Source organism: Stenotrophomonas sp. JAI102, assembly GCF_013409105.1.
GTDB lineage: Bacteria > Pseudomonadota > Gammaproteobacteria > Xanthomonadales > Xanthomonadaceae > Stenotrophomonas > Stenotrophomonas maltophilia_AA.
Genome location: NZ_JACCCI010000002.1, coordinates 909268 through 966467, shown reverse-complemented (window position 1 = coordinate 966467; position 57200 = coordinate 909268). Strand labels below are relative to the sequence as shown.

Annotated in this window: 47 protein-coding genes and 1 pseudogene (2 of these 48 only partly in view); 22 read left to right on the top strand and 26 right to left on the bottom strand. The window is 68.4% G+C overall.

The features are described 5' to 3' along the window. Positions 1-325, bottom strand: partial view of an MFS transporter gene (locus HDC96_RS12880; RefSeq protein WP_179460310.1) — the beginning only. It extends 1013 nt beyond the left edge of the window; only the first 325 of its 1338 coding nucleotides appear in the window; it begins with the start codon at positions 323-325; its stop codon lies off the left edge, out of view. Positions 326-525: 200 nt separating this feature from the next. Between HDC96_RS12880 and HDC96_RS12875 the strand changes: the two genes are divergently transcribed. The 3 genes and pseudogenes from HDC96_RS12875 to HDC96_RS18450 form a co-directional block, all read left to right on the top strand. Continuing rightward, positions 526-2112, top strand: coding sequence for a choline dehydrogenase (locus HDC96_RS12875; protein ID WP_179460309.1), 1587 nt, complete (start codon positions 526-528; stop codon positions 2110-2112). A 223-nt stretch (positions 2113-2335) separates the two neighbouring features. Continuing rightward, a complete protein-coding gene (locus HDC96_RS12870; protein WP_257018712.1) occupies positions 2336-3673 on the top strand; it encodes a serine hydrolase domain-containing protein in 1338 nt (445 codons plus the stop codon). Positions 3674-3862: 189 nt separating this feature from the next. Beyond that, positions 3863-4402 (top strand): annotated as a pseudogene (locus tag HDC96_RS18450) (hypothetical protein); the annotation flags it as partial. Between the two features lie 926 nt (positions 4403-5328). On the opposite strand, the gene gcvH reads toward HDC96_RS18450, so the two are convergent. The 8 genes from gcvH to nudE form a co-directional block, all read right to left on the bottom strand. After that, entirely contained in the window at positions 5329-5724 is a 396-nt protein-coding gene (gcvH, locus tag HDC96_RS12860; RefSeq protein ID WP_179460306.1) for a glycine cleavage system protein GcvH, read from the bottom strand. Positions 5725-5823: 99 nt separating this feature from the next. Further along, a complete protein-coding gene (gene gcvT / locus HDC96_RS12855; RefSeq protein ID WP_179460305.1) occupies positions 5824-6936 on the bottom strand; it encodes a glycine cleavage system aminomethyltransferase GcvT in 1113 nt (370 codons plus the stop codon). Positions 6937-7021: 85 nt separating this feature from the next. Then, entirely contained in the window at positions 7022-7453 is a 432-nt protein-coding gene (locus HDC96_RS12850; RefSeq protein ID WP_179460304.1) for an NfeD family protein, read from the bottom strand. Between the two features lies 1 nt (position 7454). Beyond that, entirely contained in the window at positions 7455-8417 is a 963-nt protein-coding gene (locus tag HDC96_RS12845) for an SPFH domain-containing protein (protein ID WP_046272684.1), read from the bottom strand. Positions 8418-8513: 96 nt separating this feature from the next. Further along, positions 8514-8837 (bottom strand): YnfA family protein, encoded by a 324-nt coding sequence (locus HDC96_RS12840; RefSeq protein ID WP_179460303.1) that lies wholly within the window; start codon positions 8835-8837, stop codon positions 8514-8516. Then, positions 8834-9646 (bottom strand): nucleoside triphosphate pyrophosphohydrolase, encoded by an 813-nt coding sequence (gene mazG / locus HDC96_RS12835; RefSeq protein WP_179460302.1) that lies wholly within the window; start codon positions 9644-9646, stop codon positions 8834-8836. The genes HDC96_RS12840 and mazG overlap by 4 nt, the downstream gene beginning before the upstream one ends. A gap of 16 nt (positions 9647-9662) precedes the next feature. Further along, positions 9663-10466, bottom strand: coding sequence for a 3'(2'),5'-bisphosphate nucleotidase CysQ (gene cysQ, locus HDC96_RS12830; protein WP_179460301.1), 804 nt, complete (start codon positions 10464-10466; stop codon positions 9663-9665). Further along, positions 10463-11011, bottom strand: a complete 549-nt coding sequence (gene nudE / locus HDC96_RS12825; protein ID WP_121039027.1) for an ADP compounds hydrolase NudE — start codon at positions 11009-11011, stop codon at positions 10463-10465. The genes cysQ and nudE overlap by 4 nt, the downstream gene beginning before the upstream one ends. 50 nt (positions 11012-11061) lie before the next feature. Between nudE and bioA the strand changes: the two genes are divergently transcribed. Then, positions 11062-12453, top strand: a complete 1392-nt coding sequence (bioA, locus tag HDC96_RS12820; RefSeq protein WP_179460300.1) for an adenosylmethionine--8-amino-7-oxononanoate transaminase — start codon at positions 11062-11064, stop codon at positions 12451-12453. Beyond that, positions 12444-13178: a 16S rRNA (uracil(1498)-N(3))-methyltransferase gene (locus HDC96_RS12815; protein ID WP_179460299.1), complete on the top strand. Its 735-nt coding sequence runs from the start codon at positions 12444-12446 to the stop codon at positions 13176-13178. The genes bioA and HDC96_RS12815 overlap by 10 nt, the downstream gene beginning before the upstream one ends. Positions 13179-13239: 61 nt before the next feature. On the opposite strand, the gene HDC96_RS12810 is transcribed toward HDC96_RS12815, so the two are convergent. From HDC96_RS12810 to pilG, 7 genes are all read right to left on the bottom strand, one after another. Further along, entirely contained in the window at positions 13240-13713 is a 474-nt protein-coding gene (locus HDC96_RS12810) for a chemotaxis protein CheW (protein ID WP_176990619.1), read from the bottom strand. Positions 13714-13740: 27 nt separating this feature from the next. After that, a complete protein-coding gene (locus HDC96_RS12805) occupies positions 13741-15081 on the bottom strand; it encodes a chemotaxis protein CheB (RefSeq protein WP_179460298.1) in 1341 nt (446 codons plus the stop codon). Then, a complete protein-coding gene (locus tag HDC96_RS12800; protein WP_179460297.1) occupies positions 15047-21745 on the bottom strand; it encodes an Hpt domain-containing protein in 6699 nt (2232 codons plus the stop codon). The genes HDC96_RS12805 and HDC96_RS12800 overlap by 35 nt, the downstream gene beginning before the upstream one ends. Before the next feature lie 94 nt (positions 21746-21839). Then, complete coding sequence (locus HDC96_RS12795) at positions 21840-23876, bottom strand: methyl-accepting chemotaxis protein (RefSeq protein WP_179460296.1); 2037 nt, start codon at positions 23874-23876, stop codon at positions 21840-21842. Positions 23877-23919: 43 nt separating this feature from the next. After that, entirely contained in the window at positions 23920-24450 is a 531-nt protein-coding gene (locus tag HDC96_RS12790) for a chemotaxis protein CheW (RefSeq protein WP_179460295.1), read from the bottom strand. After that, entirely contained in the window at positions 24450-24812 is a 363-nt protein-coding gene (locus HDC96_RS12785; protein WP_123730426.1) for a response regulator, read from the bottom strand. The genes HDC96_RS12790 and HDC96_RS12785 overlap by 1 nt, the downstream gene beginning before the upstream one ends. Positions 24813-24830: 18 nt before the next feature. Then, positions 24831-25232, bottom strand: a complete 402-nt coding sequence (pilG, locus tag HDC96_RS12780) for a twitching motility response regulator PilG (RefSeq protein WP_121039045.1) — start codon at positions 25230-25232, stop codon at positions 24831-24833. A 247-nt stretch (positions 25233-25479) separates the two neighbouring features. Between pilG and gshB the strand changes: the two genes are divergently transcribed. Next, positions 25480-26430, top strand: coding sequence for a glutathione synthase (gene gshB, locus HDC96_RS12775; protein WP_179460294.1), 951 nt, complete (start codon positions 25480-25482; stop codon positions 26428-26430). Continuing rightward, positions 26427-27314 (top strand): energy transducer TonB, encoded by an 888-nt coding sequence (locus HDC96_RS12770; RefSeq protein WP_179460293.1) that lies wholly within the window; start codon positions 26427-26429, stop codon positions 27312-27314. Before gshB ends, HDC96_RS12770 begins: the two co-directional genes overlap by 4 nt. Positions 27315-27371: 57 nt before the next feature. On the opposite strand, the gene tsaB is transcribed toward HDC96_RS12770, so the two are convergent. The 4 genes from tsaB to mrcB all read right to left on the bottom strand — a co-directional run bounded on the left by tsaB (position 27372) and on the right by mrcB (position 33200). Beyond that, the gene (gene tsaB, locus HDC96_RS12765) at positions 27372-28082 is read right to left on the bottom strand and encodes a tRNA (adenosine(37)-N6)-threonylcarbamoyltransferase complex dimerization subunit type 1 TsaB (protein WP_179460292.1); all 711 of its coding nucleotides are present in this window, start codon (positions 28080-28082) and stop codon (positions 27372-27374) included. Positions 28083-28087: 5 nt separating this feature from the next. Further along, positions 28088-30145, bottom strand: a complete 2058-nt coding sequence (locus tag HDC96_RS12760; protein ID WP_179460291.1) for an ATP-dependent DNA helicase — start codon at positions 30143-30145, stop codon at positions 28088-28090. Between the two features lie 70 nt (positions 30146-30215). Beyond that, complete coding sequence (locus HDC96_RS12755; protein ID WP_179460290.1) at positions 30216-30743, bottom strand: hypothetical protein; 528 nt, start codon at positions 30741-30743, stop codon at positions 30216-30218. A 15-nt stretch (positions 30744-30758) separates the two neighbouring features. Beyond that, positions 30759-33200 carry a penicillin-binding protein 1B gene (gene mrcB / locus HDC96_RS12750; protein ID WP_179460289.1) on the bottom strand — a complete coding sequence of 814 codons (2442 nt, stop codon included), beginning with the start codon at positions 33198-33200 and terminating at the stop codon, positions 30759-30761. A gap of 96 nt (positions 33201-33296) precedes the next feature. Here mrcB and HDC96_RS12745 point away from each other — a divergent pair, with 96 nt between their 5' ends. Then, positions 33297-35396, top strand: a complete 2100-nt coding sequence (locus tag HDC96_RS12745; RefSeq protein WP_179460288.1) for a glycosyltransferase — start codon at positions 33297-33299, stop codon at positions 35394-35396. On the opposite strand, the gene HDC96_RS12740 is transcribed toward HDC96_RS12745, so the two are convergent. Together HDC96_RS12740 and HDC96_RS12735 are read right to left on the bottom strand one after the other, a co-directional pair. Continuing rightward, positions 35393-36955 (bottom strand): hypothetical protein, encoded by a 1563-nt coding sequence (locus HDC96_RS12740; RefSeq protein ID WP_257018710.1) that lies wholly within the window; start codon positions 36953-36955, stop codon positions 35393-35395. The two genes, HDC96_RS12745 and HDC96_RS12740, sit on opposite strands and share 4 nt — an antisense overlap. Positions 36956-36984: 29 nt before the next feature. Beyond that, positions 36985-39138 (bottom strand): bifunctional (p)ppGpp synthetase/guanosine-3',5'-bis(diphosphate) 3'-pyrophosphohydrolase, encoded by a 2154-nt coding sequence (locus HDC96_RS12735; protein ID WP_179460287.1) that lies wholly within the window; start codon positions 39136-39138, stop codon positions 36985-36987. A gap of 132 nt (positions 39139-39270) precedes the next feature. On the opposite strand from HDC96_RS12735, the gene HDC96_RS12730 reads away from it, so the two are divergent. Further along, positions 39271-39783 (top strand): hypothetical protein, encoded by a 513-nt coding sequence (locus HDC96_RS12730; protein ID WP_179460286.1) that lies wholly within the window; start codon positions 39271-39273, stop codon positions 39781-39783. A 42-nt stretch (positions 39784-39825) separates the two neighbouring features. Here HDC96_RS12730 and hrpA read toward each other — a convergent pair whose 3' ends face one another. Beyond that, on the bottom strand, positions 39826-43929 hold the full coding sequence (hrpA, locus tag HDC96_RS12725) for an ATP-dependent RNA helicase HrpA (protein ID WP_179460285.1): 4104 nt from the start codon (positions 43927-43929) through the stop codon (positions 39826-39828). 96 nt (positions 43930-44025) lie between these two features. On the opposite strand from hrpA, the gene HDC96_RS12720 reads away from it, so the two are divergent. The 6 genes from HDC96_RS12720 (at position 44026) to HDC96_RS12695 (ending at position 51128) form a co-directional block, all read left to right on the top strand. Continuing rightward, the gene (locus tag HDC96_RS12720) at positions 44026-44577 is read left to right on the top strand and encodes a Dps family protein (RefSeq protein ID WP_179460284.1); all 552 of its coding nucleotides are present in this window, start codon (positions 44026-44028) and stop codon (positions 44575-44577) included. A 756-nt stretch (positions 44578-45333) separates the two neighbouring features. After that, a complete protein-coding gene (recQ, locus tag HDC96_RS12715; protein WP_176988441.1) occupies positions 45334-47139 on the top strand; it encodes a DNA helicase RecQ in 1806 nt (601 codons plus the stop codon). Then, positions 47051-47629 carry a CopL family metal-binding regulatory protein gene (locus HDC96_RS12710; protein ID WP_306455640.1) on the top strand — a complete coding sequence of 193 codons (579 nt, stop codon included), beginning with the start codon at positions 47051-47053 and terminating at the stop codon, positions 47627-47629. The genes recQ and HDC96_RS12710 overlap by 89 nt, the downstream gene beginning before the upstream one ends. 104 nt (positions 47630-47733) lie before the next feature. Next, positions 47734-49527 (top strand): copper resistance system multicopper oxidase, encoded by a 1794-nt coding sequence (locus tag HDC96_RS12705; protein WP_179460282.1) that lies wholly within the window; start codon positions 47734-47736, stop codon positions 49525-49527. Then, on the top strand, positions 49524-50516 hold the full coding sequence (locus tag HDC96_RS12700) for a copper resistance protein B (protein ID WP_179460281.1): 993 nt from the start codon (positions 49524-49526) through the stop codon (positions 50514-50516). The genes HDC96_RS12705 and HDC96_RS12700 overlap by 4 nt, the downstream gene beginning before the upstream one ends. Before the next feature lie 99 nt (positions 50517-50615). Further along, entirely contained in the window at positions 50616-51128 is a 513-nt protein-coding gene (locus tag HDC96_RS12695; RefSeq protein ID WP_179460280.1) for a GNAT family N-acetyltransferase, read from the top strand. Between the two features lie 18 nt (positions 51129-51146). On the opposite strand, the gene HDC96_RS12690 is transcribed toward HDC96_RS12695, so the two are convergent. Beyond that, positions 51147-51449 carry a zf-TFIIB domain-containing protein gene (locus HDC96_RS12690; protein ID WP_179460279.1) on the bottom strand — a complete coding sequence of 101 codons (303 nt, stop codon included), beginning with the start codon at positions 51447-51449 and terminating at the stop codon, positions 51147-51149. 153 nt (positions 51450-51602) lie between these two features. On the opposite strand from HDC96_RS12690, the gene HDC96_RS12685 reads away from it, so the two are divergent. The 3 genes from HDC96_RS12685 to HDC96_RS12675 all read left to right on the top strand — a co-directional run bounded on the left by HDC96_RS12685 (position 51603) and on the right by HDC96_RS12675 (position 53702). Further along, the gene (locus HDC96_RS12685; protein ID WP_179460278.1) at positions 51603-52367 is read left to right on the top strand and encodes a CPBP family intramembrane glutamic endopeptidase; all 765 of its coding nucleotides are present in this window, start codon (positions 51603-51605) and stop codon (positions 52365-52367) included. Positions 52368-52506: 139 nt separating this feature from the next. Further along, the gene (locus HDC96_RS12680; RefSeq protein WP_179460277.1) at positions 52507-52905 is read left to right on the top strand and encodes a response regulator; all 399 of its coding nucleotides are present in this window, start codon (positions 52507-52509) and stop codon (positions 52903-52905) included. 131 nt (positions 52906-53036) lie between these two features. After that, positions 53037-53702, top strand: coding sequence for a DUF3011 domain-containing protein (locus HDC96_RS12675; RefSeq protein ID WP_179460276.1), 666 nt, complete (start codon positions 53037-53039; stop codon positions 53700-53702). Positions 53703-53723: 21 nt separating this feature from the next. Here the strand turns inward: HDC96_RS12675 and HDC96_RS12670 are convergent, their stop codons facing one another. Continuing rightward, positions 53724-54404, bottom strand: coding sequence for a lysozyme inhibitor LprI family protein (locus HDC96_RS12670; protein WP_179460275.1), 681 nt, complete (start codon positions 54402-54404; stop codon positions 53724-53726). Between the two features lie 132 nt (positions 54405-54536). Between HDC96_RS12670 and HDC96_RS12665 the strand changes: the two genes are divergently transcribed. The 3 genes from HDC96_RS12665 (at position 54537) to HDC96_RS12655 (ending at position 55658) form a co-directional block, all read left to right on the top strand. Beyond that, the gene (locus HDC96_RS12665) at positions 54537-54800 is read left to right on the top strand and encodes a hypothetical protein (RefSeq protein WP_179460274.1); all 264 of its coding nucleotides are present in this window, start codon (positions 54537-54539) and stop codon (positions 54798-54800) included. 69 nt (positions 54801-54869) lie between these two features. Beyond that, positions 54870-55331 (top strand): hypothetical protein, encoded by a 462-nt coding sequence (locus HDC96_RS12660; RefSeq protein WP_179460273.1) that lies wholly within the window; start codon positions 54870-54872, stop codon positions 55329-55331. A gap of 162 nt (positions 55332-55493) precedes the next feature. Next, the gene (locus HDC96_RS12655) at positions 55494-55658 is read left to right on the top strand and encodes a hypothetical protein (protein ID WP_179460272.1); all 165 of its coding nucleotides are present in this window, start codon (positions 55494-55496) and stop codon (positions 55656-55658) included. 209 nt (positions 55659-55867) lie between these two features. On the opposite strand, the gene HDC96_RS12650 is transcribed toward HDC96_RS12655, so the two are convergent. Then, on the bottom strand, positions 55868-56338 hold the full coding sequence (locus HDC96_RS12650) for a PA2169 family four-helix-bundle protein (protein WP_179460271.1): 471 nt from the start codon (positions 56336-56338) through the stop codon (positions 55868-55870). Positions 56339-56546: 208 nt separating this feature from the next. On the opposite strand from HDC96_RS12650, the gene HDC96_RS12645 reads away from it, so the two are divergent. Continuing rightward, a protein-coding gene (locus tag HDC96_RS12645) for a S41 family peptidase (RefSeq protein WP_179460270.1) crosses the window boundary here: on the top strand, positions 56547-57200 show its beginning. 813 nt of this gene lie beyond the right edge of the window; the window shows 654 of its 1467 coding nt (coding positions 1-654); the start codon lies at positions 56547-56549; its stop codon lies beyond the right edge, outside the window.

Here is a 57200-nt window from a genome sequence, read left to right as displayed (position 1 = left end):
GGAAGACCCGGCGCGGATAGCGGCTCACCAGCGCCCCGTACAGCGGCTGCAGCACCAGCATGATGAAGAACACGCAGGTGAACAGGAACTGCAGCACGTAGTCCTGCAGGGCGACCCCATGCTCGGCGAACCACGCGATCAGCGGCAGCGGGAACACCGTCTGCAGATCGGCCGAGGCCGCCATCGCTTCGCGTACCGGACGCAGCACGTAGTAGCCGCTGAGCAGGCAGAAGAAGTAGATCGAGGCCCAGATCAGCGGCGGCGATCGCCGCCAGGCACCCAGCATGCCACTGGCGGCCGCGCCGGTTCCGGCTGCCGCGGTCATTGCCCGCTCTCCGCACACAAGGGGCGTTGCAACGGCAGCATGTGGGGAACTCCGGACGTCGAAGCGCGCAAGGTAAACGATGCACCGCAACATCGCCAGCGTGCGGCGCGGCCATCGGCGCAACGCTGCGTGGCCCACGGCGCAGCCCCCGCCTGCCCCAACCTGTCTTATGCTCGGCGGGCACCCCGGCAAGGAGCGGCATGTACGACTACATCGTGATTGGGGCCGGCTCGGCCGGCTGCGTGCTGGCCAACCGGCTCAGCGAAGACCCGGCCTGCCGGGTACTGCTGCTGGAAGCCGGCCCGCGCGATACCAACCCCTTCATCCACATGCCGGCCGGGCTGGCGCGGCTGGTCAACAACCGCCGCATCAACTGGAACCTGGAGACCGAGCCGGAGCCCGCGCTCGGCGGCCGGCGCCTGTGGTGGCCACGCGGCAAGGTGGTGGGGGGATCGAGTTCGATCAACGCGATGTGCTACGTGCGCGGCGTGCCTGACGATTACGACGGCTGGGCAGCCGGCGGCGCCACCGGCTGGGGCTGGGAGCAGGTGCTGCCGTGGTTCCTGCACAGCGAGCGCAACAGCCGTGGCGCCAGCGCGCTGCACGGCGATGCCGGCCCGCTGTCGGTCTCCGACCTGCGCCACCACAATCCCCTCTCGGCTGCCTTCATCGCCGCCGCACGGGAAGCCGGCCACGCGCACAATCCCGACTTCAACGGCGAACAGCAGCTCGGCGTGGGCCTGTACCAGGTCACCCAGCGCGACGGTGCACGGTGTTCTAGCGCCGATGCCTATCTGCGCCCCGCGCGCCAGCGGCGCAACCTGACCGTGCTCACCGGCGCGCAGGCGACCGCGCTGAGCTTCGAGGGCACGACGGCGACCGGTGTGCACTATCGACGCGGGGGTCGCCACCTGCATGCGCGCGCGGCAGCGGAGGTGATCCTCAGCGCCGGCGCCATCCACTCCCCCCACCTGCTGATGCTGTCCGGCATCGGCGCAGCAGACGCGCTCCGCTGCCACGGCATCACCCCGCGCGTGGACCTGCCCGGGGTTGGCCGCAACCTGCAGGACCACCTCGACATCTGCACCGTCGTGCATACCGGGCCGGGGGTCAGCTACGACCGCAGCAGCGAGCTGCGCATCGCCGTCGATTACTTCCTGCGCGGCCACCGTGGCGCCGGCACCAGCAACCTGGCCGAGGCCGGCTGCTTCGCCCGCTCGTCGCTGGCCACCGATGCGCGCGCCGACGTGCAGTTCCATTTCGTCCCGGCGATGCTCGACAACCACGGGCGCCATCGGCTGCCCGGCGATGGCTACACCCTGCATGCCTGTCCCCTGCACCCGCGCAGCCGTGGCCAGCTGCGCCTGCGCGATGCCGACGCACGCTCGCCGCCGCGCATCCAGGCCAACTACCTGGGCGATGCCGACGGCCATGACCTGAAGATGATGCGCGAATGCGCGCGCCTGTCCGCGGAGATTCTGCGCCAACCCGCCTTCGATCGCTGGCGCGGCGCGCCGGTGTTTCCTTCCGGCACCGATCTGGACGACGCCGCACTGGACGCCTTCATCCGGGCCAAGGCCGAGACCATCTACCACCCGGTGGGCACCTGCGCGATGGGCCGGCACCCCGAGGCCGTGGTCGACCCGACCCTGCGCGTGCACGGCACCGAGCGGCTGCGGGTGGTGGATGCCTCGGTGATGCCGCGCCTGGTCAGTGGCAATACCAACGCGCCGACCCTGATGATCGCCGAACGCGCCGCGCACTGGATCCGGGCGGACGCTGGCTGAACAGGGGTGCGCTGAGCGCCCCTCGGAGATGCGCGACCTCAGCCTGTCGTGATCGCCAAAACCCGCATGTTTTCAATGTGATACGCATTCATCTTCGATTCGTTTGTGCAATGGCGAAAAGCGGCGCTAGAATCGGTCCCAGCAGTCGCGCACGGGCACCCACACGATGAACCAGAACAACAGGCGCCGACCGATCCGTTCGGCGGCCACCGGGTTGTTGGGCATGTTGATGCCCATCGCCATGTCTTCCACCGCGCAGACGCCCGCCACGGCGCCCGCCGCGTTCCCGGTCAACATCGAGGAGTCGGCGCCCAGCGCCGCCCCGCACACCCAGCCTGCCGCATACCGCACCACGGCCGCCGGCCGGAAGGTGCAGCCGCCTGCGCAGGGCTTCAACGTCGCCGCGATCGAATCGATGGCGCAGCAGCTTACCTATGGCGAACGCGTGCCCGGCATGGCCGTGGCGATCGTCCAGGGCGGACGCGTGCTCAGCGCGCGCGGTTACGGCGTCACCGACGTCAACAACCCGCAGCAGGTCGACGCCCACACCGTGTTCCGCCTGGCCTCGCTGTCCAAGGCCTTCGCCGGCACCATGGCCGGCCTGCTGGTCAACGACGGCACGCTGCGCTGGGACAGCAAGGTTACCGACTACGTGCCCGGCTTCCAGCTGAGCACGCCCGAAGCGACCGAGCGCCTGACCGTGGCCGACCTGCTCAGCCACCGCGTCGGCCTGCCCTACAACGCCTACGACCGCGACGTCGAAGCCAACGCCGAGTACTACACGCTCACCCACAAGCTGGCCGCCACCTCGCTCAAGTGCCTGCCCGGCGACTGCTATGCGTATCAGAACGTGGCCTTCAGCCTGATCGGCGACGTGGTGTACGCCGCCTCGGGCAGCTTCTACGAGCAATCGGTCGAGCGCCGCCTGTTCAAGCCGCTGGGCATGGACGACGCCAGCCTCGGCCTCGCCGGCATCCAGGCCAGTTCGCGCTGGGCACGCCCGCACGTGCGCAGCCGCAACGGCTGGGTCGCACTGACACCCAAGCCGACCTACTATCGCCTCGCCCCGGCCGCCGGCGTCAACGCCAGCGCCAGTGACATGGCGCAGTGGCTGCTGGCCCACACCGGTCACCGCCCCGACGTGCTGCCCGCCCCGCTGCTGGCCACGCTGCACGCCAGCCTGATCAGCACCCCGGGTGAAATGCGCTCGGGCTGGCGCCGCGAACGCCTCAACTCGGCCGGCTATGCCCTCGGCTGGCGCACCTTCGATTACGCTGGCCACGAAGTGATCTTCCACGCCGGCGCCGTCCAGGGCTATCGCGGCCTGGTCGCGCTGATCCCCGAGCGCGACCTCGGCATCGCGATCATGTGGAACGGCGAAAGCAGCCTGCCCAGCGGCCTGCTGCCGACCGTGCTCGACCAGGCCATGGGCCTGCCGACGCAGCGTTGGCTGGACGTGGACACCGACTTCGGCAGCGACAACCTGATGGCCGAAGACGCCGCCCCGCAGGGCAAGCGCAAGGGCGTTTCGTCGAACCGCGCGGTCGCCTCGCCGCGCTGATCCGCCCACGAGTGGCATCGAAAAAGGCGACCTCAGGGTCGCCTTTTTTGTGCGCTCTTCTGGCGTCGCCCATAAAAAAACTCCTTCCCCGCTGGGCTGCCAGGGAAGGAGTCTCAGGTACGGCTATCGGGAAAAACTTAGATCAGCGGTGCCGGGGTTGCCGGCAGAGCGACCGGAGCGGCCTTCTTCTTGCGAACGGCCGGCTTGCGCTTTGCGACCTTCTTCACTGCCTTCTTGGCCGACGCCTTCTTGGCCGGCGCCTTGCGGGCGGTCGCCTTCTTGGTCGCCTTCTTGGCGGTGGCCTTCTTGGCTACCTTGCGGGTGGCCTTCTTGGCGGTCTTCTTGGCAGCCTTCTTCGGAGCGGCTTTCTTGGCTACCTTGCGGGTCGCCTTCTTGGCCGTCTTCTTTACCGCCTTTTTCGCGGTCTTCTTGGCGGCTGCCTTCTTCGCAGTCTTCTTGACGGCCTTCTTCGCCGTCTTCTTCACTGCCTTCTTCGCGGTCTTCTTGGTCGCGGCCTTCTTTGCCGTCTTCTTCACGGCCTTCTTCGCCGTCTTCTTCACGGCTGCCTTGCGGGCGGTCGCCTTCTTGGCCGCCTTCTTCACCGTCTTCTTGGCAGCCGCCTTCTTGGCTACCTTCTTCACGGTCTTCTTGGCAGTCGCCTTCTTAGCGACCTTCTTGGCTGCCTTTTTGGCGGCCGGCTTTTTCTTCGCAGCTTTCTTGGTTGCCATGGGATGGCTCCTCGTCAGTGATCTATGGAGTGGAAACGCCCAGGTAAAGCAAACCCGCCGTTGCTGCGTCGCGGGGACCGCCGTCGCGTCATGCGCGTCGTGACGGATACGGAGACACCTGCCCTGTGCGGCCAGGCAGATATCGGATCAGGAAGGGTCTTGCGGTTCGCTGAAGGAAGCGAAGCCATCTCCACCGTCATCGGACGCGAGGTGGATGTCCAGGTTGTGCTTCGCGACTTGATGTCGATTCTGCTCACTCTGTTCGCAGGCAAGGTCTGCTGAGGCGAAACCTAATCACGCTTTTTTTCACTGTCAACAACCCCGGCGAAAAATTTTCACACCGGCGCCTTGCCGCGACGCCCCCGCCGCGCCCTGCGATCACCCCGCAAGCGCGCCACGGCATCGCCCGCGCGGGCACCGCATGCAAGCAGGCGCTGACACCGTCGAAAAGAAAAACACTTAAAAGAAGCACTTTCGTGTCGCGACATCGCAACATCGCCGTGTACTGCGGCATCGCCGTGGTCACGCACCGGGTTGGATCGCACCCGCCGCGGGACTGCCCGTGCGGACCTTAAACGGACCGAAAAACTTTTCACATCCGCCCGCGCTTTTTTCGACCCGATTCGCGTAACTGCGCAAACTTTTGACCGTCCGGCACCGACGCGTTCGTGCCTGCCATCGGCGCTCGAACGTCGCCGACGCGTCCACATCGATCCCGCATCGGCATGCCGTCGGTCGTCGACGCGGGTCAGATCACCGGCGCGCATCGACACCGGACCGATCGTCATGAGGCGGTCGGTTCGCGCGCAATGCAGGTCCGCAACACGCACGACCCTCACGCACTACTAACGGCATCGACACGCACCCGGCGCGCGGGCAAAAAAAAACGGCCGCACCAGGCGGCCGTTCTTCTCACCGGAAACGCGATCAGTGATCTTCGTTTTCCAGCAGCTCGGCGTAGTCGTCCGGACCCAGCAGTTCGTTGACTTCGTCCAGCCCGGCCACTTCGACGACATAGATCCAGCCGTCGCCGTAGGCGTCTTCGTTGATGGTTTCCGGCTTGTCGCTCAGGGCCGCATTGACCTCGACGACCGTGCCGGTGATCGGGCTGTACACGTCCGAAGCCGCCTTGACCGACTCGACCACCGCCGCCTGTTCGCCGGCCTTGACCTCCTGGCCAACCTCCGGCAGTTCAACGTAGACCAGGTCGCCAAGCAGGCCCTGGGCGTGGTCGGAAATACCGACGGTGACGCGGCCGTTGCCTTCAACGCGTGCCCACTCGTGGGACTTGAGGAATTTGAGGTCGCCGGGGATCTCGCTCATGGGACTGCTCCGAGGAATATCAGGGGGGGGTCAAGAAACGGGGGTAGTGTAACCAACCGGCGCGGATGCGCATGCGTCCGCACCGGGTACATCACGGCATCAGCCGTCGATCAACACGCCGGGCTGGGCCTGGCCTTCGCGCACGAACGGGAACTTCACCACGCGCACCGGGATCTGCTTGCCGCGGATGTCGACGCGGACGTCGCCCAGGTCGCCGCCCGGCACGCGCGCGAACGCGATGCCCTTGCCCAGCGTCGGCGAGAAGGTGCCGGACAGGATCTCGCCTTCGCCGCTGGCGGTCAGCACGACCTGGCCGTGGCGCAGCACGCCCTTTTCGTCCATCACCAGGCCGATCAGCTGACGGGCGTTGCCGGCCGCCTTCTGCGCCTCGAGCACGTCGCGCCCGATGAAGTCACGGCCTTCGTCCAGTGCCACGGTCCAGGCCAGGCCGGCTTCGTACGGGGTGATCTCTTCGTCCATGTCCTGGCCATAGAGATTCATGCCCGCTTCCAGGCGCAGCGTATCGCGCGCGCCCAGGCCGGCCGGGCGCACGCCGGCGGCGGTCAGCGCCGTCCAGAACGCGACCACGGCGGTCTGCGGCAGCAGGATTTCGAAACCGTCTTCACCGGTGTACCCGGTACGCGCCAGGAACAGCGGGGTGCCGTCGGCGGTGGTGGTTTCCAGCGCGGCGAACCGGCCGAGCTTTTCCAGCGCGGCGCGATCGCTCTCGCCCAGCAGGCCGATCACCCGCTCGCGTGCCGTCGGGCCCTGCACCGCGATGATGGCCAGGTCTTCGCGCTCGATGACCTCCACGTTGAAGGCGGCCGCCTGCTCACGGATCCAGGCCAGGTCCTTTTCGCGGGTCGAGGCGTTGACCACCATGCGGAAGAAATCGTCGGCCATGTAATAGACGATCAGGTCGTCGATCACGCCGCCGCGGGCATTGAGCATGCACGAGTACAGCGCCTTGCCGGTCGCCTTCAGCTTGTCCACCGAGTTGGCCAGCAGGGTGCGCAGGAACGGCTTGACCTGATCACCGCGCAGGTCCACCACGGTCATGTGGCTGACGTCGAACATGCCGGCATCGCTGCGCACCAGGTGGTGCTCGTCCAGCTGCGAACCGTAATGAATCGGCATGTCCCAGCCACCGAAATCGACCATCTTGGCGCCGAGTGCGCGGTGGGTATCGTTGAGAAGCGTCTTCTGGGTCATGACCGGTTCCGGGGGAATGAAGGCAAGAAAGCATTATCCCAGAACCGCCTTCACAACGCCTGCGGCGGTGCGGGAAAACCGCGGATCAGGCCGGCTGCACCTTCAGCGTCATGCCCTCCACCGCCACCACCCGCACCGGGCTGCCGGCCGGCAGATCCGGCCCGGCCACCACCCAGAACGCATCGTCGATCTTGGCCCGGCCCTTGCCGGCCACGATGGCCTGGTCGAGCACGACCACCCGTCCGATCAGCTGCTCGGCGCGCCGGTTCAACAGCGGCTGGTCGCTCTGGCGATCATGCGATCGCCCCCAACGCCGGTAGCACTGGATCGAGACCACGCTGAGCACCACGAAGGCGACCACCTGCCACAGCAGCGGGATGTCGGCGAATACCGCTACCAGCACGAACACGGCGGCGGCGCCGATCCCGATCCACAACATGAAGGCGCCGGGCGCGAGCGCCTCGGCGGCGAACAGCACCAGTGCCAGCGCGCCCCAGGCCACGACTTCCCAGCGCATGTCAGCCTCCGATCCGCGGCGGGACGCCGCGCGTGGCTTTCTTCTCTTCCTGCTTGGCGAACGCCTCGCGTGCCAGTTCGGCGACACCGGCGATCGAGCCGATCACGCCGCTGGCCTCCATCGGCATCAGCACCAGCTTCTGGTTCGGCGAGGTCGCAAGTTCCTTGAATGCTTCCACATACTTCTGCGCGATGAAGTAATTGATCGCCTGCACGTCGCCCTGGGCGATCGCCTCGGAGACCATCGTGGTCGCCTTGGCTTCCGCCTCGGCCAGGCGCTCGCGCGCTTCGGCATCGCGGAAGGCGGCTTCCTTGCGGCCTTCGGCTTCCAGCACGGTGGCCTGCTTTTCGCCCTCGGCGCGCAGGATCTCGGACTGGCGCGAGCCTTCGGCTTCCAGGATCTGCGCGCGCTTCTCGCGCTCGGCCTTCATCTGCCGCGCCATCGCGTCGAGCAGGTCGCGCGGCGGCTGGATGTCGCGGATCTCGATGCGGTTGACCTTCACGCCCCAGGGGTTGGTGGCATGGTCGACGACGCTCAGCAACTGGGCGTTGATCACCTCGCGCTGGCTGAGCGACTCATCCAGGTCCATCGAGCCGATCACGGTGCGGATGTTGGTCTGCACCAGGGCGATCATCGCCACTTCCAGGTTGGCAACCTCGTAGGCGGCCTTGGCGGCATCGAGCACCTGGAAGAACACCACGCCGTCCACGCGCACCGCGGCGTTGTCCTTGGTGATTACTTCCTGGCTGGGCACGTCCAGCACCTGCTCCATCATGTTCACCTTGCGGCCCACCCCGTACACGATCGGGATCAGGAAATGCAGGCCGGGCGACATGGTGTGGGTGTAGCGGCCGAAGCGCTCCACGGTCCATTCGTAGCCCTGCGGCACCATCCGCACGGCCTTGAACAGGATGACGACGGCCACGAAGGCCAGTACCAGCGAGAACAGCATGGTCGGAAACATCAGGTCACTCCCTTTCCCCGGAATCGTAGGTCCGAGTATAGCCACGCCGTCTTCACGCGACCGTAGGGGTTTTCCGCGGACCGGTGCCGATCCGGATCAGGCGGTGCGCGGGGCGAACATGATGACCATCATGCCGGCCAGGCACAGGCCGACGCCGAGCAGGTCCCACCGGCTGGGGCGGATGCCGTCGACCAGCCACAGCCACATCAGCGCGGTGCCGACGTAGACCCCGCCGTAGGCGGCATAGACCCGCCCGCTGGCGGTCGGGTGCAGGGTCAGCAGCCAGGCAAACACCGCCAGGCTGGCGGCGGCCGGCAGCAGCAGCCACGCGCTGCCGTCCCTGCGCAGCCACAGCCACGGCAGGTAGCAGCCGACGATCTCGGCCACCGCGGTCAGCACGAACAGCAGCAGCGTCTTCACGGCTTGGGCTCGTCCGCCTTGGCCTGCTGCCAGAGCGCTTCCTGCGCGTCCAGGTCGAGCGCGGCCATCGACTGCCCGGCGGCCTCGGCCTGGGCTTCCATCGCCCGGAAGCGGCGTTCGAACTTGTGGTTGGCCAGGCGCAGGGCGGCGCCCACGTCGACCTTGGCGTGACGGGCCAGATTGGCGCAGACGAACAGCAGGTCCCCGAGTTCTTCCTGCAGGCGCGCGTGGTTCTCCTCGACCGGGCCGCGCGCGAATTCCGCGGCAACCTCGTCCAGCTCCTCGCGCACCTTGTCCATCACCGGCGCCGGGCCCGGCCAGTCGAAACCGACCCGTGCCGCGCGCGCCTGCAGCTTCACCGCCCGCTGCCATTCCGGCAGGCCGCGCGAGATGCCGGCCAGCGCGGAGGTGTCGGTGTGGCCCTTGGCGGCACGCTCGGCGCGCTTGATCGCCTCCCAGTTGCTGTTGACGTCCTCGGCCCCCTCGACCTGGACCTGGGCGAACACGTGCGGATGGCGACGTTCCATCTTGTCGCTGATCGCGCGGGCGACGTCGGCGAACGCGAAGGCGCCCTGCTCCTGCGCCATCTGCGCGTGGAAGACCACCTGCAGCAGCAGGTCGCCCAGTTCGTCCTTGAGATCGTCCAGGTCGCCGCGGTCGATCGCATCGGCGACCTCGTAGGCTTCCTCGATCGTGTAGGGCGCGATGCTGGCGAAGTCCTGCTGCAGGTCCCAGGGGCAGCCCTGCAACGGATCGCGCAGGCGCGCCATGATGCCCAGCAGGCGGTCCAGTTCAGGGGTGGCAGGCATCGTTGCTCCAGTCAGGTCAGGCGGGCAGCCACGCGCGCCACGGCAGGCGGGTATCGCCCAGCGCGATGAAGTCACCGTTCAACAGGGTGTCGCGGCGGTTGTAACGGAACGGCTTGCCGGTCCCGGCCGAGAGCACCGCGCCACCGGCCGCGTGCAGCACGCATTGCCCGGCGGCGGTATCCCATTCGGAGGTCGGGCCCAGCCGCGGGTAGACGTCCAGCGTGCCTTCGGCCAGCCGGCAGAATTTGAGCGAGGAGCCCTGTGCAAGCACCTCGATATCGCCCATGCGGTCCAGCAGGGCCTGCGTCTGCGCGCTGCGATGCGAGCGGCTGGCCGCCACCCGCAGCGGTGCCGAAGCCGGCGTGCGGGTGCGCAGCACCGAATCGCGCATGCCGTCGCGGCGGTAGGCCAGCTCGCCGCGCATGGCGTGCCAGACCTGGCCGGTGGCCGGGGCCAGCACCACGCCGAATGCGGGCGCGCCCTGGTAGATCAGCGCGATGTTGACGCTGAACTCGTCGTTGCGTTTGACGAACTCACGGGTGCCATCCAGCGGATCGACCAGCCAATAAGCGCCCCAGTGCTGGCGGATCTCCCACGGCACCTGCGCCGATTCCTCGGAGAGGATCGGCAGCTCCGGGGTCAGCTGCGCCAGCCCGCGCTCGATCACCTGGTTGGCCCCGAGGTCGGCGGCGGTGACCGGGCTGTGGTCGGATTTGATCTCCACATCGAACGGCGTGGCGTACACCGCCATGATGGCGGCCGCTGCGTCCTGGGCGATGGCGATGACGGTTTCGCGCAGATCCGTCGTGAGTTTGATCATTCCTTCCGTCCCAGCCACTCGCGGGCGATGAACAGCGCCGCCAGCGATCGGCCTTCGGAGAAATCCTCGCGCAGCATCAACTGGTCCAGATCGGCCAGTTTCCACGGCACGACCTCCAACTCCTCCGGTTCATCGCCGACCAGGCGCTCGGGGTACAGATCGCGCGCCACCACCAGCCACGACTGGTGGCTCATGTAGGTCGGGGCCAGGGTCATCGCGCGCAGCACGTCGACCCGCCGGGCACCGTAACCGGCCTCTTCCTTCAATTCGCGGTCGGCCGCCTGTTCGGGCGTTTCGCCGGCGTCGATGCGGCCTTTCACCAGGCCCAGCTCGTAACGGTGCATGCCGGCGGCGTATTCACGCACCAGCAGCACGGTCTCGTCATCGAGCATCGGCACCACCACCACGGCGCCGTGGCCGCGGGTCACCAGCCGCTCGAAGCGGCGGCGTTCGCCGTTGGAAAACTCCAGATCCAGATGCTGGCGCTGGAACGGCCCGCTTTCCTCGTCCGTGATCTGGTGGATGATGGGCAGGCGACGGCTCATGCGAGCATCTCTAGAATGGGTACTGGTGAAAACGTGTTCATGAGCCCGAAATGCTAGCAGACCCAGCCCCCCTCACGCTGGCCGATCAGTGGCGGCAACGCGATCTGGCCGTGCTGTGGCACCCGTGCACGCAGATGCGCGAGCACCCCGACACCCTGCCCCTGCTGCCGATCGCCCGCGGCGAAGGCCCGTGGCTGATCGACCACGATGGCCATCGCTATCTGGATGCGGTGAGCAGTTGGTGGACCAATCTGTTCGGCCATGCGCAACCCCGCATCGGTGCGGCCATCGCCCAGCAGGCCACCCAGCTGGAACAGGTGATGCTGGCCGGCTTCAGCCACGAGCCGGCGGTACGGCTGGCCGAGCGCCTGCTGGCCATTGCCCCGCGCCAGGCCGGGCGCGATCCGCTGGCCAAGGTCTTCTATGCCGACAACGGCTCGGCCGGGGTCGAGGTGGCGCTGAAGATGGCGTTCCACTACTTCCGCAACCGCGGCGAGAACCACCGCACCCGCTTCGTCGCGCTGGAGAACGGCTACCACGGCGAAACCCTGGGCGCGCTGTCGGTCGGTGACATCCCGCTGTACCGACGCGTGTACGCCCCGTTGCTGACCGAGGCGCTGTTCGCGCCCTCGCCCGATGCCTACCTGGCCGAGCCGGGCCAGAGCGCCGCGCAGCGCGCGCACCAGGCCGCCGACGCGCTGGCCACATTGTTCGACCAGCATCCGGGCGAGATCTGCGCTGTGATCCTGGAGCCGCGCCTGCAGTGTGCCGGTGGCATGCGCATGTACGACCCGGTCTATCTGCAGCGTGCGCGCGAGCTGTGCGATGCCAACGGTGCGTTCCTGATCGCCGATGAGATCGCCACCGGTTTCGGCCGCACCGGCACGATGTTCGCCTGTGAGCAGGCCGGGGTGATGCCGGACCTGCTGTGCCTGTCCAAGGGCCTGACCGGCGGGTTCCTGCCGCTGTCGGCAGTGCTGGCCACGCAGGCCCTGTATGACGCCTTCCTCGATGATTCGCGCGAGCGCGCTTTCCTGCATTCGCACAGCTACACCGGCAATCCGCTGGCCTGTGCCGCCGCGCTGGCGACCCTGGACATCTTCGCCGGGGAGGACGTGATCGCGCGCAATCGCAGCACCGCCGAGGTGATGCGTACCTTGGCCGCACCGTTCGCCGACCACGCGCACGTCGCCGATGTGCGCCAGGCCGGGATGGTGGTGGCCTTCGAACTGACCCGCAATGGCGACAAGCGCACGCCGTTCCCGGCTGAGGCCCGGGTCGGGCTGCACGCCTACAAGGCTGCGCTCAAGCGCGGGGTGGTGCTGCGCCCGCTGGGCAATGTGCTGTATTGGATGCCGCCGTACTGCGTGGAGGATGAACACTTGGATCTGCTTGCCCTGACCACCCTGGCCGCCATCGACGAGGCCGTCGCATGCGCGTGACCCGCAGCCATATCGATCATCCGCTGGCGGTCGGGCAGACCCTGGCGCTGCCCGAGGACGCCGCCAACCATCTGGTCCGCGTGATGCGCCTGCGCGAAGGCGACGGCTGCGTGCTGTTCAACGGCGATGGCCAGGACTACAGCGCCACCCTGGTCACCGTAGGCAAGCGCGATGCGCAGGTGCGGATCGAGAGCGCCACCGCGCTGGACAACGAATCGCCGCTGCACATCACCCTGCTGCAGGGCATCGCCCGCGGCGAGAAGATGGACCTGATCCTGCAGAAGGCCACGGAGCTGGGCGTGCAGGCCTTCGTGCCGGTCAATGCCGAGCGCACCGAAGTGAAGCTGGATGCGGCCCGCGCGGAGAAGCGCCTGGCGCACTGGCACAGCGTGGTGGTCTCGGCCTGCGGTCAGTCCGGCCGCGCCCGCGTGCCCAGCGTGGCCGCGCCACAATCGCTCCAGGACGCCGCCAATGGGGTCGCGGCCGAGGCATTGAAGTTGACCCTGGATCCGCAAGGCGAGCACCGCTTGTCCACCCTGTCAGCGGCACCGGGCGGCGTGGTGATCGCGATCGGCCCGGAAGGCGGCTGGTCGCCGCGTGACCGCCAGGCGCTGGCCGCAGCGGGCTTCCAGGGCTTGCAGCTGGGCCCGCGCGTGCTGCGCACCGAGACCGCGGGTCTGGCCGCCATCGCCGCCGTGCAGGCGCGTTTGGGCGATCTGGGCTGAAGCAGAAACGGGGACGGAGGTAGTTAATCGGCACGATTAACTACCTCCGTCCCTGTTTTTTTCACCCCGCGACGGGGAAGGCCTCGTCAAGCGCCGCTTCCAGCGCATCCAGATCGGGCAGCAGCGCGCTCTGCTCACCCAGCAGCACGCGCATGTGCACGCCCTGCGGCAGGGTGTCCTCGGAGGCATCAGCCAGCAGCCCGTCGCGCGGCACCGCGATCAGCTGCGGGAAGGTCTGGGTCAGCAGGGCGAAGTACGGTCGGCGGGGATTACCCCCCAGCGCCTTGAGCACCACCACCTTGTTGTTGGCCACCACCGGCTCGTCGCCCTGCCCGGACAACCGGGCGAACGACAGCAGCGGGACGTCCCAGCCGTGCCAGGCGATCTGCCCGACCAGCCAGGCCGGTGCATCCGGGACGGTTTCGACCGGCACCTTGGACATCATTTCGGCCACGGTGGCGTTGGGCAGCAGCACGCGTTCGTGCCCGGCCTGGATCAGGACACCGCGGATTTCGTCGTTGCTGGCGTAACTCATGGAGATTCCTTCTAGGGTCCGCGGCGCTTACGCGTCCACGCCCCAGCGTTCGGCGATGGTGGCAGCGAGCTGCGGCGGTTCACCGGCATCCTGCCCGGCGACCACCACCGCACTGGCGGCGGTCGGGTCATAGCAGCCTTCACCCACCTGGCCGGCGACCCACGCACCGGCGGCCGCCAGGGCAAGGACTGCATCGACCTGGGCGGCGTCCGCACCACTGAGCAGGACCACGCCACTGTGCTGGGCCGGCAGTGCCGCGATCTGGACGCCGGCCGGGTCGGCGATGAAGTGCAGGCCGCCCTGGCGCAGGGCGATGCCGATGTCGTCGGGCAGGATATAGGCCTGCCCCGCCGCCACGGCCTGGGCATCCTCGGCCAGCAGCACCGGCAGCGCGGAAACGCGTGCCATCTGCTTGACCAGATTGCCGTAACGGCCACCGTCCAGGCGCATATGCACCAGGACCGCGGTCGTCAGCGTCGCGGGCAGCGCGGCCAGGAGGCGGCGCAGCGCATCCGGCCCACCGATACCGGCCAACACCAGCACCGCGCCGGGACAGCCACCGTCGGGACCGGCCTCGGGTTCAAGCTCGACCAGTGACAGACGCTCGGTGTCGAAACGCTCCGGCTCCAGCGCCGGCCCGCTGGCCGACGATGCGGTGGCGACGACGGCATCCTCCTCGACCAGCGACCAGCGGCTGTGATCGCCGATCGACACGGCAGCCGCAGCCGGCGGCGCCGAGGCAGGGATCGGTGGAATCGGTACGTCGACCGGATCGACGTCCACAGGCTGCAGCGCGGCCAATGCCTCTTCCAGTGAGACCGGCTCGCTCAGCTCCGCCGGCACCTGGTACAGGCCATCGGCAGGCACGTCGGACGCCGCATCCTCCGCTTCGCGCAGATGGAACTCCAACGGCGCATCGGCGTGCAGCTGCGCCGGGGTGACCGGCAGGCCCGGTTCGGGCTGCAGTTGCTGATCCTGTTCCGAGCCCGGCGGCAGCACGTCCTGGTGACCGTGCAGCTTGGCCACCAGATGCCGCGCCCAGCGCTGCGCTTCCCAGCCGTCGCGGCGGGCGGCCAGCTCGGCTTCGTCGAAGATCAGGGTCAGCGAAGGCGAGCCCAGGACCGGATCCAGCCGTTCCAGTGCCTCTTCGATCGCCGGTTCCAGGGCGATCAGCACCGCGCCCGGATCAGCATCGCGCAGGGACTGCAGGTCGAGCGTGTTGGGATCGTCCTCCAGCACTACGCGCGCGCCGGCATGGGCGAGCGCCTCGCGCAGGCGGTCGCGCGCCGGCCCGGGGCGGGCCAGCAGGGCCACCGACAACAACGTAGGGGCGTCACTCGCGTGCACGGGCGATCCCCAGCAGGTCATACACGTTACGCATCAGATCCAGTTCCTGGTAAGGCTTGCCCAGGTAGCGCTGGACACCGAGTTCGAAGGCGCGTTGACGGTGCTTGTCGCCGCTGCGCGAGGTGATCATCACGATCGGCACGCCCTGGTAGCGCGGATCGGCGCGCATGACGCTGGCCAGCTCGTAGCCGTCCATGCGCGGCATTTCGATATCCAGCAGCATCAGGTCCGGCACGCGCTCCTCCAGCCGCTCCAAGGCTTCGATGCCGTCGCGGGCGACCGTCACCTCGAAGTTGTGGCGCTCCAGGATGCGACCGGTGACCTTGCGCATGGTCAGCGAATCGTCGACCACCATCACCAGCGGCACATCGCGATCGCTGACCTTGGCGGCGGCGGTGATCGGCTTGTGCGGGTTGGCCAGGTAACGGCGCACCAGCGGGGCGACGTCCAGGATCACCACCACGCGGCCATCGCCGGTGATGGTCGCACCGTAGATGCCGGGCACCGAGGCGATCTGCAGGCCCACCGGCTTGACCACGATTTCGCGGTTGCCCAGTACTTGGTCGATCGCCACGGCCACGCGCAGGTCGCCGGCGCGGACCAGCAGCAGCGGCACCTGGGCCTGGCCTTCGGCGCGGGCCTGGGCCTGGCCGATCAGCGTGCCCAGATCGTGCAGCGCGAATTCCTCGCCACCGTAGTGGTAGCCGCCGTTGGCGGTTTCGAAGCGCTCGCGCGAGATCCGGCCGATACCACTCACCGAGGCGACCGGCACCGCGAACGTGGTCTCGCCGATCTGCACGAACACGGCCTGGGTGACCGCCAGCGTCTGCGGCAGGCGCAGGGTGAAGGTGACGCCCTGGCCGCTGACCGAGTGGATGTCCACCGAGCCGCCCAGCTGGCGCACTTCGTTGTGCACCACGTCCATGCCCACGCCGCGGCCAGCCAGCTGGCTGACCTGGTCGGCGGTGCTGAATCCGGGCGAGAAGATCATCGCATCCAGCTCGGCATCGCCCAGCACGGCATCGGCGGCGATCAGGCCACGCTGTTCGGCGCGGCGACGGATCGCCGCGCGATCCAGCCCGGCGCCATCGTCGGCCACTTCCAGCACGATTTCCGAGCCTTCCCGGCGCAGGCGGATGGCGATCTCGCCCTCCTCCGGCTTGCCGGCGGCACGACGCTGTTCCGGGGTTTCCAGACCGTGCGCCACCGAGTTGCGCAGCATGTGTTCCAGCGGCGCGACCATGCGGTCGAGCACGTTGCGGTCCAGTTCGCCGTGGGTGCCTTCGAGGATGACGTGGACCTGCTTGCCGGTGTCCTGGCCGGCCTGGCGCACGACCCGGCGCAGGCGCGGCACGAGGCCATCGAACGGCACCATGCGCGCGCGCATCAGGCCATCCTGCAGTTCCGAACTGACGCGCGACTGCTGTTGCAGGAGCACGTCGTACTGGCGCGACAGATCGTCCAGCACGCCCTGCAGGCCGCCCAAGTCAGCCGCGGACTCGTTCAGCGCGCGGCTGAGCTGCTGCAGCGTGGAGAAGCGGTCCAGTTCCAGCGGATCGAATTTGTGGTCGACCTGTTCCTGCTCGCGCTGGTAACGGGCCACGATCTGCGCTTCGGTTTCCAGGTCCAGCCGGCGCAGCTGATCGCGCAGACGGGCATTGGTGCGGTCCAGTTCGCCCATGGCGCCGCGGAAGGCACCGAGCTGCTGTTCCAGGCGCGAACGGTAGATCGCCACTTCACCGGCGTGATTGACCAGGCGGTCGAGCAGATCGGCGCGCACGCGCACCTGCTCCTGCTGCGGCCGCGGCAGACCATCGTCTTCGCTGACGGTTTCCAGTGGCACCGGCGCCGACAGCGGCGCCGCCACGAGCGCGGCAATCGCCGCTTCGACCTGGGCATCACCGGACGGCAGCGCGGTGCCCACGGTCTCGTCCGGCTCGGGCGCGGCGCGACCCTGGGTGCGCTGCTCGAACGCCGCGATCAGGTCGTCCGGCATCGCCACGGTGCGGTGCTGGCCGGTACGGGTCAGCAGCTGGTGCAGGCGATCGAAGCCGCGTTCCAGCAGGTGCACGTCACTGCGGTCGATATCGGTCCGGTTGGCCGCGACGGCTTCCAGCAGCGACTCGATGCCATGGCCCAGGTCGCCGATCGGGTTGATCCCGGCCATGCGCGCACCGCCCTTGAGGGTGTGCAGATCCCGCTGCAGGCCGGCGATCACGTCGCGGTCCTGCGGCGCGGCGCGCAGCTCGCTGATCAGGCCATCGCAGTGGTCGAGCAGATCCTTGCCCTCCTCCACGAAGATATCGACCAGTTCCTGGTCCAGCTGGGTGAAATCGAGCGCGTCGCCCGGCGCTACGTCGTCGTTGTCCACGACATCGCCGGCGAGGGCATCGTCGTGCGCGGACCCCTGGGCGAGCGACGCGGCCGGCGCGTCTTCCAGCTCGAAGAAGCGGGACGGGGCGGCATCAGCGGTCGACCCGTCGGGCGCGTCGGACGCGGTGGCCTCGATCGCCTCGGCGAACGCATCGGCTTCGCCGGTGTTGTCGTCGGTGGCGTCCAGACCCAGTACACCTGTATCGGAGGCATCCGGCACATCGACGACGGTCAGACCATCGTCCACGGCCTGCTGTGCGTCCACCACCTCGCCAAACGCAGGTGGCGGCGGCAGGACCTCGTCCAGTGCCCGTGCGTCCTCGTCGTCGTCCTGCCCGGTGTCGCTCCAGCTGTCGTTGGCGGCGTCATCCACGGAGACCGCGTAGGCGCTGTCCGGTTCACGGACGGTGTCGGTGTTGGTGCTGGTGTTGGTGTCAGTCCCGAACTCGGCCTCACGCGTTGCTTCGGCTTGGACTTCGGCTTGGACTTCGGCTTCGGCTTCGGCTTCGGCTTCGGCTTCGACTTCGACTTCGACTTCGGCTTCGGCTTCGGTATCGGTATCGGACACGACCGGTGCAGCCGGTTCGGCGAGATGATCGAAGTAGCGCGAGAGATCCTCGGCGGAGGTCAGCTCGACCGACTCCAGACCCGCATGGACCGACGCCAGATCGGCGTCCTCGGGCTCGTCAGTCACCGCATCCAGCCTCTGCGGCGCGTCGCCCGCACGCACTGCGTCGGGCAGCGCGGCATCGGGCAGCTCTGCGTCGAAATAGGCTGACAGGTCATCGGTGCCGGTCAGCTCCATGGCGACCAGTGCATCCTCGTCGTCAGCCTGCGTGGTCGCGTGATCCGGCGCGATCACACTCAGTCCGTCGGCCTCGAGTTCGGCCTGCTGCACGTCGGTCCCGGCGGCATCGTCGGCGGTGGCGAGGACGGGCGCAGCATCGTCCGTCGGGGTGGCTTCGTCGGCTTCGTCGGCCTGTTCGGCCTGCTCAGCTTCGTCAGCCTGTTCGGCCTGCTCGGCTTCGTCAGCCCGTTCGGCCTGCTCGGCTTCGTCAGCCCGTTCGGCCCGCTCGGCTTCGTCAGCCTGTTCGGCATCCGCCCCTTCGGCGTACAGCGCGTCGTCGAGCAGGTCCAGATCGTCCTCGACCAAGGCCGGCCAGCGCGCTTCGGGCAGGGTATCCGCCAGGGCGACCAGGCGGGCAGCCAGGGCGTTCTGCACGGGCACGCGCGGTGCCTCGTCCTGCAGCGCCGCCATCGTGGTGGTGATCGCGGCACAGGTGTCGGCCAGCGCAACCATCCCGGCCGCATCCGGCAGCGCATCGGCGGCCAGCGAGCGCTTGATGTAGCTTTCCGCCGCGCCGGTGACGGCCGTGATCTCCGGCACGTCGGTCATCGCGAACGCGCCATTCATCGTGTGCACGGCGCGCAGCAGGCCATCGGTGACCGGCTGCGCGCCATCGGCGGCCGCATCCAGCCACGCCTGCAGCGTCGCCTGGTGCACCTCGACCTCGGCTTCCAGGATCTCGCGCAGGACGCTGTCGATATTGGCGGGGGTGCTCTCGACAACCGGCGCAGCCTCGGTCGCAGCGACCTCCTCTGCCGGCGTCGATACAGCCACCGCGGCAGCGCGCGGCAGCGGCACATGGAAGGTTTCTTCGCCGGCAGACACGCGATCGGCGATGCCCTGCATGGCCTGCAGATCGGCAGTGACACGGCTGCCATCGCGCAGCGCGGCATTGAGCTGCGGCAGCACGTCATAGGCCTGGCCGACCAGGGCGACCACGGCCGGCGAGGCCGGGCGGCTGCCGTCGAGCACGCGGTTGAGCATGCCCTCGATCTTCCAGCTGAACTCGCCCAGTGTGCGCGCACCGACCAGGCGGCCACTGCCCTTCAGGGTATGGAACACGCGGCGGATCGGGCGCAGGCGGTCCAGGTTGTCCGGCGCGATGCGCCAGGCCGGGAGCAGATTGCCCAGGTTCACCAGTTCTTCGTCGAACTCTTCGATGAAGACCTCGCGGATGTCCTGGTCGATGTTCTCGCCATCGTCTTCGAAGCCAGCCTCGATGCTGGTGTCCCCGGCGATCGTGGCGGCCGGCGGGTTGACCGCCGCAGCCGCGTTCACCGGAGCATCGATCGGCGCGCCTTCCGGGCGGAACTGCGCGGCCGCCGCATCCAGTTCGGCCAGGAACCGGGTGGAGGCATCGTCCAGTTCGATACGGCGGATCACCGCGTCCTGTACGGCCGGCGTCGGCAGCGTCGTCTCGACGGCGTCGGGGGCAGCGTCGATATCCGTGGCAAACGTGCTGCGGGGTGCTTCGGCGCTGTCTTCCGCGGCGGCGACCGGAATCTCCTGCAGGAAGGTCGGCAGTGCTTCGACATCCACCTCGCCCTGCGCGTAGGCAGCGGAATCTCTGCCCCCGGCGGTGGCCGCCTCGGTGTCGTCGATCTGCAGCGAGAGCACATCGTCGGCGTTGTGCAGATCCTCATCGAAGGTGAATTCGATCGGCTCGTCGCTCAGCGCCAGGGTGTCGTGCTCGGCGGCGACCGGATCGAATCCGTCGCCCGTCGCCACGAAGGCTGGCAGCGCCTCGGACGCGCGTGCCTCGTCGACGTGGGCACGTTCCGGTGGCGTCACGGCGGCATCATCCCCCGCAGCGTCTTCTTCCGCGACATCCGCCTGCGGGGCGGACGCCAGCGGCGACACGTCCCAAGTGGCACCGGCCGGTGCTTCGGCAATGACCGGGTCGAAATGGGCGAAGGTCGGCAGCGTCTCCACGTCGTCGCCGCCCGCCAGGGTCCACTGCGGTGCATCGGCGGCGACGGGGGCGGTGGAGGCATCGAACACCAGCGCCACCGGCGGCGGCGTCACCGGCGCGGCGACCGTCGGCGGCGGATCGAAAGTGAAGTCCGGCAGCGGCGGCGGCAGGTTGGCCGGGCGCGGAACCTCGGCCGTCACCCCAAGCGCGATCGGCTCGGGCGCAGGTGCGTCCCACGGCGTCAGCTCGACGGGTTCCGGCGCGACCGGCAGCGATTCCGGACCGGTCTCGGCACTCGGCTGGTTCGCGTCGGGCAGCGGCCAGTAACGCAGAGTTTCCAGGCTGCTGCGGGTGATGTCGAGAATCTCCTCGCGCCCCGGGCGGCGCTCGCGCAGGGCCTCGAGGTAGTACTCCAGGCTGGCCATGGCATCGGCCAGCGTGTCCAGCTGGCGACCGCTCGGCACGCGCTGCTTGTCCAGGAGTTCCACCGCGATGTACTGGCGCACGCCCTGCAGGTAATCGGCCGGGTCCGACAGATTGAGCATGCGCAGCGCACCGGCGACCTCGCCGAGCAGGCGCGGGACTTCCTGCAGTTCCTGGTGGCTCCAGTTGGTTTCGATGAAAGCGACGAAATGCTCGCGCGCGGCGGCGAAGTTGGCGATGGCTTCATGCGCCAGCACCTCCACCGTGCGCCGGTTTTCCACCGCACTGGGATCGTCTTCGCCACTGCCGCCGGCGCCCAGATGGGCGACCTGGTCGTCCAGCGAGGCATCCACGTAGAGCAGTGCACCGGCGATATCCAGCAGCAGGCTCTCGTCGATCTGCTGCTGCCCGTCCACCACCTCGCGCAGCGCGTCGCGCTGCTGCACGACCACGCCGCGGGCCACGCCCAGGCCCATCATGCCCAACGTGTCGGCGACCGCGCCCAGCTCGTTGACCTGGGTCTGCAGCTGCCCCGGCTCGCCACCGGTACGCAGGTGCAGGTCCAGCGCGTCCTTGATCCGCAGCAGCTCTTCCTTGACCGCGTTGCCGACGGTGTCCAGCAGTTCGCGGTTGCGACCGCTCAGGCTGCCGCGGGCGTGGTCGAGCTCGGCTTCGGTGGCACTCGCACTGTCCGGGGCGAAGGCGAACAGCACGCTTTCATTGATGCCCGGCAGGGCGCGCGCCGAACGGATGTCATTGAGCAGCGGCAGCAGCACGATCGGAATGTCCCGGTGGCCGTTCTGCAGGCGCTCCAGGTAGTCGGGCAGCAGCACGCTGCCGCGCATCAGCGTGGCGCAGGCTTCGTCACGGTCCGGCACTTCGCTGGCACCGATCGCGTTGGCCAGCTGCTCCAGCTCCTCGGCCACCATCGCCGGGGCGTACAGCTCGACCATGCGCAGGGTTCCCTGCACCTGGTGCAGGTAGCCGGCGCAGAAGCGCATGCGGCTGCCATCGGCAGGGTCTTCCACGTAGTACTCGACCTCGTTGCGCACCTGGCGCAGGGTCTCGTCCAGCTCCGGCTTGACCCAGCCCAGCGCGGCGTGGCTCATGGCATCGCGCAGCGTGCTCATGCCAGGTCTCCCGGCAGCTCGGCGCACATGGCGTGCGGTGATTTCTCGCGATGCATCATCTGCTTGTTCCTTCCCTCTCCGCCCTGCCCGCGGCTCACGCCGGCAGCTTGAAGTCGGCGACCGAGCGGCGCAGGTCGGCCGCCAGCTGTGCCAGGTGGCCGATCGACTCGGCGGTCTGTCCCGCGCCCTGCGAGGTCTGGCCGGTAATCTGACGGATCACGCCCATGGTGCGGGTGATGTCCGATGCCGCGGCCGACTGCTGCTGGGCAGCGATCGAGATGTTCTTGATGAGGTTGTTCAGTGCGTTGGAGACGCGCTCGATTTCGGTCAGGGCGGTACCGGCGTCTTCGGCCAGGCGCGCACCGGAGACCACTTCGGCGGTGGTCTGCTCCATCGAGCTGACCGCCTCATTGGTATCGGCCTGGATGGCCTGCACCAGGTTCTCGATCCGTCGGGTCGCACCGGAGGTGCGTTCTGCCAGGCGCTGCACTTCGTCGGCCACCACGGCGAAACCGCGGCCGGCCTCACCGGCCGACGCCGCCTGCACCGCGGCGTTCAACGCCAGGATGTTGGTCTGCTCGGAAATGTCGTTGATCAGTTCCACGATCGAGCCGATTTCCTGCGAGGACTCGCCCAGCCGCTTGATGCGCTTGGAGGTTTCCTGGATCTGGTCGCGGATCTGGTCCATGCCCTGGATCGTCTCGCGGACCACGCCGGCGCCTTCGGCGGCGATGATCACCGAGCGCTGCGCCACGTCGGCCGACTCGGCCGAGTTGCGCGAGACCTGCTCGATGCTCGAGGCGATTTCGCCGATCCGGTCCGACGCGGAGGTGATCTGGTTGGCCTGGTGGCCGGCCGCTTCGGCCAGCTGCATGGCGGTGGCCTGGGTTTCCTGGGTCGACACGGCAACCTTGGCCGAGGTGTCGTTGATCGTGGTCACCAGGTGGCGCAGTTCGTCCACGGCGTAGTTGATGGCGTCGGCGATGGCGCCGGTCATGTCCTCGGTCACCGAGGCCTTCACCGTCAGGTCGCCTTCACCCAGCGAGCTGATTTCATCCAGCAGCCGCATGATGGCCTGCTGGTTGCGGCTGTTGAACTCGACCTGGGTCTGGTAACGCAGCTCCTGCTCGCGCGAGCGGCTGCGCACGGTGCTGCCGACGAAGCCGACGATGGCGATCAGCGAGAACGCACCGGACACCACGCCCAGCCAGAAGTTCGGGAACAGGCGGGTGTCGCGCAGCGAGCCGAACGAGGAGAACGCCTCGAACAGCTTCTTGCTGTCGCGGAGCATGTCCGCCGAGCCACCGGTCAGGGCCGCGGCCGAGGACTGCGCCGAGAACAGCTGGCGCGAGCTGGCCAGGATCGCATCGGCGTCCTGCTTCATCGTGTCCCACTGCGTCTGCGACTGTTCCAGCGCGGCCAGCGCCGGGCCATTGCGGACCGCGGCGATGCCCAGTTCCTCGTTGCCGTTGCGCAGCGCATCGAGCACCTGGGTGAACACCACCGAATCGCGGGCGAGCGCATCACCCGCGGCCGCGGCATTGGCGCCACCGGCGCGCATTTCGGTCACGCGGCGGGCCATCGAGCCGACCACCACGACCTGCTGCAGGGCGTTGTAGAGCTGCGAGGACGGCGCGCCACTGGCCGACATCGCCCGCACCACTTCGTTCAGCTGTGCCTGCAGTGCGGGCACGCCATTGACGAAGTTGTTGGCGTTGCCGGCCAGGGCCAGTACCGCCGGTTCGCTGGCAACCAGCTGACCGGCGCTCTTGCCGAGCGGCTCCCAGGTCTTGATCAGCGTATTGAGCGGGCCGGCGACATTGGTCTCGGCGCCGTAGCGGCCCTGCAGGGCGCTGACGGTGCTTTCGATGTCGCTCTTGGTCAGCTTGAACGCGGTGAACGCCTGGGCGTTGCCCGAGACCGCTTCACGGCCCTGGTTGGCCAGCTGCTGCGAGAGCACCTGCAGGTTCGCGGCATCGGTGCTGGCACTGGCCAGGCGACTGCCCTGCCAGGTCGCCACGCCGGTGTTCACGCCGAACACGATCATCGACACGGCCAGCAGGCCGAGCCAGAAATTGGTGCCCACCGAGCCGAGCTTGCCGGCCTTGGCGGATTCCGAAGCAGTACTCATCGTTCAACCTCGATCTTCAATACGGAGAGACAGGCGCCTGCGGTCAGGCCGCGGCCTGCCTGAATTCGGGGGTACGCGACAGCAGCGACAGCGAGAACACGCCCCAGTCATGGCCATCGCCGTGGAAGGCACGGTCGATGAAATGCGCATAGCGGCCGGTGGCCAGATCGCCGGCGGCGATGTCCTGGTCCAGCTCGAAGCTGCGCTGGCCGAACAGTTCATCGATGGTCAGCGCCACGTCACCGCCGGCCTGGCGCATGATCAGCACGCGCTGGCCCTCCTGCTGCACGGTGCGCTCGCCTTCCAGGAAGCACTTCAGGTCCACCACCGGGAACAGGTTGCCGCGCAGGTTGCCCACGCCCAGCAGCCACGGCTGTGCGCCGGGCACCGGAGTGATCGGCGGCATCGGCACGATTTCCACCACCTCGCGGAAGTCCGAGACCAGCCGGCGCTTGCCGACCCGGTAACCGACGCCACGCCACAGGTCCTGCGAGAACTGCCGCTCGGGCAGCTGCACGGCATGGGCCAGGCTGCGCCGTTCGTAAGCCTGGAGGATGTCGAAAGGAGAGCGCATCAGACCACCAACTGGTTGATCCGCGCGATCAGTTCCTCCTCGCGCGGCGGCTTGACGATGTAGTCGGCCGCCCCCTGGCGCAGCCCCCACGCCTTGTCGGTTTCCATCGCCTTGGTGCTGACGATGACCACCGGGATGTGCTTGATGGCCGCATCGCGTGCCATCGCGCGGGTGGCCTGGAAGCCACTCATGCCCGGCAGGACCACGTCCATCAGCACCAGCTGCGGCGACTGCTCGCGCACGAGCTTGAGCCCGTCCTCGGCGTTGTCCGCTTCCAGGACTTCATGACCGGCCTTGGTCAACCACTGCGTGAACACCGCACGGTCGGTCGGTGAATCCTCGATCAGTACGATTCGAGCCATTGTGCCTTTCCCCCCTGGTCAGGCGTTGACGTATGTGCGGATGGCACCCAGCAGTTCTTCACGCGTGAATGGCTTGGTCAGGTACTGCTCCGAGCCGACGATGCGGCCGCGCGCCTTGTCGAACAGGCCGTCCTTGGACGACAGCATGATCACCGGCGTCGACTTGAACAGCTGGTTGCCCTTGATCAGCGCACAGGTCTGATACCCGTCCAGCCGCGGCATCATGATGTCCACGAAGATGATCTGCGGCTGTTGGTCGGCGATCTTGGCCAAGGCCTCGAAACCATCGGTCGCGGTCACCACCTCGCAGCCTTCCCGCTTCAGCAGGGTTTCCGCAGTCCTGCGGATGGTCTTCGAATCATCGATGACCATCACGCGCAGCCCTGCGAGTTCCCCACCCGCAGCCATGTATTCAGTCATTACCTTTCCCCAAGCGCGCGACGCTTGCCAGATCCCCGGCGTCGCTGCGAAAGCGTATCTATATCCCAATACCGCCGCGCGCTTCAAGCAGAGCCACCGCGGCCCCGCCGCCAGCGGCCCGGAAGGCGCCCGCCCCGCGCCGTTTGCGCAAACCCCGGCGTGGCCGGACACTGCGTTCCGGCCCCCGGGACGGGCATTGCCGGGCCATTGTCGCTACCATCATCGGCCTGCCCGCCAGGTTGCGACCATGCCGTTGAATGTCATCGTGGTGATGGACCCCATCGCCCATATCAAGATTGCCAAGGACACCACCTTCGCGATGCTGCTGGAAGCCCAGCGCCGTGGCCATGCCCTGCACTACGTCAGCCCCGGCGGGCTGGCCCTGCGCGACGGCCAGGCCATCGCCCGCACCGCGCCGCTGCAGGTGCGCGAGGACAAGAACGACTGGTTCACCCTGGGCGAGTTCAGCCAGACCGTCTTCGGCCCCGGCCAGGTCGTGCTGATGCGCAAGGACCCGCCGGTCGATGTCGAATTCATCTACGACACCCACGTGCTCAGCGTCGCCCAGCAGGCCGGTGCGATGGTGGTCAACGACCCGCAGGGCCTGCGCGACTACAACGAGAAGCTGGCTGCGCTGCTGTTCCCGCAGTGCTGCCCGCCGACCCTGGTCAGCCGCCGCAACGCCGACCTGAAGGCCTTCGTGCTCGAACACGGACAGGCCGTGCTCAAGCCACTGGACGGCATGGGCGGGCGCTCGATCTTCCGCAGCGGCACCGGCGACCCCAACCTCAACGTGATCCTGGAAACCCTGACCGACGGCGAGCGCACGCTGGCCCTGGCGCAGAAGTTCATTCCGGACATCACCGCCGGCGACAAGCGCATCCTGCTGGTCGATGGCGAGCCGGTCGACTACTGCCTGGCACGGATTCCGCAGGGCGATGAGTTCCGCGGCAACCTGGCCGCCGGCGGCCGCGGCGAAGGCCGCCCGCTGAGCGAGCGCGACCGCTGGATCGCCGCCCAGGTCGGGCCGGAAATGAAGCGCCGCGGCATGCGCTTCGTCGGCCTGGACGTGATCGGTGACTACCTGACCGAAGTCAACGTCACCAGCCCCACCTGCGTGCGCGAGCTGGATGCCCAGTTCGGGCTGAACATCGCCGGCACCCTGTTCGACGCGATCGAGGCCGGCCTGCCGCGATGAGCGCCAGCGTCGTCCCGGTGCCGACGTGGCAGGCGCGCGAATCCCAGCGGCTGGGCGCGACCCTGACGCTGTCGGTGCTCGTGCATGCGCTGCTGATCCTCGGCGTCGGTTTCGCGGTCAGCGACAGCGCGCCGCTGGTACCGACCCTGGATGTGATCTTCAGCCAGACCCAGACCCCGCTGACGCCCAAGCAGGCCGATTTCCTGGCCCAGGCCAACCAGCAGGGCGGTGGCGACCACGACAAGGCACAGCGCCCGCGCGACAACCAGGCCGGGATCGTGCCGCAGGTGCAGGCCGGGTTGTCGCCGGTACCGCAGCAGCGCCAGGAGGCCGCCAGCGTGCCGCCGCCGCAGACCCGCGTGGTCAACAGCCGCAATGGCACCAACACCATTGCCGAGGCGCAGCCGCAGCCGCTGCCGGAGCAGCCGCGCCCGGACGCACCGATGACCGCGCGCGAGCAGCGTGACGTGGAGATGGCGCGGCTGGCGGCCGAAGTACATCTGCGCTCGGCGCAGTACGCCAAGCGCCCGAACCGCAAGTTCGTCTCGGCCAGCACCCGCGAATATGCCTACGCCAATTATCTGCGCGCATGGGTCGACCGCGCCGAGCGGGTCGGTAATCTGAACTACCCCGATGAAGCCCGCGCCCGCCGGCTCGGCGGCCAGGTCGTGATCACGGTCGGCGTGCGCCGCGATGGCACGGTGGAGAGCGCGCGCATCCTGCAGTCCAGCGGTACGCCGTTGCTGGATGAAACCGCGCTGCGGGTGATCACCCTGGCCCAGCCGTTCCCACCGCTGCCCAAGACCGAGGATGCCATCGACATCCTGCAGGTGACCCGTACCTGGGTGTTCCTGCCGGGTGGCGAGCTGCGCGACGACCGCTGATCGGGCGCAGGGGGCAGCCACGCATGGCGTGGCTGGAGCGTTACCCGCTGACCTGCTTCACGAGGCGGCCTGCTTCGCGGCCCGCGCGGCCTGCTGTTCCACCAGGGTCAGCGCCACGTTGTCGCGCAGATAGGCCGGCTCCACCCGCTCCGGCGCCATGCCCTCGCCGCGCTGGAACGCGGGTACCGCCAGCGCCAGTACATCGGACGCACGCGGCAGGGCCAGCGCATCCACGCCGGTCAGCTGATCGGCCAGCCGCGTGGCCAGTACGCCCTCGGCCGCGCCGAAGCCGGTGCCGACGCCGAACCAGCGCGTGCCATCGGGCAGCGCCACGGCCTCCGGCGCACAGACGATTTCCTCGCCCTGCCGCTGCCACTGTCCGTCCACCCGGATGTGGCGCGCCGCGTACACCTCGCCCATCCGAGCATCGATGCTGGCCAACACGTGATCGGCCTCGGCCGGTGCGCGCAGTGCCAGCGCCTGCAGCGTGGAGACCGGGATCAGCGGGCGATCCAGCGCGAGCGCGATGCCCTGCGCAATCGCGATCGCCAGCCGCACGCCGGTGAACGCGCCCGGGCCACGCCCCAGCGCGATCGCGTCCAGCTGCGAACGCGCCACGCCCGCCTCGGCCAGCAGCGCCTCTGCCCAGGGCAGGCTCAGTTCGGCGTGGCGACGCGGAGCGATCTCGAAGCGCTCACTGACCTGCCCATCCACATACAGGGCAACGGAGCAGGCTTCGGTGGCGGTTTCAAAGGCGAGCAGTTTCATGGTGGTCAGAACAGGGAAGTGGGAAAGTCATCGGTGGCCTGCACGGCCTGCACCGGCTGCGCAGACGCAGCCGCAGCTGCGGGCGCGGGTCCAGCGACGGGCCATTGTGGCGCAAAGAAGGCCTGCACATCGCCCAGCGAGCGGGTGCGGCGGAAGGGGGGCAGCGAATCCAGGAAGATCCGCCCGTAGCCCCGGCTGAGCAGGCGCGGGTCGCACAGCACCAGCACGCCGCGATCGGTCTCGCTGCGGATCAAGCGGCCCACGCCCTGCTTGAGCGCGATCACCGCCTGCGGCAGCTGCTCGTCGCGGAACGGGTTCCCGCCGTCCCGGCGGATCGCATCCAGCCGCGCCTCGAACACCGGATCGTCCGGCGCGGCGAACGGCAGCTTGTCGATCACCACCACGCTCAGCGCATCACCGACCACGTCCACGCCTTCGCGGAAACTGGCCGAGCCCAGCAGCACCCCGTTGCCAGACTCGCGGAAGCGCTGCAGCAGGGTCGCGCGCGGCGCCTCACCCTGCACGAACAGCGGCCACGGGGCATCGCGCAGCGCCTCGGCCGCTTCGCGCAGCGCACGATGCGAGGCGAACAGCAGGAACGCACGACCGTGCGAGGCCTCCAGCACCGGTGTCAACGCGCGGATCAACGCGGTGCCGAAGCCGCGTGCGGCCGGGTCGGGCAGATCGGTCGGCAGATAGCACAGCGCCTGCCGGGCCCAGTCGAACGGGCTGGGCTGCAGCAGGCTGACCGGATCGTCCAGGCCCAGCCGCTGGGAAATGTGCTCGAACCCACCGTCCACGGTCAGCGTGGCCGAGGTGAACACCCAGGCCGCCATCGAGCGCTGCCGGTGCTCGCGCAGCGGGCCGGACACATCCATCGGCGTGCGCTGGCAACGGAAGCCACGCGGGGTCAGTTCATACCAGAGCACCTCGGCCGGCGTCGGTGCCTCGTCCGGATCGGTGTCGAAGTCCAGCATTGGTGCGTCGTCGCCGAGCCAGCGCGACAAGCGCGATACGGCTTCCATCGCACGCGCATGGCAGGCATCCAGGCCGGGCGATGCGTCACGCACGCCCGCCAGCGCATCGCGCAGCTGCACCAGCGTGCTCATCGCCGCATCGAAGCCATCGCGCACCTGCGGTACGGTCAGCGCACGCCACTGCGTGCCGCGCGGCGGCAGGCCCTCCATCGCCACGCGCAGGTCGCGCAGGGTCTGTTCGAGTGCGGCAGCCGGCTCCTGCAACGCGGCCTGTGCACCGGCCACGCTGCGGCTCTCGGCCAGGCAGTCGCGTGCCAGCTCCTGCCACGGGCGCATGCCGAAGCCTTCGCCGAAGAAGTTCGCGGCCAGCTCCGGCAGCTGATGCGCCTCGTCGATCACGAATGCCTGGGCGCCGGGCAGGATTTCGCCGAAGCCTTCCTGTTTGAGCGCCAGGTCGGCCAACAGCAGATGATGGTTGACCACCACCACGTCGGCGGCCTGCGCCCGCTGCCGGGCCTGCACGACAAAGCAGTCGTCCCAGAACGGGCACTCGGTGCCGAGGCAGTTATCGACCGTGGAGGTGACCATCGGGTACAGCGGCGAGTCTTCCGGCAGGGCCTCCAGCTCGGCCATGTCGCCGAACGTCGTGCGCCCGGACCAGGCGAGGATGCGCTGGAACTGCGCGACCTGCTCCGGCGAACTGAAGCGCGGTTCGCCGCGCGCCTGCTGCAGCCGATAGCGGCACAGGTAGTTGGCGCGCCCCTTCAACAGGGCGCTGCTGTGGCCCACGCCGAGCGCGGCACGCACGCGCGGCAGATCGCGGTGATACAGCTGGTCCTGCAGCGCGCGGGTACCGGTGGAGATGATGGTCTTCAGCCCGGACAGCAGTGCGGGCACCAGATAGGCATAGGTCTTGCCGGTGCCGGTGCCGGCTTCGGCCAGCAGGACGTCGCGCTGGTCGAACGCTTCGGCGATCGCCGCGGTCAGGCGCAGCTGGGCCGGGCGCGGAACGAAGGCATCGAGCTGGCTGGCGAGCGCCCCGCCCTCACTGAGGGCATCGCGGCTGGCGTGGGCAAGTTGGGACATGACGCAATGATAATGGGTGCCGGCCGATGCCCAGCGCTACGCCGTCACGCATCCGCCTGCATCGCCCACATCAATACCGCATGATCCCCGGCACCGTGCAGCCTTCCAGCTGGGCATGCGCCGACGCCGCGTTTTCTTTTTCACCGCGGGCCAGACGCGACTGTTCGATGGTCGCCCAATGGCGACGGCACAGCGGGCCGGTCTTCGAGCCCAGTTCGATGGACTTGCGCGCGAACGTTTCCGCTGCCGCCCAATCGCCCTGCAGCAGCGCGACCTCGGCGCGATCCTGCAGCACCGACGGATCCGAGGCCTTGATCGCCAGCGCCTGATCCAGCGCGGCCGCGGCGCCGGCCAGATCATTGGCCTGGCGGCGGGCGTGCGCGGCCTGGCGCAGGTCCTCCACTTCGCTGTCGCGCAGCGGCTGCACGGCCAGTTCCTTGTCGTCATTGCCGGCGGCGGCATCCACGGCGGCCAGGCGTTGGGCCGGCGTGGTGGTGTCGACCGGGGCCTTCACGACCGGTGGCGGCGTGACGCAGGCCGCCAGGGCCAGGCACAGCGTGGCAAGCGAAGCGGAACGGAGCAGGAATCGGGTGGTCATGCAGGCAGGCCTCGATCAGGGTTGACGCGCGGGGGTGGCGGCCGGTGCATTCTGCGCCGGTTCGGGGGCGGGCTCGGGCTTTTTCTCCAGGCCGAACCAGCTGCGCCAGCCACCGCCTTCACTCTGTTCGCCGCCCTCGCCTTCCGGCAACGCGCTCGGCGCGGTACACGGCACGTAGGCCGGGGTGTAGCCGACCACGAACGGGAAGCGACGCGCGCCCGGGCAGCTTTCATCGGTGGTGGCCGTGCCGCTGGCTTCCACGTACTGCCAGTCCAGGCCCTTGTTGCTCACCTTCAGCGGCGCGCTCGGCAGGCGCTGGAAGATGCCCGACCAGACCCGCATCGAGCCGGTGGCGCCATACAGCCCCGCCTGTTCGTTCTGGTCGTTGCCCATCCAGATCACCGCCAGATGGTCACCGGTGTAGCCGGCGTACCAGCTGTCGCGGCCGTCATTGGTGGTGCCGGTCTTGCCGGCCGGCTGCAGGCGGCCCAGGCCGTCCGCGTTGAGGCGCTGTGCGGTACCACTGGCCACGACCTGCTGCAGGCCGATGCTGATCAGGTTGGCGGCGATCGAGTCGCCTTCCTGCGCCGGCGCCGGCGTCTTGTCATAGCGCTTCATCAGCTTGCCCTGCGGGTCGAGCACGCCGCGCACCGCATGCAGCGGCTGGATTTCGCCACCGGAGGCCAGGAACTGGTACAGCTGGGCCATCGCGTAGGGGCTCTGGTCCGTGGAACCCAGGATCACCGCCGGATTGGGATCGGCCTTGAGACCGGCAAGGACATGGATCAACTGCGTGACCCGCTCCGGGCCGACCTGCATCCCGACCCGTACCGTGGCCTGGTTGTAGGAATGGGCCAGCGCATCGATCAGGCGGACGGTGCCGTGGCTGCGGTTGTCCGCATTGCCGGGCGACCACTTCTTGCCGCGGCTCAGCTGCACCGTCACCGGTGAATCGTCGACCCAGCTGGACAGCGAATAGCGGTCCGGCTGCGCCAGCGCCAGCAGGTACACGAACGGCTTGAGCAGCGAACCGACCGGTCGCTGGGCCTCGATGGCGCGGTTGAAACCGGGTTCGGAGACATCGCGGCTGCCGACCACGGCCAGCACGTCGCCGTTGTGCACGTCGGTCAGGACCAGGCCGGCCTGCAGTGCGGGACGACGCTTGCTCTCCAGCGATGTGATGGTCTTGGTGACCGCGCCTTCGGCATACGCCTGCGCCGACGGCGCCATGCCGGTCATGACGCTCAGGCCAGCGCCCTGCAGCACCGACTCGGGGTAATCGTGGCCGAGCTGGCGACGGACCAGATCCACGTACGCCGGGAAACGGTTGGCCGCGATCAGGCCCGGGGTCTTGGGCACGCCCAGCGGCGCATCGACCGCACGCTTGTACTCGGCATCGTCGATCAGGTTGGCTTCGCGCAGCTTGCCCAGCACGAAGTTGCGCCGGTCCAGCGCGCGTTCGGGGTTGCGGCGCGGGTCGTAATAGGACGGACCCTTGACCAGGCCGATCAACAGCGCGACGTGTTCGGTATTGAGCGAGGCGAGGTCGCGACCGAACCAGAACTCCGCGCCCGAGGACATGCCGTGGATCGCCTGGCTGCCGCGCTGGCCCAGGTACACCTGGTTGAGGTAGGCCTCCAGAATGGTGCGCTTGTCGTAGCGCGCCTCCATGATCAGCGCGTACAGCACCTCGTTGAACTTGCGGGTGACGGTCTGCTCTTTGCCGATCCCGAGCAGGCCGCTGCGGGCCAACTGCTGGGTCAGGGTCGAGGCGCCCTGGCGGCTCTGGCCACCGGAACGCACGGTCACCCAGATCGCGCGGGCGATGCCGCTCAGATCGATGCCGTGATGGCGGTTGAAGTCCTTGTCCTCCACCGCCTGCAGGCCGGTGACCAGCAGTTCGGGGGTCTCTTCGATCCGGACCAGCCGGCGCTCTTCCTGCTTCTGGCCATACAGCGTCGCGATCCGGGCCGGATCCAGGCGCGCGGCCTTCAGGGCCTTGCGGCTGTCGGGGTCGCGCAGCGAAGCGACCGACCCACCGGACAGGCTCAGCTCGACCCGGCGCGGGGCGACCCGGCCGTCGACGTCGTTGTAGCCGCGGCTGGAGATGACGAAGCGGCCGCCTTCCTGCGAATACGTGGCCGGCGATTTGCCGATCCCGTCATCGCGGTAGGCCGAGGCCGCCAGCTCTGTCTTGAGCGTGGCCGCATCCATCGCCACCCCGGGCGCCAGCGCCAGCGGGCGCGCATAGACCCGGGTGGGAATCTGCCAGCGCAGCTCGCCGAAGCGCTGGGTGACCTGTTGGTTCAGGTACACCGTATAGGGGATCAGGAAGCCCAGCCCGAGCGCGACAGCTGCCATGCCCCAGGTGATCAACCGGCGCCGCCACAGCGGGCCGCGGCTTTCGGTGTCGTCGTCGAACTCGTCGATGTCGTCGGAATCGTAGCGTCGGGGCACGGGGATGCGAGAATATGAAGTCCGGCGAGTCTAACGCAGCCACCGCGAGCGGCGCGTTCTCCCGGGTTCCCCCGCTTAAGCTGGAGTTGCAACGGGATGTCGATGTCCTTGGCCGATGCTCGCTATTTCCTGAACCGCATGCTCGGCCTGTTCCGTCGCAGTCTGGCCAGCCTGCGGACCCGCGGCTGGCGCGCCACCTGGCAGCGGATCCGGGTCCACACCCAGGCCGTGCCGGCCCCGCGCGGCGCGCCGCTGTACCTGCCCGCGGCCACGCCGTTCGCGCCGTTCACGGTCCCGACCAGCGAACGCCCGGTGGTCAGCATCGTGATTCCGGTCTACAACCACGCCGCGCACACCCTCGCCTGCCTGCGGGCGCTGGCTGCCCATCCGCCGCAGGTCGACTGCGAGATCCTGGTGGTGGATGACGGCAGCAGCGACGAGACCACGGCCTGGATGCCGCGGATCGGCGGCCTGCGCTATGAAGTGCGGGCGGCCAACGGTGGCTTCATCGAGGCCTGCAACGACGGCGTCGCGCGCTCGCGCGGCCAGTACGTGGTGCTGCTCAACAACGACACCGTGCCGCAACCGGGCTGGCTCGACGCCCTGCTGGCCACCTTCGCACGGGTGCCGCGCGCAGGCCTGGTCGGCGCACAGCTGCTCTATCCCGACGGCCGCCTGCAGGAATCGGGCGGGGTGATCTTCCAGGACGGCAGCGGCTGGAGCTATGGCCGCTTCGAGTCGCCGGAGGATCCCCGCTACAGCGCGCTGCGCGATGCCGACTACTGCTCCGGCGCGGCACTGATGATCCCGCGCGCCCTGTGGGACGAACTCGGCGGCTTCGATCTGCGCTACAAGCCGGCCTACTACGAAGATACCGACCTGGCGTTCGCGGTCCGCGCCCGTGGCCACCGCGTGCTGGTGCAGCCGGCCAGCCGAGTGGTGCATGACGAAGGCACCAGCAACGGCACCGATACCGGCAGCGGGATCAAGGCGTACCAGGTCCGCAACCGCAGCGTGTTCGCGGCGAAGTGGGCCGAGGCACTGCAGGCGCAGCCCGCGGTGGGCAGCGTGCCCTCGCCGGCGCTGCTGCACCGCGCCCAGCGCCAGGTCCTGATCCTGGATGAGGAAGTGCCGCAGCCGGACCGCGATTCGGCCTCGCTGCGCCAGTACAACCTGATCCGGATGCTGCTCGACGACGGTATCCACGTGGTGTTCGTGCCGACCCGGCGCGAGCATGGCGGTGCGGCGACCGAGGCGCTGCAGGCGCTCGGCGTGGAGGTCTGGTACGCACCCTACCTGGTCGGCGTGGCGCCGTGGCTGCGCGCCAACGGTGGCCGCTTCGACGTGGCGATGATGGTGCGCTACCACGTCGCGCACGAGTGCCTGCCGCTGCTGCGCAGCTTCGCGCCGCAGGCCCGTACCGTGTTCGACACGGTCGACCTGCATTACCTGCGCGAGCGCCGCGGGGCCGAGATCGCCGGCGACGCCGGCCTGCTGCGCAACGCCGAGCGCACCCGTGCGCGCGAGCTGGCGGTGATGGAACAGGTGGATGTGACCGTGCTGGTCAGCGCCGCCGAACGCGAACAACTGCGTATCGATGCACCGACCGCCACGGTCGAACTGATCTCCAACCTGCATGAAGTGGCCGGGGCGGGCCCGGACTGGGCCGAGCGTCGGGACCTGGTGTTCGTCGGCGGCTTCCGCCATCCGCCGAACCTGGATGCGATGCAGTGGTTCATCGGCGACGTGTTCGCGCGCATACGCGCACAGCTGCCCGACATCCGTTTCCACTGCATCGGCGCGGCGGTGCCGGACACGCTGCGCGAACTCGCGGCGACCCAGCCGGGCGTGGAGATCCATGGCTTCGTGCCGGACGTGGTGCCGTACATGGACGGCGTGCGCATCGCGGTCGCACCGCTGCGCTTCGGCGCCGGGGTCAAGGGCAAGGTCAACCTGAGCATGGCGCATGGCCAGCCGGTGGTCGCCACGACCTGCGGCGTCGAAGGCATGCACCTGCGCGATGGCGAGGATGTGCTGGTCGCCGATGATGCCGGGGCGTTCGCGCAGGCCGTGGTCCGGCTCTACCAGGACGAAGCCCTGTGGCGTCGGCTTTCGACCGCCGGTCTGCAGAACATCGTGGACCACTTCTCGCTCGACGCCGCGCGCGGCACCGTGCAGCGGGTGTTCGGGGACTAAGCGCCTGCGCCACCGCCGGCGCTGCGCAGGCGCTCGGCGAACGCCGGCAGCTCGGGCAGGTCCGGCTGCCAACGGCGGGCCTGCAGCAGCGCCTGCTGCGCGAAGGCGATGTCCCCCGAGCCGAGGCGCTCGCTGCCGATGGCCAGCCAGCGCTGTGCCAGCCGACGCCGTGCGGCGGACTGGCCTGCCTCGTTGTTCGACAGCGTCTGCCAGGCGTCCAGGCAGGCGCCGGCCGCCAGCACACGGTTCTCGCGCAGGCGATCCTCGAAGCACTGCCGGCTTGCCGGCAGCAGACGCCGCGCCGCGGCACGCACCCGCGGATCCTGCGGCGCCACGCCCTGGGCTTCACGCAGGGCGTCATAGGCACTGCGTCCGGGCGGCTCGAGGAACTGGCCGCCGCGTTCCGCTTCCTCCAGGCGTGCGAGCAGGCGCTGCAGCGTGCGCTCGCGCTGCGCGCGCGGCACCGCCGGCGTCGTCAGTGCCGCCTGGGAACGGCGGGCCTGCTCGATCGCATGCCGCGCCGGCTCCAGCGCACGTGTGGACGCACCCAGTGTTTCAGCCGCCTGCACGGCCTGCGCGGCCTCGTCGAAGCGGAAGTTGCCAGCCAGCCGCGTCGCGCGCGCCAGCTGCGCATCAGCCACCTGCAGCTGGCCGCGGCGCGCGGCGGGATCGTCAGGCAACGCCGAGAGCACCGCGGCGAAGGCCTCCGCGGCGACGTCCAGCTTCTGCCGCCGTACCGCGGCCTCGCCCTCCCGCTGGCGGCGCTGCAGCGCATTGTTCACCGCCTCCTGGGTGGCGGGCAGATCGATATGCCCGGCATCGAACCCCCGGGCACTGCGCACCAGACCCGCCGCGCGTGCGACATCGCCGCGATCGGCGGCGGCGCGTGCCTGCTGCAACAAGTCCGAGAGGGCATCCTCGCGCCCTTCCAGCGCGCGCAGCTGGTTGGGCGACAGGGTGAGCACCTGCTGGAACAGTGGCAACGCGCTGTCCGGGCTGCCATCGAGTCGTTGCGCCTGCAGGGCCGCTTCGGCACGGCCGAGCAAGGCACCGATCCCCGCGCGTGCCTGGTCGTGTGCATGCAGTTGCTGCGCCACCGCGTCGGCATCGCGCTGCGGCACCTGCAACGCGCGCGCCAGCGCGAGCGCGGCCCTCGCAGCCGGCACGTCGCCACGGTCCAGTGCATCACGGGCCTGCTGGAGGGCGGCCTGGCCGGTGCGGGCCAGGCCGCTACGCGCCTGCAGGCGATCGTTGTCCAGCGCCAGGGCCGCCTGGAAGGACTCGCGTGCGCCGCTGCCATCGGCAGCACTCAATCGGCCCGCGGCCAGCGCGCGGTCGCCCTGGTCCAGCAGCTGTTCGATCTGCGGTTCGTTCCAGAACCAGTTGGCCAGCGGCCGGCGCAGCAATGCCAGGCCGACGAAGACCAGCACCGCGACCAGCAGGGCCCAGCGCCAGATGCGCCGGGCATGACGCGCCTGCACCCACCACCAGCGGCCCTCGCGGCGCACGCGTCGCAACGCCTCGTGGGCGGCCTCATGCCTGTCATCGTCCCGGCTCATGGCGCGAGCCTAGCGTGGGGCACGTGAGCTCAGCCTAGACGCCGGGCTTCGCTGACGCCGGGCAGCGCATCGAGCTTGCCCAGCAGGGTGGAGAGCTGCCCGTAGTCGCTGACCTTCAAACGCAGGCGCAGGTGCGCACGGCCGCTGTTGCGGACGTTGTCGCTGTGGATGTCCAGCACGTACGCATCTTCCTGCGCGATCAGGTTGGTGATGTCCTTGAGCAGCCAGCGCCGGTCGACCGCATCGACCACCACGTCCACTTCGTAGCCACCACCGGCCTGGCCCCACTCCACTGGCAGGATGCGCTGCGGACTGGCGGCCGCCAGCCGCGCCAGCGCGGCACAGTCGGTGCGGTGCACGGTCACGCCGCGCGCCCGCGTGAGGTAGCCCACGATCGGCTCACCGGCCACCGGCTGGCAGCAGCGCGCCAGCTGCACCAGCAGGTTGCCCACGCCCTGGACGGTGAAGTCGGCACTGCGCACGCTGTCGCGCCGCGCGGTCGGGCGTGGCAGGACCGGCGCGGCCGGCTGGCTGGCGGCGCGCTCGGCTTCCAGCAGCGTGCGGCTGACCTGGTTCGGCCCGGTATCGCCCAGCGCCACCTGGATGTACAGATCATCGACGCTGTCGGCGTGGAACTTCTTCACCGCGATGGCCAGGTCGGCGTGCTGCAGGCCGAGGCGCTTGAGTTCGCGCTCGAGCAGCTCGCGGCCGGCCAGCACGTTGCGCGCACGGTCCAGCTTGTGGAACCAGCCCCGCACCTTCTCGCGCGAGCGGTTGCTGGCCAGGAAACCGCTGGAGGCCAGCAGCCAGTCACGCCGGGGATCGGCTTCCTTGCCGGTCAGGATCTCGACCCGGTCGCCGCTGCGCAGGCGGTAGGTCAACGGCACGATGCGGCCATTGACCTTCGCGCCACGGCAGCGGTGCCCGACCATGGTGTGCACGTGGTAGGCGAAATCCAGCGGCGTGGCGCCCTGCGGCAGGTCCATCACCTCGTCCTTGGGGCTGAGCGCGTAGACCCGGTCCTCGGTCAGCTCGGCGTCGAGCGCGCCGGCCAGTTCGCCGCCATGCCCTTCCTGGGAGTGCTCCAGCAGCTGGCGCATCCAGGTGATCTTGCGGTCGAAGGCTTTCTCCGCGCCCTTGCTGCCTTCCTTGTAGCGCCAGTGCGCGGCCACGCCGAGCTCGGCCTGGGCGTGCATGTCGTGGGTGCGGATCTGCACTTCGATGGTGCGCCCTTCCGGGCCGACCACGGCGGTATGCAGCGAGCGGTAGTCGTTGGCCTTCGGCCGGGCGATGTAATCGTCGAACTCGCTCGGCACCGGCGCCCACAGCGCATGCACCACGCCCAGCGCGGCGTAGCAGGCAGCCACGTCGTCGACCATCACGCGCACGGCGCGGATGTCGTAGAGCTGCTCGAAGGCCAGCCGCTTCTTCTGCATCTTCCGCCAGATGCTGTAGATGTGCTTCGGGCGACCGCTGACCTCGGCGCGGATGCCCTGGGCCATCAGCTCACGCGACAGCGCTTTCTTGACGCCCTCGACATACCGCTCGCGGGCCAGCCGGGTTTCGTCGACCTCGCGGGCGATGCGGCGGTAGGTGTCCGGTTCCAGGTGGCGGAACGCCAGGTCTTCCAGTTCCCACTTCAGCTGCCAGATGCCGAGCCGGTTGGCCAGCGGCGCGTGGATGTCGCGGGTGAGCTGGGCGAGTGCGCGCCGCTCTTCCGCGGGCAGCCGATCAGCCCCGCGCATGCGGGCCAACTGGCGGGCAAGCAGGATCGGCACCACGCGCAGATCGCGGATGATGGACAGCAGCAGGCGACGCAGGCCTTCGCTGTTGCGCCCGGCCTCGCGCCCGGCGTGCAGCGCCCAGACCTGATCGGCGGCGTCCAGGCCGTCGAGCAGGCCGACCACCACCGGTTTGAGCGCGCCGACCGGCAACGCGTCCAGCCCGGCGCGCAGCCACGGCAAATCGAACAACAGCGTGGCCAGCAATGCCGACTCGTCGGCCGACAGCAACGACAGCGCATCCAGGGTATCGGCCAGCACCGACCAGCCCGCGCGCATCTCCAGATCGGCCTCGGGCTGTTGCCAGCGCTGCAGCAACGCGTCGCGCAGTTCAGCCGGCAGCGAAGCCACCGAGGGTCGGTTCAACAAGGCATCCAGGCCAGGGGCAGAAGCGCGGTTCACAGCATCGTACAGACAAGACAGAGGCCACCTACACTAGCGCCGCAGCGCCCAACCGACAATCGCCGCCACCGGCATGTGCACATGCCCGGGCGCTGGCACTACACTGCGGCCATCCCTAGGAGAGACCCTGCCATGCGCTATTCCCGTCTGCGGTTGTTGGCCTGTGCGGCCGTTCTGATGAGTCTTTCGCTGCCGGCCCTGGCCCAGCGCGTGGTCGATGGCGATCTCCAGCAGCAGATGTCGGCGGCCGAGTTCAAGGCGGCCGGGCTGGAGAAGCTCACGCCGCAGGAACTGGCCCAGCTCAACAACTGGCTGCAGGGCAAGGTCGCCGCACTCGCCGCGACTGCGCGCGAAGAAGCCCGCGAGGAGGGTCGCCAGGAAGTCATCGTGAAGAACCGCGGCTTCCACGATTTCGGCAGCAACGATCCGATCGAAACCAACATCACCGACGAGTTCCGCGGCTTTGCCAAGGGCCGCCGGTATGTACTGGCCAACAAGCAGGAATGGGAACAGACCGACGAGGCGACCTTGAGCGGGGTGCGCAAAACCGCCCCGAAGGTCATCATCAATCCGGGCCTGGTCGGCGTGTGGTACATGAAGGTCGACGGCTACAACACCCGCGCCAAGGTCCGCCGCGTCAAGTAATCCCCGCGCCCCGTGCCACCTCGGCACGGGGCGTTGGCCGGATCAGGCGGCCTGCAGCGCAGCCACGCGCTGGGCCAGTTTCTTGGCCGATATGCCGGTCCTGGCACCCAGCTCCTGGGCGAACAGCGAGACCCGCAACTCTTCCAGATCCCAACGCAGGTCCTGCCACTGCGGCCGCGCGCGCAATCCGCGCGCTTCGGCCTGCGCCAGGGCATCGACGAACGGACGCAGCTCCAGCATCCGCGCCTGATCGCGCGGCGGATCGCGCTTGGCGCGCTCGGTCCGCAGGATCATCGCGCGCAGATAGCGCGGGTACTGCGCCAGGGCATCGGCCGGCGTTTCACGCAGGAACCCGGGATGGACCAGGCCGGCAAGCTGCTGTTCCATGTCGTCCAGGTTGCCACGCGCCCAGCCCATCAGCGGCGCTTCCAGTTGCGGTTTGAGCTCGGCCACGTGCGCCAGGATGTTCTCGGCCAGCTTCAGGCGCGCCATCGCCTCGCCGAACAACGCCTTGCCTGCCTCCGCACTGCGCTTGGCGAACGCAGCCGGATCGCGGATATCGCCCAGGCCCTCGGCGAGCACGGCATTCATCGCCGCATCGACGAGATCGCCACGCAGGCGCTCCTGCGATTCGATCGCGGCATACAGCAGGCCGGTCTTGGGCGGCACCGGCAACTGCTTGCGCGCCTGTTTGGCCTTGTCGGCCAGCGCGATCTCCAGCAGGCGACGCACGCCGCGCGGATGCTGTTCCAGCGCCTCGTTGCGGTCGGCGAAGATCTTCAACGCGGCGGTTTCGCCCTGGTCCACCAGCGCCGGGTAGGCCGGCACGCCGGCTTCGCCGGGCACCTGCAGCGGGATGGGGCTGGCGGGAAAATCGCGCAGTCCCTCCGCCGCCAGCGCGCGCCCGGCGCGTGCGGCAAAGGCATCACCGGCCTTCGCCCCGAAGCGCGCACGCAGCGCGTCCAGATCGCGCGAGGTCGCCAGCACCTTGCCGTCCGCATCGCGCAGGCGCAGGTTCATGCGCAGGTGCGCCTCCAGCGAGGCTTCGTCGAAATCCGTGGCGGCCAGCTTGGCACCGGTGGCACGCGACAGGAACCGCGCCAGTTCGCCCCGGATGTCATCGGCGGTCGGTTCGGCGAACGCCTCGGCAAACGCACGACCGAAATCCGGTGCCGGCACGTAGTTGCGTCGCATCGCCTTGGGCAGGCTGCGGATCAACGCGGCGGCTTTGTCCGCGACGAAGCCGGGGGCCAGCCACGACAGGCGCGCCGGGTCCAGCGCGTTGAGCAGATGCAGCGGCACCTCCAGGGTCACGCCATCTTCGTCGGCGCCCGGCTCGAAGGTGTAGTGCAGCGGCAACCGTGCGTCGCCCAGCGGCAGGTAAGTGGGATAGCGCTCTGCATCGCTGCCTTCGCCCGGCAGCAGATCGGCCAGCGTCCATGACAGCGCGCGGCGTTTCTCCGGCGCCAGTGCCTTCCACCAGGTATCCAGGCCCATCGCCGAATGGATCTCGGCCGGAATCCGGTCCAGGTACCAGCGCGCCTGCCAGCCTTCATCGGCGACGATGCCGGCGCGGCGCAGCTTGGCTTCCTCTTCGCGCGCCTGCTCCAGTACCTTGAGGTTGTCGGCGACGAAGCCGGCGCGGGTGTTGATCTCACCGGTCACCAAGGCCTGCCGCACGAAGATGTCGTGCGCCTCGCCCGGCGCGATGCGGCCGTAGTGCACTGGCTTCTTCGGTGCCAGCACCAGCCCGAACAGACTGATCTGCTCCGAGGCCAGCACCTGGCCCTGCGCGCGCGACCAGTGCGGGTCGAAGTGCTTGCGCAGCAGCAGGTGCGGCAGTTCGTTGATCACCCAGTCCGGCTCGATCGCGGCATTGGTCAGGCCCCAGATTTTCTGGGTGTCCAGCAGCGTCGCGGTCAACAGCCACGGCGGCGGCCGCTTGGCCAGGCTCGAGCCCGGGAACGGCAGGAAACGGCGCTGGCGCGGCGCCAGGAAGTCGCCCTTCTCGCTGCGGTGGCCGATCTGCGTGGGCAGGCCGGCGATCAGCGCGCGGTGCAGGGTCTGGTAGGCGGCGGCACGCACTTTATCGCTGAAGGCGTTGCGCGCCTCGGTGTCGGCACCCTTGACCGATGCCGGCGTGCTCTCCACGGGCGCCGGCTCGGATTTCCCTTCGCGGGCCAGGCGCGCGGCACGGTGCTGCTGACCGCGCGTCGCCTTGATCTTCGCCTCGTCATCGCGCGCCTGTGCAGGCGCGGACGAACCGGCCAGCAGAGGTGCCAGAGAGGTCTCGGCCGCTTCTTCCGTCCAGCCCAGCTCCTCGCACAGCACGCGCAGCTGGCGATGCAGTTCACGCCACTCGCGCATGCGCAGGAAGCCGAGGAAATGCCGCCCGCACCAGTCGCGCAGCTTGGACTGGGTCAGGTCTTCGTGGGCCTGGCGGTAGCCGTCCCACAGGCGCAGCACGCCGACGAATTCCGAGCGGCCATCGGCGAACAGCGCATGCGCGTTGTCGGCGGCGGCGCGCGCTTCCGGCGGGCGCTCGCGCGGGTCCTGGATGCCCAGGAACGAGGCGATCACCAGCATCGGCCGGAGGCAGCCCTGGGCCTGCGCGGCCACCAGCATGCGGGCCAGTTTGACGTCCACCGGCAAGCGCGCCATCTGGCGGCCGATCGGTGTCAGGCGGCGCTCCGCATCGACCGCGCCCAGCTCACCCAGCTGCTGCCAGCCATCGGCGATGGCACGCTCGTCCGGTGCTTCCAGGAACGGGAAATCCTCGATCCTGCCAAGCCCGAGCTGCAGCATCCGCAGGATCACGCCGGACAGGCTGGAGCGGCGGATTTCCGGATCGGTGAATTCCGGGCGTGACTGGAAATCCGCCTCGGAATACAGCCGGTAGCAGATGCCCTCGGACACACGACCGCAACGGCCCTTGCGCTGGTTGGCGCTGGCCTGCGAGACCGCCTCGATGTGCAGCCGATCCAGCTTCTGCCGCGGGCTGTACCGCTTGATGCGCGCGAAACCCGGGTCGATGACATAGCGGATGCGCGGCACCGTCAGCGAGGTCTCCGCGACATTGGTGGCCAGCACGATGCGCCGGTTGGCGCCCGGGTTGAAGACCAGATCCTGATCCTTCACCGACAGCCGCGCATACAGCGGCAGCACGTCGGTCCCACGGTATTTGCGCCGCTCCAGCGACTGGTGCGCATCGCGGATTTCGCGCTCGCCCGGGAAGAACAGCAGGATGTCGCCACGCGGGTCGATGCGGGTGATTTCATCCACCGCCGCGACCACCGCATCATTCACGGTGCGCTCGCCATCGCGGCCGCCCTCGGCCTCACCACCGCCCTCGCCTTCCAGCGGGCGGTAACGCACCTCCACCGGGAAGGTACGGCCTTCCACGCTGATCACCGGCGCATCGCCGAAATGCTGGGCGAAGCGCGAGGTGTCGATGGTCGCCGAGGTGACGATCAGCTTCAGGTCCGGGCGCTTCTTCAGGAGCTGCTTGAGATAGCCGAGCAGGAAATCGATGTTGAGGCTGCGTTCGTGCGCCTCGTCGACGATGATCGTGTCGTAGTTGGACAGCCAGCGATCACTGCTGATCTCGGCCAGCAGGATGCCGTCGGTCATGAACTTGATGCGGGTATCGTCACCGACGCGATCGGTGAAGCGCACCTGGTAGCCAACCGTGGTCCCGAGTTCGGACTGCAGTTCCTGCGCGACGCGGGTCGCCACCGCACGTGCGGCAATCCGTCGCGGCTGGGTGCAGCCGATCATGCCGGCCGTGCCGCGGCCGGCGGCCAGGCACAGTTTGGGCAGCTGGGTGGTCTTGCCCGAGCCGGTCTCACCGGCGATCACCACGACCTGGTGGTCGCGGATCAGCGCGGTGATGGCCTCGGCTTCACGCGCAATCGGCAGTTGATCGTCCAGAGTGATGGTCGGCTGATTCAGCGCGCGCGTTTCGCGGCGCTGCACGGACGCCTGCAAGGCCTGCTCGAACGCCGCCGCCAGACCCGCATCTGCCGGTTTGGCCCGCCAACGCGAGAGCATCCCCAGCAAACGACCGCGGTCGCGGCTCATGGCCCCGTTGATCGCGGCCTGCTGCTGGGCCAGGCGTGCTGCATGTGGTTTTTCGATAGCGCTCATCAATCGATTCGTTTAGAACTTTTGTTTACTACTGAAAGGGTAGTCTGATCTATTGTGAAGGCCATCCGATTCATCCCATCCATAAGGAGTTCTCCCATGGCGAAGACGACCAAGACCCCGGCAAAGACCAAGACGGCCAAGCAGAAGCTCGGCGCGGCGGCCCCATCGGCCCCGAACATCGATATCGGGATCAAGGAGGGCGATCGCAAGAAGATCGCCGATGGACTGTCGGCGTTCCAGGCAGATGCGTTCACGCTCTACCTGAAGACCCACAACTTCCATTGGAACGTGACCGGGTCGATGTTCAATTCCCTGCACATCATGTTCGAGACCCAGTACACCGAACAGTGGGCGGCCCTGGATGACGTGGCTGAACGCATCCGTGCACTGGGCTTCAACGCCCCGGGCTCCTACCGCGAGTTCGCGGCCCTGACCTCGATCGCCGAGGAGCCGGGCCTGACCGACAGCGCGGACTGGCGTGAAATGGTACGCCAGTTGGTCACCGCCAACGAGGCGGTGTGCCGGACGGCGCGCAAAGTGCTGGACGTGGCCGACGATGCGGACGATGCGCCGACCGAGGATCTGATGACCCAGCGCCTGCAGACCCACGAAAAGTACGCCTGGATGCTGCGTTCGCTGCTGCAGTAAGGGTTGGTTTTTTTGGTGGGCTTTGCTGACTGAAAGCAACGTCAAAGGCGAAGGCAAAGGCACTGGCTGCCGGGGTCTCCGTGTTGGCGAGCGGGGGCCAGACCCTGCCGGGACGCGCCGTAAACCCATCCCTGGGGGCTCGTGGGCGCCTTGCTCGTTTGTGCAATCCTGCACAAACGGCAAGACCGGGGTTGGGCATCCTGCCCAACCCGTCCGGCGCATGCGCCGGACACTTGCCGCCCTGGCGGTCCCGCCAGGGCCCGGCCCCCACTCGCCAGACTGATCTGGATGGACGGTGGGGCAAGCCAAAGCAACCCGCCGCAAGTAGCCACATCACCCCGTCGAGATGCAACGTCGAGATGCAACAGGCAACAACCCACAGGCGCCGATTGGCGCCTGTGTGCGTTTGACCCGCGCTCGACTGGCTCTGACTGGCTCTGACTGGCTCTCGACTGGCTCTCGACTGGCTCTCCTCCGGACACCAGCCAAGTGTCGACGGCGCGGTGTGGGTGGGTCTGCAGGACCGTTGGGGCGGCATGGATGCCGCCCACGAGCCCCCAAGGATGGGTTCACGGCGGGTCCAGCAGACCCACCCACACCGCGCCAAACCCGTAAGACGGAACGCCCGGCGCTTTGAGCCTCTGCCTTTGAGGGGTTGAGGCTTTGAAGCTTTAAGGCCTTGGCGCCCGGCTTCCCTACACTCCGACCCGGCATCAGAGGACACGGCCCGTAGCCCGGGCAAGGTAAACTAGCGCGATGTCTTCCCGCCCCGCGCACGACCTGCTCAGCCGCATCTTTGGTTACGACGAATTCCGCGGTCCGCAGCAGGCGATCGTCGAACATGTCGCCGCCGGCAATGACGCGCTCGTCCTCATGCCCACCGGCGGCGGCAAATCGCTCTGCTACCAGGTGCCCTCCCTGCTCCGCGACGGCACCGGCATCGTCATCTCGCCGCTGATCGCCTTGATGCAGGATCAGGTCGAAGCCCTGCGCCAGCTCGGCGTCCGCGCCGAATACCTCAACTCCACCCTCGATGGCGACACCGCCGCACGGGTCGAGCGCGAACTCCTCGCCGGCGAACTGGACATGCTCTATGTCGCCCCCGAGCGCCTGCTTACCGGCCGCTTCCTCTCCCTGCTCTCGCGCAGCAGGATCGCCCTGTTCGCCATCGACGAAGCCCATTGCGTCTCGCAGTGGGGCCACGACTTCCGCCCCGAATACCGCCAGCTCACCGTCCTGCACGAACGCTGGCCCGATGTCCCGCGCATCGCGCTGACCGCCACCGCCGATCCGCCCACCCAGCGCGAAATCGCCGAACGCCTGGACCTCACCAACGCCCAGCACTTCGTCAGCTCCTTCGACCGCCCCAACATCCGCTACACCGTCGTCCAGAAAGACAACGCCAAGCGCCAGCTGCTGGACTTCCTCAAGGTCCACCGCCAGGAAGCCGGTATCGTCTACTGCATGTCGCGGCGCAAGGTCGAAGAAACCGCCGAGTTCCTGTGCAAGGAGGGCATGAACGCCCTGCCCTACCACGCCGGCCTGCCGGCCGAGGTGCGCGCCGCCAATCAGCGCCGCTTCCTGCGCGAGGACGGCATCGTCATGTGCGCCACCATCGCCTTCGGCATGGGCATCGACAAACCCGACGTGCGCTTCGTCGCGCATACCGACCTGCCCAAATCGATGGAAGGCTACTACCAGGAAACCGGTCGCGCGGGGCGCGATGGCGAGCCTGCCGAAGCCTGGCTCTGCTACGGGCTGGGCGACGTGGTGCTGCTCAAGCAGATGATCGAACAGTCCGAAGCCGGCGAAGACCGCAAAACGCTGGAACGGTCCAAGCTCGACCACCTGCTCGGCTACTGCGAATCCATGCAGTGCCGCCGCCAGGTCCTGCTGGCCGGGTTCGGCGAGACCTACCCCCAGCCCTGCGGCAACTGCGACAACTGCCTGCTGCCGCCGGATGCATGGGATGCCAGCGTTGCCGCCCAGAAGGCGCTGAGCTGCGTCTACCGCAGTGGCCAGCGCTTCGGCGTCGGCCACCTGATCGACATCCTGCGCGGCGGCGACAACGAGAAGGTGCGCCAGTTCGGGCATACCGAACTGAGCACCTACGGCATCGGCAAGGATCTCGACGCCCGCACCTGGCGCAGCGTGTTCCGCCAGCTGGTCGCCTCCAGCCTGCTCGAAGTGGACAGCAGCGCCTATGGCGGCCTGCGCCTGACCGATGGCAGCCGTGAAGTGCTCAAAGGCCAGCGCAAGGTCATGATGCGCCGCGAGACCCCCAAGGCAGCCCGTGAGCGCGACCGCAGCGGCCAGCGCACGGGCCTGTCGGTACTGCCGCAGGACCTGGCTCTGTTCAACGCGCTGCGCGGCCTGCGCGCCGAACTCGCCCGCGAACAGAACGTCCCGGCCTTCGTGATCTTCCACGACAGCACCCTGCGCAACATCGCCGAACAGCGCCCCACCAGCGTCGATGCGCTGGGTCGGGTCGGTGGCATCGGTGGCACCAAGCTGGCCCGCTACGGCGACCGCCTGGTCGAGATCGTCCGTGAGGAAGGCTGATGCCCCGGCACGTCCAGGCAGACCCGGCTCCAGAGTTGAACCAGGCGTTCAGCCGCAGGTGCGGTCGTCGGGCTTTGGCAGTAAGGTGAGCCCCATGTCCGCCAGTGGCCTTCTCCTGCGAGTGGTCTTGATGCTCAGCCTGTTGCTCAACGGGCTGAACGTGGCCATGGCCGGCCCGATGGCGCTGGCCCTGGCCGAGCCGACCCCCGCCAGCCGCGCGGCACCGCCCTGCCACGGCGACGCGCCGCCCCCCGCCGCACACGATCACCACGCGATGGCCGCCGCCGATGCCGGCGTACAGGCGCCGCACGATGGCGACCACTGCAAGATCAAGGACTGCCTGCGCAGCTGCGCCCAGCAGCCCAGCCTGACCGTCCAGGTCGCCTGGCTGGCCACGCCGCCGCCGGTGTCGATGGCCCCGCTGACGGCCGCGCATCCCACGCTGCCGACCCCGCCGCTGGACCGCATCACCCGCCCTCCGATCGCCTGATCCGCCGCGCTCTGCGAGCGCCCGCCTGAGCTCTGTCCGCGCGCCCCCGGTGTGCGGGCGTTGACGGCACCGCGTGTGCCATTCGAACCGGATTCGGAGTTGCAATGTCTTTCCCCAACACACCCGGCACGGGCACCCCGCCCATGCCGTCACGTCGCCTGTTCGTGCAGGGCGTGGCTGCCGGCGGCGTGGTCGCCGGCCTGGCCGCCGCCGGTCTGAGCCCACGGGCGTTCGCCGCCGCCGGCCCCGGCCTGGTCGGCGCCCCGCAGGTGCTCAGCAGCCAGGACGTGCAGCTGAGCATCGGCGAATCGCTGGCCAACTTCACCGGCCGCACCCGCCCGGCGATCACCGTCAACGGCAGCCTGCCGGCGCCGATCCTGCGCTGGCGCGAGGGCCAGACCGTCACCATCCGGGTGGCCAATACGCTGCAGGGCCATCCCACCTCCATCCACTGGCATGGCCTGCTGCTCCCGGCCAACATGGATGGCGTGCCCGGCCTGAGCTTCAACGGCATCGCGCCCGGCGAGGCCTATCAGTACCGCTTCACCCTCAAGCAGTCGGGTACGTACTGGTACCACAGCCATTCCATGTTCCAGGAACAGGCCGGCCTGTACGGCGCGCTGATCATCGACCCGCTCGAGCCGGCGCCGTACCACTTCGACCGCGAGCACGTGATCCTGCTCTCGGACTGGACCGACATGGACCCCGGTGCGCTGTTCCGGCGCATGAAGAAACTCGCCGAGTACGACAACTACTACAAGCGCACCCTGCCCGACTTCCTGCGCGATGTGCGCAGGGACGGCTGGGCCGCGGCCACCGCCGACCGCGGCATGTGGGGCCGGATGCGGATGACGCCGACCGACATCTCCGACATCAACGCCCACACCTACACCTACCTGCTCAACGGCACCGCCCCGGCCGGCAACTGGACCGGGCTGTTCCGCAGTGGCGAGAAGGTGCTGCTGCGCTTCATCAACGGCGGTTCGATGACCTACTTCGACGTGCGCATCCCCGGGCTGAAAATGACCGTGGTCGCCGCCGATGGCCAGTACATCCACCCGGTCAGCATCGATGAATTCCGCATCGCCCCGGCCGAGACCTTCGATGTGATCGTCGAACCCAGCGGCCAGGATGCGTACACGATTTTCTGCCAGGACATGGGCCGCACCGGTTACGCCGCCGGCACGCTGGCGGTCCGCCACGGCCTGCAGGCGCCGATTCCCGAGCGCGATGCGCGCCCGCTGCTGACCATGAGCGACATGGGCCACGACATGGGACATGCCTCGAACGCGATGGCGGGCCACGACATGAAGGGCATGGAAGGCGGCTGCGGCGCCAGCATGGGCCACGGCACGCACGGCGCCGATCCCAAGGCACCGCGTCACCCGGCCAGCGAAACGGGCAATCCGCTGGTGGACATGCAGAGCATGGCGACCGAGCCGAAACTGGATGATCCCGGCATCGGCCTGCGCGACAACGGCCGCGACGTGCTCACCTACGGCGCGATGCGCAGCCTGTTCGACGATCCCGATGGCCGCGAACCCGGCCGCGAGGTCGAGCTCCACCTGACCGGCCACATGGAGAAATTCAGCTGGTCCTTCGATGGCATTCCCTTTGCCAGCGCCGAACCGCTGCGCCTGAACTACGGTGAGCGCATGCGCATCGTGCTGGTCAACGACACCATGATGCAGCACCCGATCCATCTGCACGGCGTGTGGAGCGATCTGGAAAATGCGGACGGCGACTTCCACCTGCGCAAGCACACCATCGACATGCCACCGGGCACCCGCCGCACCTATCGCGTGCGTGCCGACGCGCTCGGCCGTTGGGCCTACCACTGCCACCTGCTGTACCACATGGAAGCGGGCATGATGCGCGAAGTGAGGATCGAAGAATGAGCCGCTCTCCTTTCACCGCGACGTCGGCCCTGAGCACCGCCCTGCTGCTGGCTGTGTCGGCACCGGCCTGGGCGCAGTCGCATGCCGGCCATGCCACGACGCCGACCACAACCACGGCCGACACACCACCGGCAGAGGGCGGCAACGTCGATCACAGCCAGATGGACCATTCGAAGATGGGCCATGGCAGCACCGATCACAGCCAGATGGATCATTCGACGATGGACCACGCCGCGATGGGTCATGGTGTGCCGAAGGCGCCTGCGCCCACCGAACCGCTCGAGCCGATTCCGGCCGTGACGGCCGCCGACCGCCTCGCCGCGTTCCCGCCGATCAACCACGGCGCGATGGAGCATGCGCCGGAGGTCCACAGCATGCTGCTGGTCAACCGCCTCGAACACTGGGACGGTCAGCACGGCACCGGCCAGGCCTGGGAGGCCAGCGGCTGGGTGGGCGGCAACATCAACAGGCTATGGCTGCGCAGCGAAGGCGAGCGCAGCGACGGCCGCACCGAATCGGCCGATCTGGAAGTGATGTACGGCCGCAGCGTGTCGCCGTGGTGGGACGTGCTGGTCGGCGTGAAGCAGGATTTCCGTCCGGCCGATTCGCGCACCTGGGCGGCGTTTGGCATCCAAGGGTTGGCGCCGTACAAGTTCGAGACCTCGGCCACGGCCTATGTCGGCGAAGGCGGCCAGTTCGCCGCCACGGTGGAAGTGGAGTACGAGCTGCTGCTGACCAACCGCCTGATCCTGCAGCCGCTGGTGGAAGCCAGTTTCTCGGCCAAGGACGAGCCCGAGCATGGCAACGGTTCGGGCCTGAACAAGGTCGAGGCCGGGCTGCGCCTGCGCTACGAGTTCAGCCGCCGCTTCGCGCCTTACATCGGCATCAGCCACGAGCGGATGTTCGGCGATACCGCTGATTACCACGAGGCGGCCGGCGAGCGCGCGCGCGATACCCGTTGGGTGGCGGGCGTGCGGGTCTGGTTCTGATCCAGCGAAGTGACAGGGTCCGGGTGCCGCGGGTACCCGGACCCCCTGCCGGTTGGAGCGATGGCGTAAGCTGCCGGCCCGATCTGCCTGCCTTGCGCCATGACGTTGACCCTCCGCCGCGCCACCCTTGCCGATGCCGACGCGCTCTCGGCGATCGCCGTCGCCACCTATACCGAGACCTTCGGCGATTCCTACCCGCCGCAGGATCTGCGCGAGTTCCTGGACCGTCACTACGCGGTCGAACCGCAACGCCGCGAACTGGCCGATCCGCGCAACGCCGCATGGCTGCTGGAGGATGGCGGCCGCGCGGTGGGCTATCTCGCGGCGGGGCCGAACGGCCTGCCTCATGCCGAGGCCAGCGAGGGCGATATCGAGCTCAAGCGCCTCTACCTGCTTGCCAGCCACCAGAGTGGCGGCCACGGCGCGCGTCTGATGGACGTATTCCTGGCCTGGCTCGATCAACCACGGCGGCGCACGCTGTGGGTCGGCGTGTGGTCCGAGAACCTGGGTGCGCAGCGCTTCTATGCGCGCTATGGCTGCAGCAAGGTCGGCGAATACGATTTCCCGGTCGGCGACAGCGTCGACCGGGAGTTCATCCTGCGCCGTGCCTGAGCGCCGCGCAGGCGTGCATCAGAAGTCGAACAGGTCCGACAGGAAGCTCTCTTTCTTCTTCTTGCGGTAGCCGTGCTGATCGCCGTACGGCTGCTGGCCCAGATGGCGGGTATCACGGTGCTGCACGGCAGCCGGTGGCGGCGGTGCGGCAGCGCGTACCGGAGCGGATGCAGGCGCGGCGGCACCGGCGGAGCGCTCGATGATCTTGTCCAGTTCGCCACGGTCCAGCCACACGCCACGGCACTGCGGGCAGTAGTCGATCTCAATGCCCTGGCGCTCGGACATCTGCAGCGCTTGGGTCTTGCATACGGGGCATTGCATGGGCGGTTTTCCAAGGGGCAAAGCCGCACTCTAGCCGGTCGCACCTGACCGTGGTGCAACGCGGCCATGACCGATGGCCCCCCGACCTATGCCCCATGCTGCTGGCGTGAGCCTCGCCAACACTGCAGGCAGTCCCTGGATATGGAGCGTCCCATGCCGACCCTACGTCTGCCCACTTGGCTGGCCGCCTGCGTGGTGGTGCTGACCCTGGCCGTGTCGATCAATCTGCGCGACCTCGCCGCGTGGCTGGGCACGCCGATTCCGACGCTGCCGATCCCCTATGGCGGCGCCATCCTCGACAACGGCCTGGGCGTGCTGCTGGTGCTGGCCGTGACTGCGCTGCTGCTGCGCCCCGGGCAACGCCTGCACGCACTGCTCGGGTTGGGCTGGAATGGCTGGCAGGGGCCGGGGCTGGCGCTGCTGGCCACGCTGCCCTGCTGGCTCGGCCTGTGGTGGCTGGGCGGGCTGAATCCCAGCCAGGATGTCCTCGCGCTGCTGATGCTCGGCGTGCTGTTCCCGTTTGCCGAGGAAATCATCTTCCGTGGCTTCGGCTTCATCTTCGCCCATCGCCAGCAGCGCTGGCCGTGGCTGGCCGCCGCGCTGGTACAGGCGGTGATCTTCGGTGCGATCCACTGGTGGTCGTTCGGCGGCGGCGGGGGCATGGCGCTGCAGGTGTTCGCCATCACCGGCATCGGCGGGCTGGTATTCGCCTGGCTCAACACCCTGGACGACTACACCCTGTGGAGCGGGCTGGCCCTGCACGTCTCGCTCAACCTGGCCTGGAACGTATTCGTGATCAGCGAGGCCACCGCGGTCGGCTGGCCGGCGACGGTGCTGCGCCTGTCGGCGGCGGGGTTGGCGGTCGGGCTGGTGTGGGCCTGGCACCGTCGATGCCGGCGGCCGGCAGCCGCTGCCTGAGCGCCGTGGGCAGTACGGGCGGTGCGGCGGTACGATCGCCCTCGATTCACCCGGCATTTGGTCGCCGTCGACGGTCTCCTCACCGGCGGCCCGCGATACTTGCGCGCCCCTCTCCGGGGGTAAGCAGGAACCACGCTCCATGTTGTTGTCCAAGCACCATCCCGAACCGCGCGTGCTGTTGATCGAAGACACCGAAGACACCCGCGAACTGAGCCGCATGGCGCTGGAAAGCCAGGCCTGCGAGGTCGTTGCGGTCAGCTCCGCCGAAGCCGCGCTCGGCCTGCTGCAGGCCGGCGAGCGCTTCGATCTGGTGTTCACCGATGTCTGCCTGGGCGAAGTGAGCGGCATCGAGGCGGCGCATCGGGTCAAGCAGGAACAGCCCGGGCTGCCGGTGCTGGTCACTTCGGGCCTGGAGCCCTCCGTGGTGGTACCGCAGCTCGGCCCGGGAATGCACTTCCTGCCCAAGCCCTACACCATGAGCGAACTGCTCGACGCGATCCGTGCCTGCTTCCAGCAGCCGCTGGCGGCCTGCGCCTGAGGCGACCCACCTGCGGAGCGACCTTCATCCAGATTTCATGTCCGCGTGCCCATCGTCGGTGCCAGGGAACCGGGATTTCCCGCTTTCCCATACGATGCGACGCGCTCCTTTTCCCTTCCGGAATCGACGACATGCTCTTCCGTATGCTGCTGGCCACGCCCCTGCTGTTGATGCTGCCGTTGGACGACGCGCGCGCGGACGACTTCGTCACCTGCGAGAGCCGCGACAATCGCTATCAGTCCTGCACCCTGCCCCGCGCCGGCTACGTCACCCTGGACCGCAAGCTGTCCGGTGCGGACTGCCGGCAAGGCCGCAGCTGGGACTACGACCGCCGCGAAGTCTGGGTCGACGATGGCTGCCGCGCCTCGTTCCGGGTGCACGGCGGCAGCGATCGCGATGACCGCCATCATGATGACAACCACGACGCCAAGGTCGCCGCCGGGGTACTGATCGGCGCTGCGATCCTTGGCGCGTTGGCCCACAACGCCAACAAGGATGACGCGCGCTACGACGACGACAAGTACCAGGGCGCCCGGCACACCTCCTATGTGCCGGGCTGGATGATCGGCGAATTCGAGGGTTACAACCCGAACTTCAATGCCGATATCCGCATGCGTATCGACAGCGATGGCCGCATGAGCGCGCAGGCCCGCGGGCAGACGCTGAACGGCTGGGTCAACGGCGGACAGCTCAATGTCGGCAGCAGCGTGTTCGACATCAGCCAGAGCCGCGACGGCTTCGTCACCACCGAAGTGGGCGACCGCCAGAACGAGGTGCGCTACCGCCGCGTGCGCTGAGCAACGCGGCGGCGCCTGCCCTTACCTGGCGACCCGGCACTGCAGGGTGGTGCCGTAGAACTCCAGCGTGGTCTGGTCGTTGTGGGTGCGCAGGTCGACCCCTTCGCGCCCCCAGCGACCGCCGTTGTTTTCCTCGCGGGTGACCGGCATGGGGAACACGATGGCCTGGTCGTTGCCCCAGCTGATCACGGCCGCAGTGGGATCGATGTCGTTGTAGAACACCGCGGTCACCGGCTTGCTGTTGTCATCGCAGCGGTACTCGACCGTTGCAGGAACCTGGATACCGCCGCCGTTGATGGTCAGCTCGACCAGACGCGTCTGGTAGGACTCCACCAGGCAACGGTGCGGATCCACCGCACGTGAACAGGCATCGCGCCCCTTGATCCAGCCACGCTGCTCGGCCGCGATGTCCAGCTCATCCGGGCTGGTCTGCACGCGCTTGTAGAGCGCGGCCAACTGGCGGTCCAGCGCGGCCAGGCGGGCGTCGCCACACACCTGCTGCTCGGCCTCGGACTGCGCCTTCGCACAATCGAACGACGGCGGCTGCAGGGTCGGGCTGGCCGGAGTGGCGGGCGCGCTGGCCGCGGGGGCCGACGTGGCCGGCGCGGCCGGTTCTGCCGGAGTCGCGGTATCGGACGGCGCCGGCTTGGAACAGGCCGCGAGCGCAAGCGCCCCCACACCCAGCAGGACGAAACGGTTCATGGCACCTCCAACAACGATCAACGAATGACTGGCTATTGTGCCCCCATAACCGGTTCTGCGGTGTGCACAGGCAGACCGCTCAGGGGGCTGCTGCTGTACCTGCTGCAGTGCGGTGCACGGATGCAGCCACTGATGGATACGTGGCTGACCGTTGCAACGCCCGCAGAGCTCGCCGGGGTGGGACCGGGCGGCACCGATACCCTTCGCCGCAATGCGCAACGCCAGTATCTGGAGATGCTGGAGGTGATGCGTGCCCAGCCGGCGGGCAGCACGCTGAAGCGGCGCTGGAAGATTCAGCGGCCTGTCGATCAGCGTCATCTCCGCACGCTGGATCCAGCCCGGGTGGTCGTATACGAAAATGTGGATTTCACACCCGAAGACGACGGCGTTCCCTGATGAACATCGACGATGTTCTGCGGAATCATCCAAGTCGCCAGCCTTGGACATCAAAAAACGGGAACGCACATGAAATCCGCACTTTTCACTTTACTGATCGCCCTGCTGTCTTCAACAGGGACATCATCGACGGCGTCGGCCGCCGGATCGTCGCCCCACCTGTCCACAGTCGTCGTTTCGACGCGGACATACGCCGGTGAGGACGCCCACGCCGCGGAGCTACTCGACTGGATTGCGACGGTCTCTCCGGACCACGCTCCCGTGGGGCGGGGAACGGTCACTACCGAGAGAATGCGATTGTTCTCTGATGGGCTGTCTAACGCCCTCTCCAGCACGCCCCAGCCGCCCGGCAGGCTCCCGGAGAGCGGCATCCCGGGAGAGGAGTTCAAGGTCGAGAACACACTTCCCGATGGCACGTTCCAGTCCTGGACCTACAGGTGGGTTCAGCCCCGTACGGGTCACGGTGGCGGATGGAACCTGACGGGATATGAGTACAAGAAGGGAGAGCATTTCCAGACGCGTCCAAGGTAAAGCCCAGTCGTATACCCGGAAGGCCATCAGCGATCACATCCGTCTGGCGTTCCATTTCGATATGAGACGACCCTGACCCGATGCTCATCCCAGTGCGACCCCCGCGTAACAGCGGCAGGTCCACGCTGGGGTTGCGACATCACGTCGCCTTGGAGTCACATCATGTCCAACATGCAGAACAACGAAAACAACGTCAAAAATGCCGCTGCTGCACAGAAAGGCCCGCAGTCCGACCAGGATCGCAAGGACGCGCAGGCCAAGCAACAGAAGCAGGAACAGGACACCAAGAACGCCCCTGACGCAGGCAACAAGCCGCAGCAGAAGTAATCGCTCTGCAGCATGGTGGGGCTGCGCATCCGCGCAGCCCTCACATGCAGACGGCGCCCACGCGCACTCGGCGCCATCCCGCACCCTTCAACTTCTCGCGTCCTTCAATCTCTTGCATCCTTCACTACGAAGCTCATTCGCGACGCTGTTGATTCGCGACGCTGCGCATGCGCGTGCTTCGTTGAAGGTGTGGGTAACGGTGTGGGTCACTACGCGTCCCGGTCCCGCAGGTCATCCAGCTGCTGGCGCATGTCGTCCCAACCAAGCCGCGTCTCGAGCAGCATGCCGTTGAGCGCTCGCCGTGCATGTGCCGTCAGTGCGCCATCGCGCGCGGCCACTTCGAGTGCCCTCACCAGACGCGCTTCGGCTGCCTGGCTCTCGCTGGCGTACTGGATGCCCGCATCCCCGAGTACGGTACCCAACCTGCCGAAGCCGCCACGGAGGCTGCCGGCCAGGGTACCGTGGCGTGCGGGCTGGCCACCGGCGTCGCGCACCAGTCGCGTGATCGCATCGATGACCTGTATTTTCGCTGCGGCCATCCGCATCATCAGCGCGTTCAACTGCGGATCCTGCGTCCCGTCGTCTGCGACGGCTCTGGCGTAGATGTCGTGGCCATCGCGCGCGATGCCGATGATCTGGTTGAGTTCGCGTATCGCGTGGCCGGATTGGACGGTACTCATCACACCGCTCCGTGGGATCGTGGGCCCACTGTGGCCGGGTATGGCCTGATCGTGCGCGCGTCGAGGGGACGGTGGCGTGATGCGACACCGGGACTTCCGGCGAACACGCGCATTGGCTACGATCGACCGGAGTTGATCGCGCACACGATCCCGTCACCCTTGCCCCATGCGGCACTGCGCCGGGTCACAAGGAGGCTGTATGGCAGGGATGAGTGGCACTGTATTCATGCTCGCGATGCTGGGCGTCGCCGCGCCGGGGGCATCCGTTGCCACGCTGGCATTCGATCGCAGTGCCTGGCAGGCCGACCACGTGGCGCTCAAGCGCGCCTTGGAGCAGGACTACGCGCATCTGGCATGGGTCGCCTCGCCACAAAGCGGCGTGGACCTTCCCGCACTGGATGCCGCGGCGCGGCGTGCGCTGGCTGAAGCACGTACGGATACGCAGGCGCGCCAAGCCCTGCGCACTTTCCTAGCCGGGTTCCAGGATGGTCACCTCAGCCTGCTCGACCCGCTTGAACAGGCGTCCGACACGGCCTCGCCCACTGCCGTCGACCCGCGCACGCTGGGCGCGAGCGCAGGGTGTGCCGCGCTCGGCGTGGCCGATGAAGGCCGGCATGACTTCAGCCTGCCGCTGGAAACGCTGGCCGGTTACCACCCACTCAACGACGACCCCGATCCTGTGCTGCGCGCCGGCATTCTCGCGCTGCCGGATGGGCACACGATCGGGCTGCTGCGCCTGCATGAGTTCGACGCCCTGCGCTATCCGGGTCTCTGCCACGCACTGTGGCCGCAACTGCGGCATGCGGACTCCACCGACGACATGCGCGGCACCCTGGCCCAAGGCTGGGTCGCGGTGATCGCC

Excerpts from the sequence above, each read along its gene's own strand:
- HDC96_RS12785 (WP_123730426.1), bottom strand. The coding sequence starts at position 24,812 with ATGGCTCGAATCGTACTGATCGAGGATTCACCGACCGACCGTGCGGTG.
- mazG (WP_179460302.1), bottom strand. The coding sequence starts at position 9,646 with ATGCCTGCCACCCCTGAACTGGACCGCCTGCTGGGCATCATGGCGCGC.
- pilG (WP_121039045.1), bottom strand. The coding sequence starts at position 25,232 with ATGACTGAATACATGGCTGCGGGTGGGGAACTCGCAGGGCTGCGCGTG.
- HDC96_RS12685 (WP_179460278.1), top strand. The coding sequence starts at position 51,603 with ATGCCGACCCTACGTCTGCCCACTTGGCTGGCCGCCTGCGTGGTGGTG.
- HDC96_RS12710 (WP_306455640.1), top strand. The coding sequence starts at position 47,051 with ATGCGCTGGGTCGGGTCGGTGGCATCGGTGGCACCAAGCTGGCCCGCT.
- HDC96_RS12680 (WP_179460277.1), top strand. The coding sequence starts at position 52,507 with ATGTTGTTGTCCAAGCACCATCCCGAACCGCGCGTGCTGTTGATCGAA.
- HDC96_RS12815 (WP_179460299.1), top strand. The coding sequence starts at position 12,444 with ATGCGCGTGACCCGCAGCCATATCGATCATCCGCTGGCGGTCGGGCAG.
- HDC96_RS12805 (WP_179460298.1), bottom strand. The coding sequence starts at position 15,081 with ATGACCTGCTGGGGATCGCCCGTGCACGCGAGTGACGCCCCTACGTTG.
- nudE (WP_121039027.1), bottom strand. The coding sequence starts at position 11,011 with ATGAGCCGTCGCCTGCCCATCATCCACCAGATCACGGACGAGGAAAGC.
- bioA (WP_179460300.1), top strand. The coding sequence starts at position 11,062 with ATGCTAGCAGACCCAGCCCCCCTCACGCTGGCCGATCAGTGGCGGCAA.
- HDC96_RS12695 (WP_179460280.1), top strand. The coding sequence starts at position 50,616 with ATGACGTTGACCCTCCGCCGCGCCACCCTTGCCGATGCCGACGCGCTC.
- HDC96_RS12845 (WP_046272684.1), bottom strand. The coding sequence starts at position 8,417 with ATGTTTCCGACCATGCTGTTCTCGCTGGTACTGGCCTTCGTGGCCGTC.
- HDC96_RS12870 (WP_257018712.1), top strand. The coding sequence starts at position 2,336 with ATGTTGATGCCCATCGCCATGTCTTCCACCGCGCAGACGCCCGCCACG.
- HDC96_RS12745 (WP_179460288.1), top strand. The coding sequence starts at position 33,297 with ATGTCGATGTCCTTGGCCGATGCTCGCTATTTCCTGAACCGCATGCTC.
- HDC96_RS12740 (WP_257018710.1), bottom strand. The coding sequence starts at position 36,955 with ATGAGCCGGGACGATGACAGGCATGAGGCCGCCCACGAGGCGTTGCGA.
- cysQ (WP_179460301.1), bottom strand. The coding sequence starts at position 10,466 with ATGATCAAACTCACGACGGATCTGCGCGAAACCGTCATCGCCATCGCC.
- HDC96_RS12650 (WP_179460271.1), bottom strand. The coding sequence starts at position 56,338 with ATGAGTACCGTCCAATCCGGCCACGCGATACGCGAACTCAACCAGATC.
- gcvH (WP_179460306.1), bottom strand. The coding sequence starts at position 5,724 with ATGAGCGAGATCCCCGGCGACCTCAAATTCCTCAAGTCCCACGAGTGG.
- HDC96_RS12720 (WP_179460284.1), top strand. The coding sequence starts at position 44,026 with ATGGCGAAGACGACCAAGACCCCGGCAAAGACCAAGACGGCCAAGCAG.
- HDC96_RS12705 (WP_179460282.1), top strand. The coding sequence starts at position 47,734 with ATGTCTTTCCCCAACACACCCGGCACGGGCACCCCGCCCATGCCGTCA.
- HDC96_RS12690 (WP_179460279.1), bottom strand. The coding sequence starts at position 51,449 with ATGCAATGCCCCGTATGCAAGACCCAAGCGCTGCAGATGTCCGAGCGC.
- gshB (WP_179460294.1), top strand. The coding sequence starts at position 25,480 with ATGCCGTTGAATGTCATCGTGGTGATGGACCCCATCGCCCATATCAAG.
- recQ (WP_176988441.1), top strand. The coding sequence starts at position 45,334 with ATGTCTTCCCGCCCCGCGCACGACCTGCTCAGCCGCATCTTTGGTTAC.
- HDC96_RS12675 (WP_179460276.1), top strand. The coding sequence starts at position 53,037 with ATGCTCTTCCGTATGCTGCTGGCCACGCCCCTGCTGTTGATGCTGCCG.
- gcvT (WP_179460305.1), bottom strand. The coding sequence starts at position 6,936 with ATGACCCAGAAGACGCTTCTCAACGATACCCACCGCGCACTCGGCGCC.
- HDC96_RS12810 (WP_176990619.1), bottom strand. The coding sequence starts at position 13,713 with ATGAGTTACGCCAGCAACGACGAAATCCGCGGTGTCCTGATCCAGGCC.
- HDC96_RS12795 (WP_179460296.1), bottom strand. The coding sequence starts at position 23,876 with ATGAGTACTGCTTCGGAATCCGCCAAGGCCGGCAAGCTCGGCTCGGTG.
- HDC96_RS12665 (WP_179460274.1), top strand. The coding sequence starts at position 54,537 with ATGGATACGTGGCTGACCGTTGCAACGCCCGCAGAGCTCGCCGGGGTG.
- HDC96_RS12800 (WP_179460297.1), bottom strand. The coding sequence starts at position 21,745 with ATGAGCACGCTGCGCGATGCCATGAGCCACGCCGCGCTGGGCTGGGTC.
- HDC96_RS12660 (WP_179460273.1), top strand. The coding sequence starts at position 54,870 with ATGAAATCCGCACTTTTCACTTTACTGATCGCCCTGCTGTCTTCAACA.
- HDC96_RS12875 (WP_179460309.1), top strand. The coding sequence starts at position 526 with ATGTACGACTACATCGTGATTGGGGCCGGCTCGGCCGGCTGCGTGCTG.
- HDC96_RS12760 (WP_179460291.1), bottom strand. The coding sequence starts at position 30,145 with ATGTCCCAACTTGCCCACGCCAGCCGCGATGCCCTCAGTGAGGGCGGG.
- HDC96_RS12770 (WP_179460293.1), top strand. The coding sequence starts at position 26,427 with ATGAGCGCCAGCGTCGTCCCGGTGCCGACGTGGCAGGCGCGCGAATCC.
- HDC96_RS12730 (WP_179460286.1), top strand. The coding sequence starts at position 39,271 with ATGCGCTATTCCCGTCTGCGGTTGTTGGCCTGTGCGGCCGTTCTGATG.
- HDC96_RS12670 (WP_179460275.1), bottom strand. The coding sequence starts at position 54,404 with ATGAACCGTTTCGTCCTGCTGGGTGTGGGGGCGCTTGCGCTCGCGGCC.
- tsaB (WP_179460292.1), bottom strand. The coding sequence starts at position 28,082 with ATGAAACTGCTCGCCTTTGAAACCGCCACCGAAGCCTGCTCCGTTGCC.
- HDC96_RS12850 (WP_179460304.1), bottom strand. The coding sequence starts at position 7,453 with ATGCGCTGGGAAGTCGTGGCCTGGGGCGCGCTGGCACTGGTGCTGTTC.
- HDC96_RS12655 (WP_179460272.1), top strand. The coding sequence starts at position 55,494 with ATGTCCAACATGCAGAACAACGAAAACAACGTCAAAAATGCCGCTGCT.
- hrpA (WP_179460285.1), bottom strand. The coding sequence starts at position 43,929 with ATGAGCGCTATCGAAAAACCACATGCAGCACGCCTGGCCCAGCAGCAG.
- HDC96_RS12790 (WP_179460295.1), bottom strand. The coding sequence starts at position 24,450 with ATGCGCTCTCCTTTCGACATCCTCCAGGCTTACGAACGGCGCAGCCTG.
- HDC96_RS12700 (WP_179460281.1), top strand. The coding sequence starts at position 49,524 with ATGAGCCGCTCTCCTTTCACCGCGACGTCGGCCCTGAGCACCGCCCTG.
- HDC96_RS12755 (WP_179460290.1), bottom strand. The coding sequence starts at position 30,743 with ATGACCACCCGATTCCTGCTCCGTTCCGCTTCGCTTGCCACGCTGTGC.